The sequence below is a fragment of the Variovorax sp. Varisp41 genome (assembly GCF_047325085.1).
Classification (GTDB): domain Bacteria; phylum Pseudomonadota; class Gammaproteobacteria; order Burkholderiales; family Burkholderiaceae_C; genus Variovorax.
Genome location: NZ_CP168540.1, coordinates 6,454,524 through 6,508,501, shown reverse-complemented (window position 1 = coordinate 6,508,501; position 53,978 = coordinate 6,454,524). Strand labels below are relative to the sequence as shown.

General features: G+C 69.7%; 57 protein-coding genes (2 of these 57 cut by a window edge). 37 read left to right on the top strand and 20 right to left on the bottom strand.

Features of this window, described 5'->3' with window-relative positions:
- From ACEN9J_RS30150 to ACEN9J_RS30140, 3 genes are all read right to left on the bottom strand, one after another.
- Window positions 1-144, bottom strand: partial view of a universal stress protein gene (locus ACEN9J_RS30150; RefSeq protein WP_057597897.1) — the 5' portion only. Its footprint begins 297 nt before the window's first position; the window shows 144 of its 441 coding nt (coding positions 1-144); it begins with the start codon at window positions 142-144; its stop codon lies beyond the left edge, outside the window.
- A 196-nt stretch (window positions 145-340) separates the two neighbouring features.
- Window positions 341-1,084, bottom strand: coding sequence for a 2OG-Fe dioxygenase family protein (locus ACEN9J_RS30145; protein WP_413762834.1), 744 nt, complete (start codon window positions 1,082-1,084; stop codon window positions 341-343).
- The gene (locus ACEN9J_RS30140) at window positions 1,081-1,365 is read right to left on the bottom strand and encodes a DUF427 domain-containing protein (protein ID WP_261217855.1); all 285 of its coding nucleotides are present in this window, start codon (window positions 1,363-1,365) and stop codon (window positions 1,081-1,083) included. The genes ACEN9J_RS30145 and ACEN9J_RS30140 overlap by 4 nt, the downstream gene beginning before the upstream one ends.
- A 742-nt stretch (window positions 1,366-2,107) precedes the next feature.
- Here ACEN9J_RS30140 and ACEN9J_RS30135 point away from each other — a divergent pair.
- A complete protein-coding gene (locus tag ACEN9J_RS30135) occupies window positions 2,108-3,238 on the top strand; it encodes an IS481 family transposase (protein WP_413762117.1) in 1,131 nt (376 codons plus the stop codon).
- Between the two features lie 161 nt (window positions 3,239-3,399).
- On the opposite strand, the gene egtD is transcribed toward ACEN9J_RS30135, so the two are convergent.
- The gene (gene egtD, locus ACEN9J_RS30130) at window positions 3,400-4,296 is read right to left on the bottom strand and encodes an L-histidine N(alpha)-methyltransferase (protein ID WP_413764640.1); all 897 of its coding nucleotides are present in this window, start codon (window positions 4,294-4,296) and stop codon (window positions 3,400-3,402) included.
- Between the two features lie 146 nt (window positions 4,297-4,442).
- Window positions 4,443-5,696 (bottom strand): ergothioneine biosynthesis protein EgtB, encoded by a 1,254-nt coding sequence (gene egtB / locus ACEN9J_RS30125; RefSeq protein ID WP_413762833.1) that lies wholly within the window; start codon window positions 5,694-5,696, stop codon window positions 4,443-4,445.
- 173 nt (window positions 5,697-5,869) lie between these two features.
- On the opposite strand from egtB, the gene ACEN9J_RS30120 reads away from it, so the two are divergent.
- Window positions 5,870-7,216 (top strand): NAD(P)/FAD-dependent oxidoreductase, encoded by a 1,347-nt coding sequence (locus ACEN9J_RS30120; RefSeq protein WP_413762832.1) that lies wholly within the window; start codon window positions 5,870-5,872, stop codon window positions 7,214-7,216.
- A gap of 25 nt (window positions 7,217-7,241) precedes the next feature.
- Window positions 7,242-7,493 (top strand): hypothetical protein, encoded by a 252-nt coding sequence (locus tag ACEN9J_RS30115; protein ID WP_057596493.1) that lies wholly within the window; start codon window positions 7,242-7,244, stop codon window positions 7,491-7,493.
- 30 nt (window positions 7,494-7,523) lie between these two features.
- Here ACEN9J_RS30115 and ACEN9J_RS30110 read toward each other — a convergent pair whose 3' ends face one another.
- From ACEN9J_RS30110 to ACEN9J_RS30100, 3 genes are all read right to left on the bottom strand, one after another.
- The gene (locus tag ACEN9J_RS30110; protein WP_413762831.1) at window positions 7,524-9,446 is read right to left on the bottom strand and encodes a PhoX family protein; all 1,923 of its coding nucleotides are present in this window, start codon (window positions 9,444-9,446) and stop codon (window positions 7,524-7,526) included.
- 98 nt (window positions 9,447-9,544) lie between these two features.
- A complete protein-coding gene (locus tag ACEN9J_RS30105) occupies window positions 9,545-10,072 on the bottom strand; it encodes a thermonuclease family protein (protein WP_261217846.1) in 528 nt (175 codons plus the stop codon).
- Between the two features lie 137 nt (window positions 10,073-10,209).
- Window positions 10,210-11,907, bottom strand: coding sequence for a long-chain fatty acid--CoA ligase (locus ACEN9J_RS30100; RefSeq protein WP_172705684.1), 1,698 nt, complete (start codon window positions 11,905-11,907; stop codon window positions 10,210-10,212).
- Between the two features lie 287 nt (window positions 11,908-12,194).
- Here ACEN9J_RS30100 and ACEN9J_RS30095 point away from each other — a divergent pair, with 287 nt between their 5' ends.
- Together ACEN9J_RS30095 and ACEN9J_RS30090 are read left to right on the top strand one after the other, a co-directional pair.
- A complete protein-coding gene (locus ACEN9J_RS30095; RefSeq protein ID WP_057596490.1) occupies window positions 12,195-12,635 on the top strand; it encodes an OsmC family protein in 441 nt (146 codons plus the stop codon).
- 47 nt (window positions 12,636-12,682) lie between these two features.
- Window positions 12,683-13,648, top strand: coding sequence for a Bug family tripartite tricarboxylate transporter substrate binding protein (locus ACEN9J_RS30090; protein WP_413762830.1), 966 nt, complete (start codon window positions 12,683-12,685; stop codon window positions 13,646-13,648).
- A gap of 15 nt (window positions 13,649-13,663) precedes the next feature.
- Here ACEN9J_RS30090 and ACEN9J_RS30085 read toward each other — a convergent pair whose 3' ends face one another.
- Window positions 13,664-14,368: a Crp/Fnr family transcriptional regulator gene (locus ACEN9J_RS30085; RefSeq protein WP_413762829.1), complete on the bottom strand. Its 705-nt coding sequence runs from the start codon at window positions 14,366-14,368 to the stop codon at window positions 13,664-13,666.
- Window positions 14,369-14,506: 138 nt separating this feature from the next.
- Between ACEN9J_RS30085 and ACEN9J_RS30080 the strand changes: the two genes are divergently transcribed.
- The 8 genes from ACEN9J_RS30080 (at window position 14,507) to ACEN9J_RS30045 (ending at window position 20,652) form a co-directional block, all read left to right on the top strand.
- Window positions 14,507-15,013, top strand: coding sequence for an ester cyclase (locus ACEN9J_RS30080; RefSeq protein ID WP_413762828.1), 507 nt, complete (start codon window positions 14,507-14,509; stop codon window positions 15,011-15,013).
- Between the two features lie 349 nt (window positions 15,014-15,362).
- Entirely contained in the window at window positions 15,363-16,358 is a 996-nt protein-coding gene (locus tag ACEN9J_RS30075; RefSeq protein ID WP_413762827.1) for a hypothetical protein, read from the top strand.
- Window positions 16,359-16,449: 91 nt separating this feature from the next.
- Window positions 16,450-17,226 carry a GntR family transcriptional regulator gene (locus ACEN9J_RS30070; RefSeq protein ID WP_057596485.1) on the top strand — a complete coding sequence of 259 codons (777 nt, stop codon included), beginning with the start codon at window positions 16,450-16,452 and terminating at the stop codon, window positions 17,224-17,226.
- Window positions 17,223-18,023, top strand: a complete 801-nt coding sequence (locus tag ACEN9J_RS30065; protein ID WP_413762826.1) for a transporter substrate-binding domain-containing protein — start codon at window positions 17,223-17,225, stop codon at window positions 18,021-18,023. The genes ACEN9J_RS30070 and ACEN9J_RS30065 overlap by 4 nt, the downstream gene beginning before the upstream one ends.
- 15 nt (window positions 18,024-18,038) lie before the next feature.
- Window positions 18,039-18,701 carry an amino acid ABC transporter permease gene (locus tag ACEN9J_RS30060; protein ID WP_413762825.1) on the top strand — a complete coding sequence of 221 codons (663 nt, stop codon included), beginning with the start codon at window positions 18,039-18,041 and terminating at the stop codon, window positions 18,699-18,701.
- A 7-nt stretch (window positions 18,702-18,708) separates the two neighbouring features.
- Window positions 18,709-19,362, top strand: a complete 654-nt coding sequence (locus tag ACEN9J_RS30055; protein WP_413762824.1) for an amino acid ABC transporter permease — start codon at window positions 18,709-18,711, stop codon at window positions 19,360-19,362.
- Entirely contained in the window at window positions 19,346-20,128 is a 783-nt protein-coding gene (locus ACEN9J_RS30050; protein ID WP_057596481.1) for an amino acid ABC transporter ATP-binding protein, read from the top strand. The genes ACEN9J_RS30055 and ACEN9J_RS30050 overlap by 17 nt, the downstream gene beginning before the upstream one ends.
- A 38-nt stretch (window positions 20,129-20,166) precedes the next feature.
- Complete coding sequence (locus ACEN9J_RS30045; RefSeq protein WP_413762823.1) at window positions 20,167-20,652, top strand: N-acetyltransferase family protein; 486 nt, start codon at window positions 20,167-20,169, stop codon at window positions 20,650-20,652.
- A 3-nt stretch (window positions 20,653-20,655) separates the two neighbouring features.
- Here ACEN9J_RS30045 and ACEN9J_RS30040 read toward each other — a convergent pair whose 3' ends face one another.
- Genes ACEN9J_RS30040 through ACEN9J_RS30030 form a run of 3 tightly spaced genes read right to left on the bottom strand, consistent with a single transcriptional unit; the run spans window position 20,656 to window position 23,636 of the window.
- Complete coding sequence (locus ACEN9J_RS30040) at window positions 20,656-21,879, bottom strand: CaiB/BaiF CoA transferase family protein (protein ID WP_413762822.1); 1,224 nt, start codon at window positions 21,877-21,879, stop codon at window positions 20,656-20,658.
- 14 nt (window positions 21,880-21,893) lie between these two features.
- Window positions 21,894-22,685, bottom strand: a complete 792-nt coding sequence (locus tag ACEN9J_RS30035) for an enoyl-CoA hydratase/isomerase family protein (RefSeq protein WP_413762821.1) — start codon at window positions 22,683-22,685, stop codon at window positions 21,894-21,896.
- Between the two features lie 36 nt (window positions 22,686-22,721).
- Window positions 22,722-23,636, bottom strand: a complete 915-nt coding sequence (locus ACEN9J_RS30030) for a tripartite tricarboxylate transporter substrate-binding protein (protein WP_413762820.1) — start codon at window positions 23,634-23,636, stop codon at window positions 22,722-22,724.
- 128 nt (window positions 23,637-23,764) lie between these two features.
- Here ACEN9J_RS30030 and ACEN9J_RS30025 point away from each other — a divergent pair, with 128 nt between their 5' ends.
- The 12 genes from ACEN9J_RS30025 to ACEN9J_RS29970 all read left to right on the top strand — a co-directional run bounded on the left by ACEN9J_RS30025 (window position 23,765) and on the right by ACEN9J_RS29970 (window position 31,721).
- Window positions 23,765-24,451 carry a GntR family transcriptional regulator gene (locus ACEN9J_RS30025; RefSeq protein WP_413762819.1) on the top strand — a complete coding sequence of 229 codons (687 nt, stop codon included), beginning with the start codon at window positions 23,765-23,767 and terminating at the stop codon, window positions 24,449-24,451.
- Window positions 24,452-24,536: 85 nt separating this feature from the next.
- Window positions 24,537-25,106: a DUF1439 domain-containing protein gene (locus ACEN9J_RS30020; protein WP_413762818.1), complete on the top strand. Its 570-nt coding sequence runs from the start codon at window positions 24,537-24,539 to the stop codon at window positions 25,104-25,106.
- Complete coding sequence (locus ACEN9J_RS30015) at window positions 25,103-26,125, top strand: glycerophosphodiester phosphodiesterase (RefSeq protein WP_413762817.1); 1,023 nt, start codon at window positions 25,103-25,105, stop codon at window positions 26,123-26,125. The genes ACEN9J_RS30020 and ACEN9J_RS30015 overlap by 4 nt, the downstream gene beginning before the upstream one ends.
- Before the next feature lie 26 nt (window positions 26,126-26,151).
- Window positions 26,152-26,403: a hypothetical protein gene (locus tag ACEN9J_RS30010; RefSeq protein WP_371268778.1), complete on the top strand. Its 252-nt coding sequence runs from the start codon at window positions 26,152-26,154 to the stop codon at window positions 26,401-26,403.
- 26 nt (window positions 26,404-26,429) lie between these two features.
- Window positions 26,430-26,849 carry a hypothetical protein gene (locus ACEN9J_RS30005; protein ID WP_413762816.1) on the top strand — a complete coding sequence of 140 codons (420 nt, stop codon included), beginning with the start codon at window positions 26,430-26,432 and terminating at the stop codon, window positions 26,847-26,849.
- 77 nt (window positions 26,850-26,926) lie between these two features.
- A complete protein-coding gene (locus ACEN9J_RS30000) occupies window positions 26,927-28,408 on the top strand; it encodes a TolC family protein (RefSeq protein ID WP_413762815.1) in 1,482 nt (493 codons plus the stop codon).
- Between the two features lies 1 nt (window position 28,409).
- Window positions 28,410-29,795, top strand: coding sequence for a multicopper oxidase family protein (locus ACEN9J_RS29995; protein ID WP_261214485.1), 1,386 nt, complete (start codon window positions 28,410-28,412; stop codon window positions 29,793-29,795).
- Between the two features lie 37 nt (window positions 29,796-29,832).
- Window positions 29,833-30,345, top strand: a complete 513-nt coding sequence (locus ACEN9J_RS29990) for a plastocyanin/azurin family copper-binding protein (protein ID WP_413762814.1) — start codon at window positions 29,833-29,835, stop codon at window positions 30,343-30,345.
- An 18-nt stretch (window positions 30,346-30,363) separates the two neighbouring features.
- Window positions 30,364-30,813: a DUF411 domain-containing protein gene (locus ACEN9J_RS29985; protein WP_057597374.1), complete on the top strand. Its 450-nt coding sequence runs from the start codon at window positions 30,364-30,366 to the stop codon at window positions 30,811-30,813.
- Window positions 30,814-30,848: 35 nt separating this feature from the next.
- The gene (locus tag ACEN9J_RS29980) at window positions 30,849-31,139 is read left to right on the top strand and encodes a copper-binding protein (RefSeq protein WP_057597373.1); all 291 of its coding nucleotides are present in this window, start codon (window positions 30,849-30,851) and stop codon (window positions 31,137-31,139) included.
- Window positions 31,140-31,245: 106 nt separating this feature from the next.
- Window positions 31,246-31,422: an addiction module protein gene (locus ACEN9J_RS29975; RefSeq protein WP_172705553.1), complete on the top strand. Its 177-nt coding sequence runs from the start codon at window positions 31,246-31,248 to the stop codon at window positions 31,420-31,422.
- A 2-nt stretch (window positions 31,423-31,424) separates the two neighbouring features.
- Entirely contained in the window at window positions 31,425-31,721 is a 297-nt protein-coding gene (locus tag ACEN9J_RS29970) for a type II toxin-antitoxin system RelE/ParE family toxin (RefSeq protein ID WP_057597372.1), read from the top strand.
- A 12-nt stretch (window positions 31,722-31,733) separates the two neighbouring features.
- On the opposite strand, the gene ACEN9J_RS29965 is transcribed toward ACEN9J_RS29970, so the two are convergent.
- Window positions 31,734-33,035, bottom strand: a complete 1,302-nt coding sequence (locus ACEN9J_RS29965; RefSeq protein ID WP_413762813.1) for an NAD(P)/FAD-dependent oxidoreductase — start codon at window positions 33,033-33,035, stop codon at window positions 31,734-31,736.
- Window positions 33,036-33,082: 47 nt separating this feature from the next.
- Here ACEN9J_RS29965 and ACEN9J_RS29960 point away from each other — a divergent pair, with 47 nt between their 5' ends.
- From ACEN9J_RS29960 to ACEN9J_RS29940, 5 genes are read left to right on the top strand one after another with little or no spacing between them, the layout of a single operon-like run.
- Entirely contained in the window at window positions 33,083-34,117 is a 1,035-nt protein-coding gene (locus ACEN9J_RS29960) for a P1 family peptidase (RefSeq protein WP_413762812.1), read from the top strand.
- Between the two features lie 18 nt (window positions 34,118-34,135).
- Complete coding sequence (locus ACEN9J_RS29955; RefSeq protein WP_413762811.1) at window positions 34,136-35,650, top strand: TAXI family TRAP transporter solute-binding subunit; 1,515 nt, start codon at window positions 34,136-34,138, stop codon at window positions 35,648-35,650.
- Between the two features lie 49 nt (window positions 35,651-35,699).
- Window positions 35,700-37,448, top strand: a complete 1,749-nt coding sequence (pabB, locus tag ACEN9J_RS29950; protein ID WP_413762810.1) for an aminodeoxychorismate synthase component I — start codon at window positions 35,700-35,702, stop codon at window positions 37,446-37,448.
- Between the two features lie 60 nt (window positions 37,449-37,508).
- Window positions 37,509-38,015: a MerR family transcriptional regulator gene (locus ACEN9J_RS29945; RefSeq protein WP_413762809.1), complete on the top strand. Its 507-nt coding sequence runs from the start codon at window positions 37,509-37,511 to the stop codon at window positions 38,013-38,015.
- Complete coding sequence (locus tag ACEN9J_RS29940) at window positions 37,924-38,385, top strand: carboxymuconolactone decarboxylase family protein (protein ID WP_057597367.1); 462 nt, start codon at window positions 37,924-37,926, stop codon at window positions 38,383-38,385. Before ACEN9J_RS29945 ends, ACEN9J_RS29940 begins: the two co-directional genes overlap by 92 nt.
- A 15-nt stretch (window positions 38,386-38,400) precedes the next feature.
- Here the strand turns inward: ACEN9J_RS29940 and ettA are convergent, their stop codons facing one another.
- Window positions 38,401-40,062, bottom strand: a complete 1,662-nt coding sequence (gene ettA / locus ACEN9J_RS29935; protein ID WP_057597366.1) for an energy-dependent translational throttle protein EttA — start codon at window positions 40,060-40,062, stop codon at window positions 38,401-38,403.
- 354 nt (window positions 40,063-40,416) lie between these two features.
- Between ettA and ACEN9J_RS29930 the strand changes: the two genes are divergently transcribed.
- Together ACEN9J_RS29930 and ACEN9J_RS29925 are read left to right on the top strand one after the other, a co-directional pair.
- Entirely contained in the window at window positions 40,417-42,195 is a 1,779-nt protein-coding gene (locus ACEN9J_RS29930; protein ID WP_057598230.1) for a DEAD/DEAH box helicase, read from the top strand.
- Between the two features lie 89 nt (window positions 42,196-42,284).
- Complete coding sequence (locus ACEN9J_RS29925) at window positions 42,285-43,316, top strand: endonuclease/exonuclease/phosphatase family protein (protein WP_057595634.1); 1,032 nt, start codon at window positions 42,285-42,287, stop codon at window positions 43,314-43,316.
- A 140-nt stretch (window positions 43,317-43,456) separates the two neighbouring features.
- Here ACEN9J_RS29925 and ACEN9J_RS29920 read toward each other — a convergent pair whose 3' ends face one another.
- The 5 genes from ACEN9J_RS29920 to ACEN9J_RS29900 form a co-directional block, all read right to left on the bottom strand.
- Window positions 43,457-44,653, bottom strand: coding sequence for a mandelate racemase/muconate lactonizing enzyme family protein (locus ACEN9J_RS29920; RefSeq protein ID WP_413762808.1), 1,197 nt, complete (start codon window positions 44,651-44,653; stop codon window positions 43,457-43,459).
- 64 nt (window positions 44,654-44,717) lie between these two features.
- Window positions 44,718-45,725, bottom strand: a complete 1,008-nt coding sequence (locus ACEN9J_RS29915) for a TRAP transporter substrate-binding protein (protein WP_261214458.1) — start codon at window positions 45,723-45,725, stop codon at window positions 44,718-44,720.
- A 61-nt stretch (window positions 45,726-45,786) separates the two neighbouring features.
- Complete coding sequence (locus tag ACEN9J_RS29910; RefSeq protein ID WP_413762807.1) at window positions 45,787-47,088, bottom strand: TRAP transporter large permease; 1,302 nt, start codon at window positions 47,086-47,088, stop codon at window positions 45,787-45,789.
- The gene (locus ACEN9J_RS29905) at window positions 47,085-47,645 is read right to left on the bottom strand and encodes a TRAP transporter small permease (protein ID WP_057595631.1); all 561 of its coding nucleotides are present in this window, start codon (window positions 47,643-47,645) and stop codon (window positions 47,085-47,087) included. Before ACEN9J_RS29905 ends, ACEN9J_RS29910 begins: the two co-directional genes overlap by 4 nt.
- A gap of 85 nt (window positions 47,646-47,730) precedes the next feature.
- Window positions 47,731-48,480, bottom strand: coding sequence for a FadR/GntR family transcriptional regulator (locus tag ACEN9J_RS29900; protein ID WP_057595630.1), 750 nt, complete (start codon window positions 48,478-48,480; stop codon window positions 47,731-47,733).
- 171 nt (window positions 48,481-48,651) lie between these two features.
- On the opposite strand from ACEN9J_RS29900, the gene ACEN9J_RS29895 reads away from it, so the two are divergent.
- The 5 genes from ACEN9J_RS29895 to ACEN9J_RS29875 all read left to right on the top strand — a co-directional run bounded on the left by ACEN9J_RS29895 (window position 48,652) and on the right by ACEN9J_RS29875 (window position 53,317).
- Entirely contained in the window at window positions 48,652-50,391 is a 1,740-nt protein-coding gene (locus tag ACEN9J_RS29895) for an IlvD/Edd family dehydratase (protein WP_057595629.1), read from the top strand.
- Window positions 50,392-50,399: 8 nt separating this feature from the next.
- The gene (locus ACEN9J_RS29890) at window positions 50,400-51,311 is read left to right on the top strand and encodes a 2-dehydro-3-deoxygalactonokinase (RefSeq protein ID WP_413762806.1); all 912 of its coding nucleotides are present in this window, start codon (window positions 50,400-50,402) and stop codon (window positions 51,309-51,311) included.
- Window positions 51,308-51,949, top strand: coding sequence for a 2-dehydro-3-deoxy-6-phosphogalactonate aldolase (locus ACEN9J_RS29885; protein ID WP_057595628.1), 642 nt, complete (start codon window positions 51,308-51,310; stop codon window positions 51,947-51,949). The genes ACEN9J_RS29890 and ACEN9J_RS29885 overlap by 4 nt, the downstream gene beginning before the upstream one ends.
- Window positions 51,950-51,983: 34 nt before the next feature.
- Window positions 51,984-52,721, top strand: a complete 738-nt coding sequence (locus tag ACEN9J_RS29880; protein ID WP_261214450.1) for an aldolase — start codon at window positions 51,984-51,986, stop codon at window positions 52,719-52,721.
- A gap of 281 nt (window positions 52,722-53,002) precedes the next feature.
- Complete coding sequence (locus tag ACEN9J_RS29875) at window positions 53,003-53,317, top strand: hypothetical protein (RefSeq protein ID WP_057598231.1); 315 nt, start codon at window positions 53,003-53,005, stop codon at window positions 53,315-53,317.
- A 63-nt stretch (window positions 53,318-53,380) separates the two neighbouring features.
- Here ACEN9J_RS29875 and ACEN9J_RS29870 read toward each other — a convergent pair whose 3' ends face one another.
- Window positions 53,381-53,978, bottom strand: partial view of an SDR family oxidoreductase gene (locus ACEN9J_RS29870; protein ID WP_057595625.1) — the 3' portion only. 110 nt of this gene lie beyond the right edge of the window; 598 of the gene's 708 nt are visible here — the last part of the coding sequence; its start codon lies off the right edge, out of view; the stop codon is at window positions 53,381-53,383.

Here is a 53,978-nt window from a genome sequence, read left to right as displayed (position 1 = left end):
GCCCACGCCGATGAAGGGGTAGTTGTCGATCACGTGGATCAGGGTGATGCGGCTTCCGAAGGCCAGCGCCAATCCGCTGGCCTTGCTGACCGCGAGCATGGAAGTTTCGGAGCCGTCGATGGGGACCAGGATGTGATTGAACATGGCGGACCTCGCTTTCTTCGTTCGCAGGCAGACAGGGTCCAGTCCACGGGCCGTATGAGATGGCCGAAGACCGGGCCCCGAATTTAACCGCAAGGCCGCGACACAACTGTAGGACGCCTCCCAGCCAGGGAAATCGCGGATACCGCGCTCGCGCGGCCCGCGTCCGCAGGCCGCGCGGTGCCTCGCGGCGCGGGTTTCAGTCGCCCTGAAAACCCTGGGCGCGGCAGGTGATCACCAGCGTGTCGCGCCAGCCCGTGCCGTTCTCCTCGAGCGGCTGGATCGGCGTCGATTCGTGGATCACGCGCGCATCGTCGAGCAAGAGCAGCGTCCACGGCTCGGTCATGGTGAAGCGCTCGCCGCGCCGCCCGTTGGCCTCGAACACGCGCGTCTCGCCGCCCTTGATGTCGTGGCGGCCCACCAGCGCCACCGCCACCAGGTCCACGCCGTCGCGGTGCGCGCCCTCGGGCGTGGGCCGGCCGATGCCGCCCGCGGTGTCGATGCGGAACTGGTGCGCTTCCACGTACCAGCGCTGCGCGCCGCGCAGCTGGTTCGCCGCTTCGCCGAGCTTCACGATCAGCCGCTGCCAGGCCGGCTGCGCGATCGTGGCCGCGAGCATCGGCGCGAACCAGCGCTGCATGCCGCCATGCAGCGCGTTGTATTCGACCGGCTGCCAGTGCGCGCGGCGCGGCACCTGCTGCATCGCCTCGCCGTCGACGGTGAAGCATTCGTGGCGCCGCGTGCGGTAGCGGCCACCGTCCTTCAGGTATTCGTCGGGCGGAAGATCGTTCCAGTCGGCATGCAGCGCCTCGAGCTGCGCGACCGGCAGGCCGAGCCAGTCGCCCACGGCCTGGGGACCGAGCACCGCGTAGCCCTGGTCGCGCAGTGCGGCCGGCAGTTCCGCGGGGTGGATGAAGGGTGGATCGAAGGCCGGGGTGGTCACGACGCCGTGACCTTCACGTCTTTCCAGAACGCGACGCGGTCGCGGACCATGTCGGCCTCGGGCTTGGGGTCGGCGTAGTACCAGGCGGCGTCGGTGTTGAGCTCGCCGTTGACCAGCAGCGAGTAGTAGCTCGCGGTGCCCTTCCAGGGACAGGTGGTCTTGTGGTTGCTGAAGGTCACGACGTCGCGGTTGAGCGACGAGATGGGGAAATAGTGGTTGCCCTCGACGAGGACGGTGTCGTCGCTTTCGGCGATGGTGGCGCCGTTCCAGGTGGCTTTCATTTGGGTTTGGGTCTCCGACTGAAGGGATTTGTTTGGCCGGAGGGGTATTGTGACTGTTTGGTTTCTGGTGTTTTGTTGGGGTGGTTTTTGGGTTGCTCTTCTTGCTGAGGCTGTTGGCCGGGTCTCGCCCCGGCGGGCGAGTCACTTTCTCTTGTCTCGCCAAGAGAAAGTAACCAAAGAGAAGGCGACCCCACTGTCTGTGTCCCTCCGCTTCGCTACGGGCAACCTGCGGTGCTCGGGGAAAGCGGGGGTCCGCAGAACTCGCTGCGCTGCGCTCCGCTCAGACAGCTGCGGCCCTTATCCCGCTTTCCCCTGCGCTCCTCGGCACAGCCAGAGGGGATTAGGGTCAACGCGCCATGGCGCGTCCTTGTGTGGTGAGTGCGCATGCATAGGCCTTGGATCTTTCACTGAGGCCGAGCGAAGCAAAGGCCCGAAGGGTCTGCTGGGCCGAGCATCGCGATGGCCCGACCCACCCCCTCTGGCTGCGCCGAGGAGCGCAGCGTTTCGCGGATAAGGGCTCGCAGCTGTCTGAGCAGAACGCAGTGGAGCGAGTTCTGCGAGACCCCGCGAAACGCGAGCACCGCAGGTTGCCCCGCAGCGCAGCGAAGGGGTCGCAGACAGTGGGGTCGCCTTTTCTTTGCCTACTTTCTTTTGGCGAAGTGTATGGACCGGGCACATGGTGGACAGGTGTGCGAGGACATGGTGGACACCATCGGGCGTATCGCCCGATCGGAAGACGACCATGCCCTGGAGCACCCGAGACACCATGAGCCTGAGAGAAGAGTTCGTTGCCCTGGCACGCCAGGAAGGTGCCAATCGGCGTGAGCTGTGCCGGCGCTTCGGCATCAGCCCGCAGACCGGCTACAAATGGCTCGCACGCAGCGCCACGCTGGGTGCCGCCGGCCTGGGCGATGCCAGTCGCCGCCCGCACCACAGCCCCGGCGAGACCTCGCCCGAACTTCAACAATCCATCGTCTCGCTGCGCCAGCAGCACCCTGCCTGGGGCGCACGCAAGCTCGCACGGCGCCTGAGTGACCTCGGACAGGGTTGCCTGGCTCCGAGCACCGTCAACTCCATCCTCAAGCGCCACGGCCTCATCAGCGTCCAGGCCAGCAGTGCGGCCACCGCCTGGCAGCGCTTCGAGCACGAGGCGCCCAACAGCCTCTGGCAGATCGACTTCAAGGGCTACGTGTCCACCGCAGCGGGGCCCTGCCATCCGCTGACGCTGCTGGACGACCACTCTCGCTACAACCTGGCCCTGCGCGCCTGTGCCCGCCAGCAAACGGCCAGCGTGAAGGAGCAGTTGCAGGACGTCTTCTCCCGCTACGGTCTGCCGGTGCGCATCAATGCGGACAACGGCGCACCCTGGGGCAGTCCGCGCGAGCCGGGCCAGCTCAGCGAACTCGCGCTGTGGCTCATCCGCCTGGGCGTGCGGGTGAGCTTCAGCAGCCCCTATCACCCGCAGACCAACGGCAAGGACGAGCGCTTCCATCGCAGCCTGAAGGCGGAGTTGCTGGCCGGGCGCAGCTTCCAGGATCTGGCGCAGGCACAGCAGCAGTTCGATCGCTGGAGGCGTATCTACAACCATGAGCGCCCGCACCAGGCGCTGGGCATGAACACCCCGGCGAGCCGGTATCGCGCCAGCGAGAGGGCCTATCCGAGGACGCTGCCACCGCTCGAGTACGGCCCGAACGACACGGTGGTGAAGGTCGGCTGGCTGGGGGAGGTGCGCTTCAAGAGCAAGCGCTTCAAGGTGTCCGCAGCACTTAAGGACCACGAGATCGCGCTGCGCGCGCAGCCCGGGCGAGAGGGCTGCTACGACGTCTACTTCGTGCACCACAAGCTGCGCGAGATCGACCTGCGCGAGGCCTGAGCCACCATGCAGAATGTGTCCACCATGTCCTCGCACATGTGTCACCCATGTCTCCGGTCCATACAGCGAAGCAAAAGAAAGTAGGTCCGCCGCCGGGCGGAATTCCCGGCTCCTGCCTCAGCAAGAAAACACCTCCCAAAAGAACCCTAGAAAACGATCCCTCAAGCCCCCAACCAATGCACGCTAAACAACCTCTCCGAATCCACCCAAACCGCCCCCGGCCGAAACCCCGCCTTCACAGCCAAGGCACGAAACCCATCCACAGTGAACTTGTGCGAGTACTCCGTATGAATGGTCTCCCCTTCCTCGAACCCAAACGACTCCCCATTCACTGAAACGCTCTGAACCCGCCGACTCACCAGATGCATCTCGATCCGCCGCAGAGGCGCATTGAAGAACGCCGCGTGCGTGAACCCATCGAGATCGAAGTCCGCATCCAGTTCAGCATTGGCCCGCCGCAGCAGATTGAGATTGAACGCAGCAGTCACCCCTTGGGCATCGTTGTAGGCCGCATGCAACCGCGCCGGATCCTTCACCAGATCCACCCCGATCAGCATCCCCCCACCACGCAACATGCGGGCCGCCAGTTGCAAGAAAGCCAGCGCCTCGTCAGGCTCGAAGTTCCCCAACGTAGACCCCGGAAAGAACCCCACCCGCCGCCCCGCCCCGGGCATCGGCGCGGGCAACACCAGCGGCATCGTGTAGTCCGCCGCAATCGGCTGCACGGCCAACTCCGGATAGTCCGCACGCAACCGCGCGGCAGCCCCTTCCAGATACTCGCCCGAGATATCGATAGGCAGATAACGCTTCGGCGACTCGAGCGCATCGAGCAGCAAGCGTATCTTGGTCAACGACCCCGCCCCGAACTCCACGATCTCCGCATTCGGCCCGATCTGCTTCGCGATCTCCCCCGCGCATTCGCCGAGGATGCGCAGCTCGGTGCGCGTCGGGTAGTACTCGGGCAGATCGCAGATCTGATCGAACAGCTGCGAGCCGACGACGTCATAGAAGAATTTCGGCGAGATGCTGCGCGGCGTGCGCGCCAGCCCCGCCTGCATCTCGCGCGCGAACTCGGACAACGGCGCGGACGTGGCGGGCGCCACGACGGCGGGACGCTTCTTCGACGAGAACGGCAGCGAAGAAGAAGGGGAAGAAGCAGAAGCAGTCGAAGCTGCCGCGGGAATGGGAGCGAATGGGCGCATGGTCAGAGATCCTTCGCGAGCCGCAGGCCGGTGAATTGCCAGCGCGCGGCCGGCGGGAAGAAGTTGCGATAGCTGGGGCGCGCATGGCCTTCGGGCGTGGCCACGCTGCCGCCGCGCAGCACGAGCTGGCCCACCATGAACTTGCCGTTGTATTCGGCCGCGACGCCGGGCAGCGGCTTGAAGCCCGGATAGGGGTCGTACGAGGAACGCGTCCATTGCCACACATGGCCGGTCATCTGCGAGATGCCCTCGGCGCCGAACGCAGCCTCCCACTCGAATTCGGTCGGCAAGCGCGCGCCGGCCCACTCGGCATACGCGGCGGCCTCGTAGAAACTCAGTTGCGATACCGGCGCCTCGGGCTCGATCGGCCGCACGCCGTGCAGGCCGAACACATGCCAGCCGCCGGCATTGGCCGACGAGGCGCCCAGGCGCGGATCGTCGGGCGCGAGCCAGTAGGCCGGATGGCACCAGCCCTGCGACTGCACCGCGGCCCAGCCGTCGGACAGCCACAGCTCGGGCCGCCGATAGCCGCCATCGGCGATGAACTGCGCATAGTCGCCGCAGCTCACGAGCCGGTCGGCGATCGCATGCGGCTGCAGCAGCGCGCGATGGCGCGGGGTCTCGTTGTCGAACGAGAAGCCCGCGCCGTCATGGCCGATGTCGACCAGGCCGCCCTCGTGCGGCAGCCAGCGCACGGCGGGCGGCACCGCGGCCAGCCGCAGCGCGGGGCCGCCGGCGGGCTTGTAGGCGGGCAGCAATGGGTTGCACGACAGCGCATGCAGGATGTCGGTGAGCAACAGCTCCTGGTGCTGCTGCTCGTGGTTCAGGCCCAGCGTGACGATGGGCTCGAGCGTGGCCCATGCGGCCCCGGCCTCGTCGCTGTCGAGGAAGGCCAGCACGGCCGCGTCGACATGACGGCGGTAGGCATGCACTTCGTCGAGCGAAGGCCGCGTGAGCAGGCCGCGTTGCGGGCGCGGATGACGCGGGCCCAGGGCCTCGTAGTAGGAATTGAAAAGGTAATGTAAACGCCTGTCGAAGGGCTGGTAGCCGCTGGCATGCGGCTGCAGCAGCACGGTCTCGAAGAACCAGGTGGTGTGCGCGAGATGCCACTTGGTCGGGCTCGCGTCGGGCATCGACTGGATGCACTGGTCTTCGGCGGAAAGCGGTGCGGCAAGCGCGAGGCTGGCGGCGCGCACGGAGCGGAACTGCTCTCGCACGGTGCCGGCTGCCGGCGTGATCGGCCGGGAAAGCGTCATGGGATCTCCAGTCGCGGGTCAACGAAGTTTGTAGCCGATGCTTCCGCCGGCGGCGCGTAGGACAAGGGCCCGCCCCCTGGCGCAGGCTGTCCCTCCTCGCGCCATCCGACGGCGGGTCGGCCACTTTGGCACAAGATGGCTTCGCGTGCAGGGCGCTGCGTATCATCCGTTCGATGCAAACGACCAACTCCCCAGGCCGCCCGCGCGTCGTCATCGTCGGCTGCGGTTTCGGCGGGCTCGAAGCGGCTCGCAAGCTGCAAGGCGCCGATGTCGACGTGACGGTGATCGACCGCACCAACCACCACCTGTTCCAGCCACTGCTCTACCAGGTGGCGACCGCCGGGCTGGCGGCGCCGTCGATCGCGGCGCCGGTGCGCGGGCTGTTCCGCGGCCAGGCCAACATCACCTCCCTGCTCGGCGAGGTCACGGCCATCGATCCGACCGCGCGCACGGTGCGCATGGCCGACGGCAACCCCGTGCCCTACGACCACCTGATCGTCGCGGCCGGTGCCACCCACAGCTATTTCGGGCACGACGAATGGTCGGCCAATGCGCCGGGCCTCAAGACCCTGGCCGATGCCTTCGAGATCCGCCGCCGCGTGCTGCTGTCCTTCGAGACCGCCGAGCTCACGACCGACGAACAGCACCGCCGCGCGCTGCTGACCTTCGTGGTGATCGGCGCCGGGCCCACGGGCGTGGAGATGGCGGGCACGCTGGCCGAGATCGCCAAGCACACGCTGGCGGGCGAGTTCCGCCACATCGATCCGGCGAGCGCGCAGGTGCTGCTGGTGGAAGGCGGGCCGCGCGTGCTGCAGGCGATGCCCGAGGGCCTGAGCCAGAAGGCGCTCGAGCAGCTCGAGAAGCTCGGCGTCGAGGTGCGGCTCAACGCGCGCGTGACCGCGATCGACGAAACCGGCCTCGAGGTGCAGACCGGCGGCGGCGCCGACGGCACGCCCGCGCAGAGCTATCGCATCGACAGCAGTTGCGTGGTGTGGGCCGCGGGCGTGGCGGCCTCGCCGCTGGGTCGCATGCTCGGCGCCGCCACCGGCGTCGAATGCGATCGCGCGGGCCGCATCAAGGTCGAGCCCGACCTGAGCCTCGCGGGCCATCCCGAGATCAGCGTGGTCGGCGACCTCGCGGCCGCGATGAGCCATGCGCCCGGCAAGGCGCCGCGGCCGGTGCCCGGCGTGTCGCCCGGCGCCAAGCAGGCCGGGCGCGCCGCGGCCGCCAACATCCTGCGCCGCATCGCGGGCCAGCCCACGCAGGCCTTCCGCTACCGCGACTACGGCAACCTCGCGACCATCGGCCGCAACTCGGCCGTGGTCGACCTGGGCACGCCCTTCGGCGCGCTGCGCTTCAGCGGCCGCCTCGCGTGGCTGTTCTGGCTGTTCGCGCACGCGTACTTCCTGATCGGCTTTCGCAACCGCATCGTGGTGATGATGGACTGGGCCAGCGCCTACTGGAGCTTCCAGCGCAATGCGCGCGTGGTGGCCGACGTGAACGGCCGCAGCGAATCCTGAGCCGCGCCGCCACCGGAGGTCCCGCATGTCGCTGCTGTCCTGGATCGCGCTGCACGCCCTCATGGCACTGTTCTGGCTCTGGATACTGCGCTGGGGCGGCGCGCACTGGCTCGAGGGCAGCTTCGCCTCCGGCTTCCTCGTGAGCATCTTCGCGCCGCGCTGGAGCGAGGAAGGCCTGCGCATGTTCGCGCTGCTGATGCTGATCGTGTGCGGCATCAGCTTCGTGCTCGGGCTGTTCATGCCCGGGCTGCGCTGCTGGTACGGCGGCGCCTGCTGAGCGCCGCCGTCCGCTCTCGGCTGCGGGCGCTCAGGTCCCGACCACGCCGCCGTCGTTCTTCGTGATCGCCACCGTCGCCGAGCGCGGCCGGCCCGCGCCGTCGGGCCACTTCGACACCGCGAGCGGACGCTCGGGATCGCTGCGCTCGTTGGCCGGCTCGCCCGGATGCTGGATGTTGATGAACAGCGTGCGCAGGTCGGGCGTGGCCGTGAGGCCGGTGATCTCGCAGCCGGCCGGGCCGAGCAGGAAGCGGCGGATCTCGCCCTGGGTCGGATCGCAGGCCAGCATCTGGTTGTTCGGCAGGTTGGCGTACTCGCCCTTGCCGAGCGTGGAGGTCGAGACGTCGGTCTGGATCCACAGCACGCCGCGCGCGTCGACCATCAGGCCGTCGGGGCTGCCGAAGGCGTCGCCCTTGACGTTGCCCTGCGCTTCCCAGCGCGACTGCTTCGGGTCGCCCGCGAGCACCAGGTGGTTCCACGCGAACCTGGTGCCGTCGAGGTCGCCCTGTTCCTTCCAGCGGATGATCTGGCCCATGGTGTTGTTGGAGCGCGGATTGGCCGCGTCCATGAACGGCTGGCCGGCACCGCCGCGGTTGCTGTTGTTGGTCAGCGTGCAGTAGACCTCCTTGGTCAGCGGATCGACGGTGGTCCACTCCGGGCGGTCCATCCTGGTCGCGCCCAGCAGGTCGCTGGCCTGGCGCGACTTGATCAGCACGTCGCCCTGGCTCGCGAAGCCCTTGTCGGCCACGAGTCCGTTCTTGCCCTGCACCAGCGGCAGCCATTCGCCGCTGCCGTCGACGTCGAAGCGCGCCACGTAGAGCGTGCCGTGGTCGAGCAGCTCGCGGTTGGCGGCCGCGCCGCCGGGCTTCACCGCGTCGCGGCTCACGAACTTGTAGATGTACTCGAAGCGCGAGTCCTCGCCCATGTAGATGACGGCGCGGCCGTCGGCGGTCAGCGCGGTGGCCGCGCCCTCGTGCGCGGCGCGGCCCAGCGCGGTGCGCTTGCGCGGCGTGGAAGCCGGGTCCCGCGGATCGATCTCCACCACCCAGCCGTAGCGATTGGGCTCGTTCGGGTTCTTCGCCACGTCGAAGCGCGGCTCGTGCTCGTGCCAGCGGTACTTGGCGCCGTTGCCCTTGCGGATGCCCCAGCGCTTCTGGTGCGCGTCGGGCGACTCGGGACCCTCGAAGTAGTCGGCGAAGTTCTCCTCGCAGGTCAGGTAGGTGCCCCAGTGCGTCTGGCCGTTCGCACAGTTGTTGAAGGTGCCGAGCACCTGCGTGCCGCCGGGGTCGGCCGCCGTGCGCAGCATCGGATGGCCGGCGGCCGGGCCGCTCAGCGTCATCGGCGTGAGCGCGGTCACGCGGCGCGCGAAGCGCGAGGGCAGCAGCTGCGACCACTTCGCGCCGTCGCGCTGCAGCTCGATCACCGACACGCCATGCGCGTTCATCGACTTGCGCACCTTCTCGCGGGTCCAGGTCTTCATGCCGTCGGTGTGCAGCAGGCCGTCGTCGACGTACTCGTGGTTCAGCACCAGCAGGCCGCGGTTCGAGCCCTCGAGCGGGAAGAAGGCCATGCCGTCATGGTGCATGCCGGCCTGCAGCGCCTGGTCGTCGGCCGAGTTGGAGCCGTCGGTCCTGAAGGCGGGCATGCTGCCCGCGACGCCGGTGGGATCGCCCCAGCGGTAGAGCACCTGCGCGCTGTAGCCCTCGGGCACCACCACCTGGTCGACCGCGGCCATCGCGATGCCCTTGAAGCCGATCGCGCGGCCCAGGCCGGCAACCGCGCCACCGCCGCCGGCGGCGGTCGAGGCACAGCCCGCGAGCGGGCCGAACAGCCCCGCCACCGCGGCCGCGAGGCCGCCGCGCACGAGCACGCGGCGCGCCGGATCGGACACCTCGTGGATCGTGGGGTTGGCGCTGGGGTTGGAGTCCTCCATCCGGTCGAAATTCTTGGCCATGTCGTCGTTCTCTGCGCTGCGTGGGTTGCAAGAACCCCGGATGCTCTGCGCGCCGCATGAATCTCGCGTGACATGGGCCGCGCCCGACCCGAAGGCACTCAGAACGACGAGAAGAAGTTGTCGCTCCAATGCGATTCGCGTCGCTGCCGGCGCCATTCCCAGGGCGGCGTGGGCTTGGTGTCGGCCCACAGCCCGGCGCGCTGCGCGCGGGCGCCGTCCTGCAGCCGGAACAGGTCGCCGCCGCGCTTGCTCGCGATGCCGTGGTAGTCGTAGACCCAGGCCCAGCCCTCCGACACCATGCGCCGGCCCGCGTCCTCGCCGTTGCACGACACGTCGGCCACGGTGCGGCCGTAGCGGTCGGTGTCGCGCGCGGTGATCTGCGCCTTCTCCGCATAGCACAGCCGGCTCAGCGCCTGGCGGCTGCGCTGGCCATAGGGCTGCGCCTTCTCGGGCGCGTCGATGGCGGCGATGCGCACCTTGACCTGTTCGTAGGCGCCGCTGCGGCCGCAGCGCGCGGTCAGCGTGTCGCCGTCGCTGACGCCGACGACGAGGCAATTGCGGGAGGAAGCGGCCGAGGCCAGCAGGGGAAAGGCGAGGAGGACGGGAAGGAGTGCGCGCGGGTGCATGAAGAAGGAAGACGGGTCGCAAGCGGCGACGACGCATCGAGGCTAAGGGATTCCCGCGCCGCCCGCGCCCGGTACACAGACTTTTTCCTTCCCGTGCCCGCCCGCCGCCCGCACCGCGGGGCGCGGGCCCCGAAGGCTCAGGCGTTCTCGGCTTCCTGCAACAGGCGCCACATGACCTTGCCGCTGCCGCTCTTGGGCAGTGCGTCGACGAACTGCACCTGGCGCGGGATCTTGTAGACCGCCATGTTCTCGCGGCACCAGTCGATGATCTGCTGCGCGGTCGTGTCCTTGTGGGTGGGTCGCAGCACCACCACGGCCTTGACCGATTCGCCGCGGTAGGCGTCCTTGGTCGAGATCACGCAGGCTTCCTGGATCGCCGGGTGGCGGAACATCAGCAGTTCGACCTCGGCCGGCCAGACCTTGAAGCCGCTGGCGTTGATCATGCGCTTCAAGCGGTCGGTGATGAAGAAGTAGCCCTCCTCGTCCATGCGGCCCATGTCGCCCGAGCGGAAGAAGCGCTTGCCCTCGAACTCGACGAAGGCCGCGGCCGTGGCCTCGGGCCGCTTCCAGTAGCCCTGGAACACCTCGGGGCCGTGGATGATGATCTCGCCCGATTCGCCCGGCGGCAGTTCCTTCAGCGTGTCGGGGTCGACCACGCGCGCGTCGGTGCTCATGAACGGGATGCCCAGGCACTGCTGCTTGGGATGGTCGGCCGGGTTCGAGTGCGAGGGCGCGGCCGTCTCGGTGAGGCCGTAGCCTTCCTGGTACTTGAGGCCGAACTGGTCCTGCAGCCGCTGCGCCACCGCCTGCGGCATGGCCGCGCCGCCGCCGCCGATGTAGCTGAGGCTCGAGAGGTCGTAGCTCGCGAAGTGCGGGCTCGCCATGAGGTCGATCACCATGGTCGGGATGTTGGTCCAGCTCGAGACCTTCCAGCGCGAGATCAGGCGCCCGGCCACGTCGCGGTCCCAGCGCGGCATGATGACCAGCGTGGCGGCCGCGAGGATCGCGGTGTGCATCATGCTGACCACGCCGGTGATGTGGAACATCGGCACCACGGCCAGCACCACCACCTCGGAATGCGCGCAGCCCCACAGCACGCCCGACAGGGCGTTGTGCATCAGGCTCGAATGGTGGTGGATGCAGCCCTTGGGCAGGCCGGTGGTGCCGCTGGTGTAGGGCAGCAGCGCCATGTCGTTGGCGCCCACCACGTGCTCGGGCACCGGGTGGCTGCTCTCGAGCGCCTCGGTCCAGGCCATGACCTCGCCGCCGGCCAGCGCGGGCAGCGGATGGCGGGTGCCGAGCCAGTCGACCCAGGCGGGCGCGGGCGCGTCGTCGCCGGTCACGCCGGGATCGAAGGCGTCGGTGAACTGGGTCACGATCAGCCTCGACAGGCGTTCGCCCTCGGGCAGCGCGTCGCTGGCCTTGGCCAGCTCGGCGGCCAGGTCGCCGGTGGTGATCGCCACCTTGGCATCGGCGTCGGTGATGTAGTGCTTGAGCTCCTCGGCCCGGTTCATCGGGTTGACCGGCACCACCACGGCATTGGCGCGCAGGATCGCGAAATGCGCGATCACCAGCTGCGGGCAGTTCTGCATGTCGAGCAGCACGCGGTCGCCGCGCTTCACGCCCAGCGCGTGCAAGGTGCCGGCCAGGCGCTCGACCTGGCTCGCCAGCTCGCGGTAGCTGGTGACGCGGCCGAAGAACACCAGGGCGTTGTTGTCGGGATAGCGCTCGGCGGCGGTCTTGAGGTTGTGCCAGAGCGATACCGCGGGCACGGTGATCGAATGCGGCAGGCGTTTGGGCCAGAACTTGTGATGCGGGCGTTGTTCCAGGGTCATGGCAGGCGGGCGGAAGGGAATGGGAAATCCGGGGCGGGGCGCGTCCGGCCGGAATGCCGGGCGCGCGGGCCGCACGCCAGCCTAAGCCGAGCGCGACGCCGCTCCCATCGGGGAAGCCCCCGGAGCGTCACCTTGGCGACGCCCTTTTTTCTACGTCGCCCGATCGCGGCCCGTCGAAACGGCCGGGGCGACAGCGCCCGCGACTACAGACGCTGCGCCCGGTTTCGGCGATACCCGGGGCTTCGCATCCCGTTCACCCATCCACCGACCACCGAAGGAGCATCTCCATGGCAGCAGAAAAGCACGCGAGCGTTCACTGGGAAGGCGCCGGCAAGACCGGCAAGGGCCAGGTCAGCACCGAGACCGGCGCGCTCAAGGACTACCCCTATGGCTTCGCCAGCCGATTCGAGGACGACCGGCGCGGCACCAACCCCGAGGAGATCGTCGGTGCCGCGCACGCGGCCTGCTTCACGATGGCCTTCGCTTTCGCGCTCGAGAAGGAAGGCCTGGCCGCCACGAAGATCGACACCCGCGCGGCCGTGCGCCTGGCCAAGGACGGCGAGGGCTTCAAGATCGACCGCATCGCGCTCGAGCTCGACGCCGCCGTGCCCAACCTCGACGAGGCGAAGTTCCAGCAGATCGCGGCAGCCGCCAAGGCCGGCTGCCCGCTGTCGAAGGCGCTCGCGAGCGTGCCCGAGATCACGCTGAAGGCGACGCTGGCCGGCTGAGCGCCTTGCCTATGATCGTCTCCTCACCAAGAACGAGGAGACGGATCATGAACAACACCCTGCGGACCGCGCTCGCGGTCCTGTCGCTGGCCGTGGGCACGGCCGCCACGGCGGCCTTTCCCGACAAGCCGATCAAGGTCGTGATCGGCTTCCCGGCCGGCGGGCCGCTCGACCAGCATGCGCGCCTGCTGACCGACAAGCTGCAGGCGGCGCTGGGCCAGCCGCTGATCGTGGACTACAAGCCCGGCGCGGGCGGCTCGGTGGGCGCCGACGCGGTCGCCAAGAGCCCGGCCGACGGCTACACCCTGATGCTCGCGAACACTGGCGTGGCCGTGATCAATGGCGCGCTCTACAGCAAGCTGCCCTACGACACGCAGCGCGACTTCGTGCCGATCGCGCGCACCGCGATGCAGCCGCTGGCGCTGCTGGTCACGCCCAAGCTGCCGGTGCAGAACCTCAGGCAGTTCATCGACTACGCGAAGGCGCGTCCGGGCCAGGTCAACTACGGCTCGGCCGGCAACGGCGGCATCAGCCACCTGGTGCCCGAGATGTTCAAGACCGCGACCGGCATCTTCATGGTGCACATCCCCTACCGCGGCAGCGCGCCGGCCTTCACCGACCTGATGGGCGGGCAGGTGCAGTTCATGGCCGAATCGATCCCGCAGGCCGCCAACTACCACAAGCAGGGCAAGGTGCGCGCGCTGGCCGTGACCAGCCGCGAGCGCAACCCCGCGCTGCCCGACATCCCGACCGTGGCCGAGTCGGGCGTGAAGGGTTTCGAGGTGGTGGGCTTCTACGGCTTCTTCGCGCCCAAGGACACGCCGAAGGACGTGGTGGCCAAGCTCAGCGAGGCCTTCAAGCAGGTGCTGACCAGCGCCGAGATGCGCGAGCGCATGGTGAGCCAGGGCGCCGACCCGGCCTTCCTGGGCAGCGAGGAGTTCGCGCGTTTCCTGGCGACCGAGACGCCGCGCTGGCGCGAGGCGGTGAAGGCTTCGGGCGCGCGGATGGATTGAGCCGATGCCGGCGGCTCAGGGCGGCGTGGCCGCATGCCGCTCGAGCCGCGCGCGGTCGAGCAGCTCGATGCCGCGGTAGCGCACGCGCAGCGTGCCGTCCTCCTCCCACAGCTTGAGCTGGCGGTTCACGCTCTGGCGCGACACGCCGAGCATGAAGGACAGGTCTTCCTGCGACACGCCCAGCAGCACGGGGCCTTCGCCGGCGCCCTCGCGCGCGTCGAGCGCGAGCAGCCGGTGCGCGAGCCGCACGGGCAGCGGCATCAGGATCACGTCGTCGATCCAGGCCAGCGCCTGGCGCAGCCGCAGGCACACGAGCCGCGTGAAGGCCATGTGGACCTCGGGCTGCGCGGCCACCAGGCGGTGGAAGTCGGCGGCGGCCACCACCGCCATCTCGGTGGGCTCGACCGCGCAGGTGTCGTAGACGCGCTCGCGCCCGACCAGCAGCGAGACCTCGCCGAACCAGTGGCCCGGTTCGAGCATCGCGATCACGGCCTCGCGCCCGCCGGGCGCCACCACGCTCACGCGCAGCGACCCGGCGACCACGCCGAACAGCGCATCGGGCGAGGAGCCCTTGAGGAACAGCGACTCGCCGCGCGCGAGCGTGCGCCGGTGCGCGACCGCCAGCAATTGCTGCTGCACCCCGGCATCGAGGCGCATGTCGCCGTTGTGCACGGGCGAAGGTGGTGCGCCGGGTTCTTCGGTACGCGAGAAGGTCGACATCTGGGGTTTGTACGGAGCGGCGATTGCCAACACCGGACAGTCTTGTTGGAGAGGCCTGCCGATAGTACGCAGCGCCCCCGGGACCGCGCATTCGCGCCAACCCGGGCCACCCACGATCCCTGTCGCATGGAGCCCCCGATGACCACCCTCACCGACCTGCAAGCCCGCCGCGAACGCCTCGTGCTCGACCACTTCGCCGACGAGACGCGGCAGGACTTCGACGCGGTGCTCGGCACCTTTCCCCATCCTCACTACGAGCTGATCCCCAGCGGCGAGGTGCACGACGGCATCGCGGACGTGCGCCAGTACTACATCGACACGCGCCGCGCCTTTCCGGACCAGCGGCACGAGATCATCCAGCTGCGCCATGCCGACGATTCGGTGATCGTGGAGTTCTGGCTGCTGGGTACGCACCGCGGCCCGCTCAAGGGACTGCCGCCGACGGGCAACAGCTTTCGCTGCCGCATGAATGCGTTCTTCATTTTCGAGGGCGATCGGCTGGTGTGCGAACGGGTCTACTTCGACACGCTGACGATGTTGCGTCAACTGCTGGCTGGTGTTCCTGCCGAGATGGTGGGGGCGCTGGTGGGCGGGTTGTTGGGGCAGCCTGCTGCTGCTTCGAAGAGTGAGGTGATGGAAGCCTGAGATACGCCAGGGGCGCGTGCACAGGACTGCGGGTACTTCCCTCCGCGAATGTCCCCGGCCCTTCGGGCTCCTCCTTGATTTCGCTGCGGGAAGCACCCACTGCCCTGTGCACGAGAAGCGCCGCGGTGGTGCGGCCGGTTCGACCAGCGTGTCCAGGCTCACGTCGATGGGGTACTCCCCGCAGCGAAATCAAGGAGGAGGCCGCAGGCCGGGGGACATTCGCGGAGGGGAGTACCCCGTCGGCGTGAGCCCGTCCCCGGCCTCGACAAGCAAGCAAACAAGGGCCAGAAAAACCATGACCGACGAATTCGCCTCGTTGAAACACTTCACAGGCACCCGCGACTCCCCCATGCCCCAAGACCGCCTGCGCGCCATTCGCCACGGCGCCGAGGCATTGCGCGAGCAATTGCTGGACGACCCACCGGTTCACTTCGCCCGCAGCTTCGACCTGCTGCGCATCCCCTACCCCGCATGGTTCGCGTTCACCGGCGTGTATTCGCAGCAATTGCTCAAGCCGCACATGGTCCATCTGCTGGCGCGCATGGCGGTGGTCCAGTACGACGACTTCCAAGGCCGGCTGCGCACGCTGCTGTTCACGCCGGCCGACTTCGAGGCCGGCAACGAGACGCCCTACTTCAAGCGCCTGGCCGAGAAGACCCCGAAGTTCCTGCACAAGGCGATCGCCCCGGTCTACAACACGGTGCCGCAGGCGCTCGCGCGCTGCGGCATATCGCCGGCGCAGGTCGACTACATCACCTACGACCACCTCCACACCCAGGACCTGCGGCGCTGGCTCGGCACCTCGGGCCTGCTGCCGAACGCCAGGCTGCTGGTGCACCGCCAGGAACTCGCGAGCGTGCGGGGCCTGCTGCCAGTGCAGGCCGAGTGGTACTGCCCGCACGGACTCGACGGCATCGCGGCCGAACGCATCGTGCCCTTCGACGGCAGCATCCAGCTCGGCCACGGCCTCGCGCTCGTGCACACGCCGGGCCATACCGAGGGCAACCACTCGCTGGTCTACCGCACCGGCGACGGCCTGCGCGTGAGCAGCGAGAACGGCGTCTCGGCCGACAGCTGGGCGCCGCTCTCCTCGCGGCACGACGGCATCCGCCGCTATGCGAAAGCGACCGGCGCCGAGGTGATCCTCAACGGCAACACGCAGGAAGGCAGCACCGACCAGTACCTGTCGATGGTGCTCGAGAAGACCCTGGCCGGCACCTCGTCGTCACACGGCTTCAGCAACGTCGTGCCCTCGGCCGAATGCTCGCCGCACTGGCTGTTTCCGGGCGCGCCCACCAGCCACCTCTGGGGCGAAACCAGCTTCGGCACCCCGGTGCACGCCTGAGGCACCCGCACCACCGGCGCACGCCGCCGGCCCATTTCGGTGCACACATCTTGCATACCAGTTGGCACGGAAGCTGCTGGTATGCAGGCACATGGCCACCTCCGCATCCGAAATCAGTGCACGCATCGTCGAGGCGGTGATGGCGCAGAAGCTCGCGCCCGGTTCGCGCCTGGGCGAACAGCAGCTCGCAATGCTGTTCGACTGCAGCCGCACCATCGTGCGCGAGGCGCTCACGCGGCTGGCGGCGCGCGGCATCGTCACCGTGAGCGCGCGGCGCGGCTGGTTCGTGATCGAGCCCTCGCAGGACGAGGCGCGCGAGGCCTTCGAGGCGCGGCGCGTGATCGAGCTCGGCCTCATTCGCAGCGCCGGCAGCGCGGGCAAGCTCCAGAAGAGCGCGCTGCGCCAGCTGAAGACGCACCTGCAGCGCGAGAAGGCCGCGCTCAAGGAAAGCGACGTCGGCAATCGCAGCTTCCTGCTCGGCGACTTCCACGTCTGCCTGGCCGAATGCCTGGGCAACACGCTGCTGGCCGACACCCTGCGCGACTACACGGCGCGCACCACCTTGATCGCCATGCTCTACCAGTCCACGCACGACGCGGTGCAGTCCTGCGAGGACCACGTGCAGATCGTCGCGGCGCTCGAGCGCGGCGACCATGCCGCCGCCGAGGCCCTGATGGCCGAGCACATCGGCACGGTGCAGTCGGCCCTGCGCGTGCAGGCGCCCGCCGATCCGCTGGCCCAGCTGCGCGATGCGCTGGCGCCGCTGCAGAACACGGCCACCGCCCCACTTGCCAAGGGCAGCAAACGCGGCAAGCGCGGCGCCACCCCCGATTCCGATTCTTCGACTTACCTAGGAGCCCTGCTATGACCTTCTCTGCTTCCAAACGCCGCGTCGCCCTCGCGCTCGCTTCCGCCGCCCTGCTGGCCTCGGCCGGTGCCGCGCAGGCCCAGAACGCGCTCGACAACGTGCTCAAGGCAAAGACCATCAAGATCGCCGTGCCCACCGACTACCCGCCCTACGGCTCGGTCGACAAGAACATGAAGCCGCAGGGCCTCGACGTGGAGATGGCCGAGCTCATCGCCGCCAAGCTGGGCGTCAAGGTCGAGCTGGTGCCCGTGACCAGCGCCAACCGCATCCCGTACCTGCAGACGAAGAAGGCCGATCTCGTGATCTCCACGCTCGGCAAGAACGCGGAGCGCGAGAAGGTGATCGACTTCTCCTCGGCCTATGCGCCCTTCTTCCAGGCCGTGTACGCCGCCAAGAGCATGAAGCTCGCCAGCTTCGCCGACATGGCCGGCAAGACCGTGGCCGTCACGCGCGGCGCGATGGAGGACCAGGAACTCAACAAGGTGGCCCCGCCGAACGTCGACTACCGCCGCTTCGAGGACAACAACGCGACCATCGCGGCCTTCGTCGCGGGCCAGACCCAGACCCTCGCCACCAGCGCGGCCGTCGCCGGCGACATGCTCGCCAAGAATCCCAAGGTCAGCGCCGAGTTCAAGCTGCTGCTGAAAGACAGCCCCTGCTTCGTCGGCATCGCCAAGGGCGAGACCGCGCTCAAGACCAAGGTCAACGAGATCATCGCGACGGCCAAGAAGGACGGCACGCTCGACGCCCTGTCGAAGAAGTGGCTCGGCAAGGCCGCCGGCGACCTGCCGGTCTGATCGGACGGCGCGGCCATGGGCATCGAATTCGACTTTGGCGCCGTGCTCGCCGAATGGCCGCTGCTGCTGCGCGGCGTCGCGTGGACCATCGGCCTCACGGCCGTGGGCACCGTGCTGGGCATGATGGTCGGCACCTTCTGCGCCTGGGCGCGCGCCGACGGCCCGCGCTGGCTGCGCGCCGTGGTGGGCACCTACGTGGAGCTGATCCGCAACACGCCCTTCATCGTGCAGCTGTTCTTCATCTTCTTCGGCCTGCCGGCCGCGGGCGTCAAGCTCTCTCCCGAAGTCGCCTCGGTGATCGCGATGGTGCTGAACCTCGGCGCCTATTCCACCGAGATCATCCGCGCCGGCATCGAGGCCACGCCCAAGGGCCAGATCGAGGCCGCCGTGAGCCTGGCGCTGAGCCGCTCGCAGGTGTTCGTGCGCGTGGTGCTGCCGCCGGCGCTCAAGAAGGTGTGGCCCGCGATGGTGAGCCAGATCGTCATCGTGATGCTGGGCTCGGCCGTGTGCGGGCAGATCTCGACCGAGGAGCTGAGCTACGCGGCCAACCTGATCCAGAGCCGCAACTTCCGCGCCTTCGAGGCCTTCATCGTCGCCACGCTGATCTACCTCGCGCTCTCGGTGGCGCTGCGGCGGCTGCTCGACTGGGCCGGTCCCCGCTTCTTCTTCGGCCGCTGAAACCGCCATGACAGATTTCTCCCTCTGGGACATCCTGCGCAACCTGCTGCTGGCACTGCGCTGGACCGTCGTGCTCTCGCTCATCGCCTTCGTCGGCGGCGGCATCGTGGGCGCGCTGCTGCTGTTCCTGCGCCTGCGCGGCGGCCGGGCCGTCGGCAAGGCCGTGGGCCTCTACGTGCAGCTGTTCCAGGGCACGCCGCTGCTGATGCAGCTGTTCCTGGCCTACTTCGGCATCGCCCTGTTCGGCATCGACGTGTCGGCATGGACCGCGGCCAGCGTGGCGCTCACGCTCTACACCAGCGCCTTCCTCGCCGAGATCTGGCGCGGCTGCGTGGCCTCGATCCCGAAGGGGCAGTGGGAAGCCTCGGGCAGTCTGGCGCTGAGCTTCGGCGAACAGCTGCGCCACGTGATCCTGCCGCAGGCCGTGAGGATCGCGATCGCGCCCACCGTGGGCTTCCTGGTGCAGGTCATCAAGGGCACGGCGCTGGCGTCGGTCATCGGCTTCGTCGAACTCACCAAGGCCGGCAGCATGATCTCCAACGCCACCTTCCAGCCCTTCGTGGTGTTCAGCTGCGTGGCCCTGCTCTATTTCGTGCTGTGCTTTCCCGTGAGCCTGTACGCCAAGACCCTCGAGAGGAAAACCCATGGCCGCCGTGCTTGAACCGCAACAACAACCCGCCGTCGCGGTGGGCTCGCCGATCGTGCGCATCACCGCGCTGCGCAAGTCCTACGGCAGCAACGAGGTGCTCAAGGGCATCGACCTCGACGTCAAGCGCGGCGAGGTGATCGCCATCATCGGCAAGAGCGGCTCGGGCAAGAGCACGCTGCTGCGCTGCATCAACGGCCTCGAGGTGTTCCAGGAAGGCTCGCTCACCGTCGACGGCAAGCCGCTGCTGCACGAGAGCGCGATGGCGATGCGCGAGCTGCGCCAGCGCGTGGGCATGATCTTCCAGGGCTTCAACCTGTTCCCGCACCTCACGGTCGGCAAGAACGTGATGCTCGCACCCACGCTGGTGAAGAAGCGCGCGTCGCTCGAGGCCGCCTCGCAGGCGCGCAAGCTGCTCACGCGCGTGGGCCTGGCCGAGAAGTTCGACGCCATGCCCGACCAGCTCTCGGGCGGCCAGCAGCAGCGCGTGGCGATCGCGCGCGCGCTGGCCATGGAACCGGGCGTGCTGCTGTGCGATGAGATCACCTCGGCGCTCGACCCCGAGCTGGTGGGCGAGGTGCTGCGCGTGGTGGAGTCGCTGGCCGACGAGGGCATGACCCTGCTGATGGTCACGCACGAGATGAACTTCGCGCGCAAGGTGGCCGACCGCGTGATCTTCATGCACCAGGGCCGCGTGCACGAGATGGGGCCGCCCGCAGAGCTGTTCGCGAATCCACAGACGCCGGAGCTGCGGCAGTTCCTGTCGTCGCTGCATGACTGACCAAGTGTGAGCCGGCGGGCCGCTATGCTCGGCCCCCCATGCAGATCGAACAAGCCCGCCCCGAGGAAGCCCCCACCGTCGTCGCCGTGCTGCACGAGGCCGCGCAGTGGCTGGTCGACGAAGGCCGCACCCTGTGGTCGGGCCCGGAGATCGCGCCCGCGCGCATCGAGCGCGACTGCGCAGCGGGCGGCTACTTCATCGCGCGCATCGATGGCCAGGTGGCCGGCGTGGTCCGGCTCGACCTCGAGGACCCGTACTTCTGGCCCGAGATCGAGGCCGGCAGCTCGCTCTACGTGCACAAGCTCGCGGTGCGCCGCGGTTTCGCGGGGCAAGGCGTGTCGAACGCCTTGCTGGTGTTCGCGCGCGAACGGGCGACGACGCTCGGCAAGCGCCACCTGCGGCTCGACTGCGTGGCCGACCGAGCGCCGCTGCGCGGCCTCTACGAGCGCTTCGGCTTCGCGCTGCACAGCGAGATCCGCAAGGACTTCGGCCTCTTCGCGCGCTACGAATTGCCGCTGGGCTGAGCCTCAGGCCGCGGCGTGCTGCGCGATGACCCGCGCGCGCTGCAGCCGCTCGATCTCCTCCTCGCCGAAATCGAATTCGCGCAGCACCTCGTGGGTCTGCTCGCCCACGCGCGGCGCGGCCGAGCGCGCATGCGGCGACACGCCGTCGAAATGCAGCGGCAGCCCGAGCGAGCGCGTGGTGCCGCCCTCGGCATGGTCGACCTCCACCACCATCGACACCGCGCTCGACTGCGGATGCTCGAGCGCCTGCTTCACGTCGTGCACCGGTCCCACCGGCACGCCGGCGCGGTCGAGGCGCTCGATCCAGTGGTCCGCGCCGTGCGGCGCCAGCGCCTGCGTGATCAGCGCCTCGAGCGCGGCCTGGTGCGCGAGCCGGTCGCGGCCCGTGCGAAAGCGCGGGTCGTCCACCCATTCGGGATGGCCCAGCACCTCGGCGATACGCTGCCAGTTGGCCTGGTTGCCGCCGCCGATCGCGATCGCGCCCTCGGCGCAGCGGAAGGTCTGGTACGGCGCGATCAGCGGATGGGCGGTGCCCATCGGCCGCGCGATCGCGCCGCTCGAGAAGTAGGCCGCGGCGAACCAGTACATCTGCTGCAGCGAGGCCTGCAGCAGCGAGGTCTCGACCTTGCTGCCGATGCCGGTGCGCAGCCGCCGCACATAGGCCGAGAGGCTGCCGAGCGCGGCCAGGATGCCGGCGTTGATGTCGGCGACCGAGTTGCCGGGCTTGGCCTGCTCGCCGCCGAGGCTGCCGGTGACGCTGATCAGGCCCGAGAAGGCTTGCAGCACCAGGTCGAAGCCGCCCTTGTCGCTCAGCGGGCCGTTGGGGCCGTAGCCGCTGATCGAGCAGTAGACGAGGCCGGGGTTCGCGGCGCGCAACTGCTCGTAGCCGAGGCCGAGCGCATCGAGCTTTCCGCGCCGGAAATTCTCGGTGACGATGTCGCAGCGCGCCGCGAGCCGGCGGATCACGTCCTGCCCGGCCGGCTGGCGGATATCGACCGCCACCGAGCGCTTGCCGCGGTTGAGCATCACGAACGATGGCGCGAGCCCCGGGTCGTTGGGCCGTGCATAGCCGCGCGCATCGTCGCCGGCCGGAAACTTCTCGATCTTGATGACCTCGGCGCCCATGTCGGCCAGCATCAGGCCGCAGATCGGGCCGGCCATGATCTGCGACAGCTCGAGCACGCGCACGCCGGCCAGCGGCAGCGCGGCGGGGTCCGGTGGCGGCATTCCGTGCGCCACGCTCAATGGCCCTCGAAGCGCGGCGCGCGGTTCTCGGCGAAGGCCGCCAGGGCCTCGTGCAGGTCGCGCGTGCGCAGGCTGGCGACATGCGCCTGCTGCGCGGTGGCCTCGTCGTACTGGTGGCGCGCGGTCTCGTTGAGCGTGCGCTTCATCGTGACCAGCGGGATCGGCGCCACCGCGAGCAGCTCGTCGAGCCAGGTGCGCAGCTCGGCATCGAGCGCCTCGGGCGCGACCAGCGCATCGAGGTAGCCCACGCGCAGCATCTCCTCGGCCTGGATCGCGCGGGAGGTCAGGAACAGCTTCTTGGCCGCGCCGAGCCCCAGCCGCGAGACCCAGCGGCGGATGCCGTGGCCGTAGTAGTGCAGGCCGAGGCGCGAGGCCGGCATGAACATGCGCATGCCCTGCACGCCGAGACGGAAGTCGCAGGCCAGCGCGAGGTCGGTGGCGCCGCCGTAGACCGGCCCGTGCAGCCGCGCGATGGTGACCGCGCGCGCGTTCTCGATCTCGTCGGCGAACTGCTCGAACAGGTTCTCGCCGGTGGCCGCGGCCTTGCCCAGGCGCGAGAGGTCGAAGCCCGAGCTGAAGCTCTTGCCCGTGCTCGCGAACACGATCACGCGCACCGCCGGATCGGCGTCGAGCTGGCGCAGGTAGCCGCGCAGCACCGGCAGGTCGTCGGGCTCGATGCGGTTGTGGCTGCCGGGCCGGCGCAGCGTGATGGTGGCGACGGCGCCGACGATCGCAAGCAGCGGCGGCGCGGCGGTGTCGGGCACGGTGTCCTGGAGGGTCGTGGTCATGGAGGAAGGTCCTTTGGCAATAAAAAAGGGTGCTGTTCAGTCGAAGTGGAGTTGCTGCTCGCGGATCACCTGGCCCCACTTGCGGAAGTCGGTCGCGACCAGCTCGGCGGCCACCTCGGGCGGGCCGGCCTCGATGTCGCTGCCCGTGGCCAGCAGGCGCTCGCGCACCGCGGGCGTCTGCAGGGCGGCGTTGAGCGCCGCATTGAGCCGTCGCACGACGGGCGCCGGCAGGCCCTTGGGCGCGGCGAGCACGAACCAGCCCTGCGCGTCGTAGCCGGGCAGGCCCTGCGCGGCCACGGTCTTCACGCCCGGCAGCGCCGGCACCTCGCGCGCCGAGGTCACGGCGATGGCGCGTGCCCGGCCGCCCTGCACCACCGGCACGGCGGGCGCGATGGTGGCGAACGAGACCGCGACCGCGCCGCCCATCAGGTCGTTCATGGCCGGCGCCGCGCCCTTGTAGGGCACGTGCATCAGGTCGCTGCGGCTCGCGGCCTTGAGCAGCTCGCCCGCCAGGTGGTGGATGGTGCCGTTGCCCGAGCTGGAATAGGCCAGCTGCCCCGGCTGCGCGCGCGCCAGCGCCAGCAGTTCGGGCAGGGTGCGCGCGGGCACCGAGGGATTCACCAGCACCGCCAGCGGCGACTTCGAGACCACGCCCAGGTAGCTGAAGTCGCTGCGCGGGTCGTAGGGCACCTTGCGCGCGTTCGGGATGATGGTCAGTGGCGCGCCGTCGATCAGGCCCAGGGTGTAGCCGTCGGGCGCGGCGGTCTTGACGGCCTCGGCGCCGATCGCGCCGCCGGCGCCGGGCCGGTAGTCCACCACCACCGGCTGGCCCAGCGCCTTCTCCATCACCGGCGCGAGGTCGCGCGCCACCGCGTCGGCCGCGCCGCCGGGCGTGTAGCCGAGCACCAGCCGCAGCGGGCGGGTCGGCGACCAGCTTTCCTGCGCATGCAAAAATCCGGGCGCACCCAGCAGAAATGCAGAACCAGCCGCCACGACCTTCCAAAGCAGTCTTGAAAACACCACGCGTCTCCGTTTAAATATTTATAAACGAGTTCAGTATATTTTCAGATCACATCCGTATGCAACCCGGTAGAAGCCCCGTTGCCAGCCCGACGCTGGCCGAATCGATCCGCCTGTCGATCATCGAAAGCCTGGCCAGCGGCCTGCTGCAGCCCGGCCAGCCCATCGACGAGCGCGGACTCAGCGAGCGTTTCGAGGTCTCGCGCACCCCGATCCGCGAAGCCATCCTCCAGCTCGCGGCCCAGGGTTTCGTGGTGATGGAACCGCGCAGCGGCGCCTCGGTGCCGCGGCTGTCGATCCAGCTGCTGCGCGAGCTGCTGGAACTGCTCGGCGAGCTCGAGGGCGCGGCCGCCAAGTTCGCCGCCAAGCGCATGCGCCCGGCCGAGAAGAAGGCGCTGGAGGAGGCGCTGACCGCCTGCGCCGAGGCCTCGGCGCGCGACGACGCGCTGGCCTACCGCGATGCCAACGACCATTTCCACGACCTGATCTACGCGGCCTGCCGCAACGAGACGCTGGTCGACCAGATCCGCGCGCTGCGCACCCGCTGCGCCGCCTACACCGCCAACCGCTTCGATTCGCCGGGCCGCATGCAGCGTTCGGCGCGCGAGCACGCGGCCATCGCCGAGGCGCTGCTGCGCAGCGATCCGGCCGAGGCGCAGGCGGCGATGCTGGTCCACATCTCGATCGGCGGCAGCGACTTCGCGGAGTTCGTGAGCGGCTTGCCGCAGAACCTGTTGCATGCCTGAGGCGGCCGGTCACGTCCTGCAACCAATCGGGCGCGAACTCGCGCGCCTGTGGCAAGCTCCCACCGCCATGCAAAGCCGCCGCTCCATGCCCCTTTCCCCTACCCGCCGCCGTGCGCTGGGCGTCCTGCTCGGCGCCGCCGCGCTCCAGGCGCCGTTCGCCGCCTTCGCGGGCTTCAACTTCTTCACCAGCGAATACACCGCCAGCCGCGACGAGCTGCAGGCGCAGATCGCGCGCCGCTTCCCGGTGGCCGAGCGCTATGCCGAGCTGTTCACGGTCGGGCTGCGCGATCCGCAGCTGGGCCTGGACGCGGCCACCAACCGCGCCGCGATCACTGCCACGCTGACCATCGCGAGCCCGCTGCTCGGTGGCGCGCCGGTGCAGGGCACGGTGGCGGTCAGCAGCGCGCTCAGGTACGACGCCGCCACGCGCGCGCTGCGGCTCGACCAGCCCAAGGCCGAGCGCATCGAGCTGCAGGGCCTGGGCGGGCGCGATGGCGAGCGGCTGCAGCGCGTGGGCGCGCTGGTGGCGCAGGAACTGCTGCAGGGCCAGCCGCTGCGCACCTTCAAGCCCGAGGAACTCACCGTCGGGCGCAAGACCTACGAGATCGGCGACATCACGGTGCTCGCCGACGGCATCAAGGTACAACTCAAATGACACATCGCAGACGCACGCTCCTGCTCGCCCTGGGCGCCACGGCCGCGCTCGCCGCGGGCTGCGCCGGCTTCACGCCCACGCCGCGCACGCGCTTCGACCTCGAGGCCCACCGCGGCGGCCGCGGCCTCGCGCCCGAGAACACGCTGGCGGCCTTCTCCAACGCCATCGACCTCGGCGTGACCACGCTCGAGCTCGACATCGGTCTGAGCGCCGACGGCGTGGTGGTGGTGTCGCACGACACGGCCCTCAACCCCGACCACACGCGCGACGCCGCCGGCCAGTGGCTCGCACCCGCCAACGGCCGCAGCGGGCCCACGATCCGCTCGCTCACGCTGGCGCAGCTGCAAAGCTACGACGTGGGCCGGCTCAATCCCTCGAGCAGCTACGGCCGCCAGTTCGCGCTGCAGCTGCCGCGCGACGGCGAACGCATCCCGACGCTCGAGGCGGTGTTCGACCTGGTGCGCGCGCGCGGCCCGGCCGCGGCCACCGTGCGCTTCAACATCGAGACCAAGATCGATCCGACAAAACCCGACGAGACCGCCGCGCCCGAGCCCATGGTGCGCGCGCTGCTCGCGGTCATCGACAAGGCGCAAATGGCCGATCGCGTGACCGTGCAGAGCTTCGACTGGCGCACGCTGGCGCTGGTGGGCCAGCTGGCGCCCACGATGTCGCGCGCCTACCTGAGCACGCCGCGCACGCTGAAGGACAAGCGCTGGACCGCCGGGCTCGATGCCGCGAGCTTCGGCTCCACGCCGCGGCTCGTGAAGGCCGCGGCCGGCACCAGTGGCGGTCCGCTCGTCTGGTCGCCGGCCTTCGCCGACCTCGACGCGGCGCAGGTGAAGGAGGCACAGGGCCTCGGCATGAAGGTGCTGCCCTGGACCGTGAACCAGCGCGCCGACATGATCCGGCTGATGGACCTGGGCGTGGACGGCATCATCACCGACTACCCCGACGTGCTGCGCGACCTGGTACGCGAACGCGGGCTGCCGCTGCCGCCCTCGGGAAGGAGTGCCTCGTGAGCGCCGCGCTGCAACAGCTCGACACCATCGCCGGGCACATCGACGCGCTGCGCCGCCAGGGCGGCGGCCCCGCCGGCCTGCTGTCGGACCAGGCACGCGGCAGCGCCGCGCTGCTGGCCGCCCTGCCGCCGCGCTACGGCGAGGTGCTGCTGAACCTGCTCGACCGGCTCGAATCGAGCGCGCTGTTCAGTGAGGAAAGCTGCTCGTTCAGCCAGAAAGATTTGCTCGACAACCTGTCGCTGTGGGTGGACAAGGCCCGCGCGCAGCTCGGCGGCTGAGGCACGCGGTTTATCATCGGCCCTCCATGCGCACCCTGTTCCTCGCCCTCATGATCGCCCTGCTGCCGGTTCGCGGCTGGCTCGGCGACGCGATGGCGATCGAGATGGTGCGGCATTCGATGCCCGCGGCCGAGGCCGTCGCCGGCGCGGCACAGGCGGCCACCGAGGCGCACTGCCACGAGGCAGGCGACATGGCCATGAGCGCCATGGACGGCGCATCGCGCGAAGACCACGCGATGGCCGATGGCCATGGTGACGACGGCGACCACGCCAGCCACCAGGGGTGTGGCACCTGCACCGCCTGCCAGGTCTGCCACTCGGTGGCACTCGGCGGCACCGAACTCTCGGGCATCGCGCACGATGCCCCCCAGGCCGCCCCCGCGGCCCCGGCGGCTCGCTTCGCGAGCACCGAGCCCTTCCTGGGCCTGAAGCCGCCCATTTCCTGATCTCCCTGCCCGTAGTCCGTCCGCGGTGAGCCCTTGCCGGCTCGCGGCGTCGATCGTATTGCTCATGGAGATCGAGCGTGAACCCCATCGTTCGCCGGCACCTGGCCGGCCCCTTTCCCTTTCGCTGTCGAACAGCTGACGCGCTGCCCCGGCGCGCCCTCGCATTCGCCAGTGCCCTGTTTCTGGCCGGCTGCGCCAGCCTCTCGCCCGACGGCGGCACGGCCGACGTGCAGGCCCTGCTCGCGGGCAATCCCCTGATGGCGGGCCAGCCGGCCCAGCGCATGCCCGACGAGGCTTCGCGCAAAAGCGTCGATGCGCTGCTCGCCAGGCCGCTCGACGCCGAGGCCGCCGTGCGCATCGCGCTGGTCAACGGCCCGCGCGTGCAGGACGCCTTCGCCACCCTGCAACTGAGCGACGCCGACCGCGTGCAGGCCGCGAGCCTGCCGAACCCGGTGCTCTCGTTCAGCCGGCTGGCGCAGGGTCGCGAGCGCGAATTCGAGCGCATGCTGAGCTTCAACGTGATCGGCCTGGTCACGCTGCCATGGCAGGCGCGCTGGGCCGGCCAGCGCCACGAGGCCGCCAAGCTGCAGGCCGCGCAGAGCGTGCTGCTGCTGGCCGCCGACACGCGCCGCGCCTGGGTGCGCGCGGTGGCGGCGCAGCAGAGCGTGGCCTACCTGCGCGATGCCAGGGAGGCGGCCGAGGCCGGCGCCGAGCTCGCGCACCGCATGGCCCAGGTCGGCAACTGGAGCGCGCTGCAACGCACGCGCGAACAGCTGCTGCTGGCCGATGCCGCGGCGCAGCTCGCGCGCGCCGAGCAGGCCGCCGTGGCCTCGCGCGAGCAGCTCACGCGGCTGCTGGGCCTGGCGGGCGAACGCACCGCCTACACCCTGCCCGACCGCCTGCCGCCGCTGCCCCAGGCCGCGCCCGAGCTCGGCGACGTGCAGGCGCGCGCGCTGCGCGACCGGCTCGACGTGCGCTCGGCGCAGGCGCAGAACACGGCCGTGGCCGGCTCGCTCGGCCTCACGCACGCCACCAGCGTGATCAACGCGATGGAGCTGGGCGTGGTGCGCAACACCACCTTCGACAACGACGCCGACCGCACGCAGAAAACCAAGCGAGGCTTCGAGATCGACCTGCCCATTCCGATCTTCGACTGGGGCCAGTCGCGCAACGGCCGTGCCGAGGCGCAGTACCTGCAGTCGGCCGCCCGCGTGCGCGACGTGGGGGTGCTCGCCGCGAGCGAGGCGCGCGAGGCGTGGCAGGGCTGGAACACCGCCTACGGCATCGCCCGCCGTTACCGCGACGAGGTACTGCCGCTGCGCAAGAAGGTCAACGAAGAGATGGTCCTTCGCTACAACGGCATGCTCGCCAGCGTCTGGGAACTGCTCGGCGAAACCCGCGCCAGCATGCTCGCGGTGAACGCGGGCATCGAGGCGCAGCGCGATTTCTGGCTGGCGGACACCGATCTGCAGCTGGTGCTCACGGGCAGCTCGCCCGGCGGCATGACGGCGCTGCAGACCGCGGCCGCCACGGACGCCCCCGCGGCGGGAGGCCACTGAAATGAACCGTCGAAACTTCTTCGCTGGCGCGGCAACCGCCGTCGCCGCCACCACCGTCAGCCGCGTGTCGATGGCCGCGCTGCCCGAACCCGTCTCGCAGGGCTCCACCGCCACCGCGCCGCCGCTGGTGCCACCGAACGGCCGGCCCTACAACCCCGTCGTCACGCTCAACGGCTGGACCCTGCCCTGGCGCATGAACGCCGGCGTCAAGGAATTCCACCTCGTCGCCGAGCCCGTGGTGCGCGAGATGGCACCGGGCTTCAAGGTCAACATGTGGGGCTACAACGGCCAGTCGCCCGGCCCGACCATCGAGGTGGTGGAAGGCGACAGGGTCCGCATCTTCGTGACCAACCGGCTGCCCGAGCACACCACGGTGCACTGGCACGGCCAGCGCCTGCCCAACGGCATGGACGGCGTGGGCGGCATCACGCAGCCGCACATTCCGCCAGGCAAGACCTTCGTCTACGAGTTCACGGCGCGCCGGCCCGGCACCTTCATGTACCACCCGCATGCCGACGAGATGGTGCAGATGGCCATGGGGATGATGGGTTTCTGGGTCACGCACCCGAAGGCCGATCACCCGCTGATCGAGAAGGTCGATCGCGACTTCTGCTTCCTGCTCGGCAGCTTCGACGTGGAGCCCGGCAGCGCCACGCCCAAGGTCAACACCATGACCGACTTCAACATCTGGAGCTTCAACAGCCGCGTGTTCCCGGCCATCGACACGCTCAACGTGCGCCGCGGAGATCGCGTGCGCATCCGCGCGGGCAACCTCACGATGACCAACCACCCGATCCACATCCACGGCCACGAGTTCGAGGTGACCGGCACCGACGGCGGGCCCGTGCCGCGCACCGCGCGCTGGCCCGAGGTGTCGGTCGACGTGGCGGTGGGCCAGATGCGGCAGATGGAGTTCATCGCCGACGAGGAAGGCGACTGGGCGCTGCACTGCCACAAGGCGCACCACACCATGGGGCCGATGGGCCACGAGGTGCCGACCATGATCGGCGTGGACCACAAGGGCGTGGCCGAGAAGATCAGGAAGCTGGTGCCCGACTACATGGTGATGGGCGACAAGGGCATGGCCGACATGGGCGAGATGGAGATGCCCATTCCCGACAACACGGTGCCGATGATGACCGGCACCGGCCCCTTCGGTTCGGCCGAGATGGGCGGCATGTTCACGCTGCTCAAGGTGCGCCGTGATCAGAAGCCCGGCGACTACCGCGACCCGGGCTGGTTCAAGCATCCGCCGGGCACGGTCGCGCGCGAAGTGCCCGACGCCAACGTGCCGCCGGCCCCGCGCGCGAAGGCACCGGCGCCATCGGCCGCCGAGCCCGATGCCAGCGTGCGCAAGCCCTCGGGCCATGGCGCGCACCAGCACTGAATCCGCTCATCCTCTTTCATTTTTTGGAGTTCCATCCATGAACAAGACACTCGCACTGGTTGCCGCCGGCCTCGCGCTCGCGGCCTTCGCCACCACCGCGCCGGCGCACGAGAACCACGTCGCCAAGCCCAAGGGCGCGGCCGAACTCGCGCCCGAGCAGAAGCCCTGGGGCATCGTCGGCAAGCCCGGCGCCGTGAAGCGCACCATCGACATCGCGATGGCCGACGACATGACGTTCACGCCCTCGGTGATCGAGGTGCGCGAAGGCGACACGCTGCGCCTGCGCCTGAAGAACAAAGGCAAGGATCTGCACGAGCTCGTGCTCGGCACCACGGCCGAAATCGAGGCCCACGCGGCCATGATGAAGAAATTCCCCGGCATGGAGCACGACGAGCCCTGGATGGCGCACGTGCTGCCGGGCCGGACCGGCGAGCTGGTCTGGACCTTCAACCGCGCCGGCGACTTCGACTTCGCCTGCCTGGTGAAGGACCACTACGAACTCGGCATGGCCGGCCGCGTGCGCGTGCTGCCCGCCGCCGGCAAATCCTGACAACCCAAAGGAGCTCCCATGCAAAGAAGACGACTGATGCTGGCCCTGGCGTCCACCGCCGCCCTGCCGTTCGCGGCGCGCGCCGCGGCGCCGATGGTCGAGATCTGGAAGGACCCGAACTGCGGCTGCTGCCAGGACTGGGTCAAGCACCTCAACAGGAACGGCTTCGCCACGCGCGTGCACGACGAAGGCAACGCGGCCGCGCGCAAGCGCCTGGGCCTGCCCGAGAAGCTGGGCTCGTGCCACACGGGCCAGGTCGGCGGCTACGCCATCGAGGGCCATGTGCCCGCGCGCGAGATCCAGCGCCTGCTCAAGGAGAAGCCCAGGGCCGTGGGCCTCGCCGTGCCCGGCATGCCGGTCGGCTCGCCGGGCATGGACGGTCCGGCCTATGGCGACCAGCGCGATCCCTACGACGTGCTGCTGGTGCTGGCCGATGGCGGCACGCGCGTGTTCCAGAGCTATCGATGAATCCTCCGATCCCCTTGCAAGAAAGACCGACCGCCATGAAGAAGCTGTTCACCGCCCTGTGCGCCACCCTGTTCGCCGCTGTTGCCTTCGCGCAGGCGGCCCTGCCGCCCGTCGAGGGCGAGGTCCGCAAGATCGACACCGAGGCGAACAAGATCACCTTGCGCCACGGCGACATCCCCAACCTCGAGATGACCGGCATGACCATGGTCTTCCGCGTGAAGGACCCGGCGCTGCTCACGCAGGTGAAGCCCGGCGACAAGGTGCGGTTCACGGCCGACAAGGTCGATGGGGCGCTCACGGTGTTGTCGATCGCACCTGCGAACTGAGGGCCTTCGGGCTTCGGGCACGCCTGCCTAAAATGATGCTTTGATCCACTTTCGGGAGATCGAATTGGGAAGCTCCGATCTGCAGCAGGCTCTTTCTTCGCTGAGCATGGCGGAACGCATCGAGCTGGCCGAAGAACTGTGGGACAGCGTGGCGCGCGATGCCGAATCGCAAAGGCTGAGCGCGCGCGAACAGGAAGAGGTCGCACGCCGCCGCGCGGAACATCGCGCCGACCCGCAGGCGGTCGTGCCCTGGGACCAGGTCAAGGCATCGCTGAAGCTCTGACCTTGCTGGACATCGTTTTTCGGGAAAGCGCCCTGCGTCAGTTGCAGGACGCGCAGGGCTGGTACGAAATGCAGCGCGCCGGTCTGGGCGCGGAGTTCGCGCGCAGCGTCGAGGCCGTGGTGCACCGGATCGCGCGACAGCCCGAAGGCGCGCCGCTGGTCTGGGAAGACGTTCGCCGGGCCCACCTGCGGCGCTTCCCCTATTCCGTCTTTTATCTCGTCGAGTTCGATCGTGTGGTCGTGCTGAGCTGCATGCATCAGCGCCGCGACCCCACGGGCTGGCCCTCTTCGTCCGACTGACGGCGAACCGCGCTACGCCCCGAAGCGCCTCGGATCGAACGCCGCCAGCGCGATCTCCGGCGCCAGCCCCGCCATCGCCTGCGCCGCCAGCCGCCCGGTGCGCGCCGAGCCGCACAGCCCCACGTGCCCATGGCCGAAGGCCAGCACCACGTCGGCGCTGCCGGCGGCGGGGCCGATGCAGGGCAGGCCGTCGGGCAGGCTCGGGCGATGGCCGAGCCAGCGCTGCACCTCGGCCCCTTCGGGCGGCGCGTCGGCGAGCGCGGGAAACATCGAGCGCAGGTGCGCGTGCAGGATCTCGGCGCGGCGCCAGTCGGGCGCGGCCTCGAGCCCCGCGATCTCGACCTGGCCAGCGGCGCGCAGGCCGCCGTTCATCCAGTGCGCGATGAGCTTGCCGTCGGCCACCATCACCGGCGTGCGCGGGCCCACCGCGGCCTTCGGCAGCACGACGTGGTAGCCGCGCTCCGATTCCAGCGGCACCGGCGAGCCGGCCGCGGCGGCCAGGGCGCCCGAGCGCGCGCCGGCGCAGACCGCGGCGGTGTCGCAGGCGATCTCGCCGGCTTCTGTGCGCACGGCGCGCAGTCGCCCGCCCTCGATGCGGAAACCGGTGGCGCGTGCCGCCACGCGTTCGGCGCCGAGCGCACGCGCATGCGCGGCCAGCGCCGCCACGTAGGCGCCCGGGTCGCGGCAGTGGCCGGCCTCGCCGACGTGGATGCCCAGCGTGTAGCGCGCATCGAGGTCGGGCTCCTGCCTTCGCAGCTCGTCGGTGCCCCATTCGCTCCATTGCACGCCGGTGCGCGCACGCACGCGCCAGGCCAGCGCATCGCCCTCGAACTCGGCGCGCGAGCGGTAGGCATGCAGCAGGCCGCGCTGCTCGATCAGTTGCGACACGCCGGCCTCGGCCGCCAGCCGCGCATGCAGCGCGGGCGCGTCGACCAGCAAGGTGCGCAGCGCGTCGGCGATGCGCTGCACGCGCGCCTCGGTGGCGCCCGAGGCCAGGTAGCGCAGCAGCCAGGGCAGCGCGCGCGGCAGGTAGGGCCAGCGCACCGCCAGCGGGCCGAGCGGATCGGCCAGCCAGCCCGGCACCTTGCGCCAGGCACCGGGCAGCGCGGGCGGCACCACCGAATGCGAGGAGAGCCAGCCCGCGTTGCCGTAGCTGGTGGCCTGCGGCGCGCCGGGCTCGCCCGGCTCGACCACGGTGACGCGCAGGCCCGCGCGCAAGGCCTCGATGGCGGTGGCGCTGCCGACCGCGCCCGCGCCGATCACCACCGCATGGCGCCGCGCGCCGGACTGGAAACCACTTCTTTCAACTGTCATGGCGCCCATCGTAGGGGCCGCGCGGCATGGTTCCATAATCGGCCGCCATGTCAGCCACGCCTTCCCACGCTTCCCCCTCCTCTTCCGACGGTGCCATCACCGACGTCGCCGGCATCGAGGTCGGCCACTTCTCCGACACCCGCCGGCCCACCGGCTGCACCGTGATCATCGCGCGCGAAGGCGCGGTGGCCGGCGTCGACGTGCGCGGCGCCGCGCCCGGCCCCCGCGAGACCGACCTGCTCGCGCCCGGCAACCTGGTGCAGCAGGTGCACGCCGTGATGCTCGCGGGCGGCAGCGCCTGGGGCCTGGCCGCGGCCGAGGGCGCGATGCGCTGGCTCGAGGAGCGCGGCGTGGGCATGGACGTGCGCTTCGGCACCCTGCCGATCGTGCCCGCCGCGGTGCTGTTCGACCTGCCGATGGGCGATGCCCGCATCCGGCCCGATGCCGCGGCCGGCTATGCCGCCTGCGAGGCCGCGGGCCGCGACGCGCCGGCCGAGGGCAACGTGGGCGCCGGCACCGGCGCGCTGGTGGGCAAGCTGTTCGGCGTGCAGCGCGCCATGAAGGGCGGCATCGGCACCGCCTCGGTCACGGTCGGCGGCGTCACGGTCGGCGCGCTGATCGCGGTCAATTCGCTCGGCGACGTGATCGATCCCGACACCGCGCTGCCCGTGGCCGGCGCGCGCACCGAGGACGGCCGCGCGCTGCTCGACACGCGCCGCGCCCTGCTGCGCGGCGACCTGCCCAAGCCGCTGCTGGCCGGCACCAACACCACCATCGGCGTGATCGCCACCGACGCGGTGCTGACCAAGGTGCAGGCCAACCGGCTCGCGACCGTGGCGCACGACGGCCTGGCGCGCGCCATCAACCCCGTGCACACCATGAGCGACGGCGACACCCTGTTCGCGCTCGCCACCGGCCGCGTGCCGTTGGCGGCCGACGGCCCGGGCATGACGGTGCTCAGCACCATGGCGGCCGAGGTCGCAGCGCGCGCCACCCTGCGCGCGGTGCTGGCGGCGCGCTCGGTGACGGTCGGCGAGCTGCACATCCCCTCGGCCGCCGAGCTCGGCACCGCGCCGCGCTGACCCCACGAGCGAGACACCATGGCCTTCCCGAGAACCCTCAAGCTGATCCTGCTGTCGATCCGCGACCTGGTCGCCTCCGCCGGCCCGATCCTGTTCCTCGTGATCGGCCTGTTGATCGCCGCCTACTGGTGGCTGCAGCCGCAGCCGCCCAAGCAGGTCACGCTGGCCACCGGCCCCACGGGCAGTGCCTACGCGCAGTTCGGCAAGCGCTACGCCGAGGCGCTGAAGACGAGCGGCATCGAGGTCGTGCTCAAGCCGACCTCGGGCTCGTCGGAGAACCTCGAGCTGCTGCGCAAGGGCGAGGCCGACGTGGGCTTCGTGCGTGGCGGCAGCGCCGACCCGGTGGCCGACGACGAAGCCGGGCTCAGTTCGCTCGGCAGCCTGTTCTTCGAGCCGGTCTGGCTGTTCTATCGGCCCGACGCGATCACGCGCGCGCCCGACAGCGTGATCGCGCAGCAGGCGGCGGAGGCCGAGAAGGCGAAGAAGGCGGCCCAGGCCGCCGCCAAGGGCCGCCACGGCGCCGCACGCAAGAAGGCCGCGGCACCGCAACCCGTCGTGCCCCCCGCCCCGATCCCGCTGACCTCGCTGACCCAGTTGCGCGGCCTGCGCGTCAACGTCGACATGCCCGGCAGCGGCCTGCCCGAACTCATGGGCCGGCTGCTCGAGGCCAACCGGCTCGCGCCCGATGCGCTGCTGCTGTCGAACCTCGAGCAGTCCGCTGCCGCCAAGGCGCTGCAGGCCGGGCTGCTCGATGCGATCGTGCTGTCGTCGGCACCGCAGTCGCCGCAGGTGCAGCGGCTGCTGCGCGCGAACGACATCCGGCTCATGGACTTCGTGCAGGCCGATGCGTACACGCGGCGCTTCCCCTTCCTCTCGGCCGTGACCCTGCCGCGCGGCGTGGTCGACCTGTCGAAGGACCTGCCGGCCGGCGACGTGTCGCTGCTCGCGGCCACCACTTCGCTGCTGTCGCGCGAGGACACCCATCCCGCGCTGCGCCAGCTGTTCGCGCAGGCCGCGCAGCACCTGCACGGCGGCGCTGGCTGGTTCAACCGGCCGCGCGACTTCCCGAACACCCGCACCAGCGAACTGCCGGTGAGCCCCGAGGGCGACCGCGCCATCAACGGCACGCCGCCGTTCTGGCAGCGCTACCTGCCGTTCTGGGCCAGCAACCTGATCGAGCGCATGTGGCTGGTGCTCGGCGGCCTGCTGGTGCTGATGCTGCCGCTGAGCCGCGTGGTGCCGCCGCTCTACCAGTTCCGCGTGCGCCGCCGCGTGTTCCGCTGGTATGCGCGGCTGCGCGACATCGAGGGCAAGGTCGACGGCCAGCGCGGCGATCCGGCCGAGCTCACGAAGGAGCTCGACGAGCTCGACCGCGTGGTGAACCGCGTGGCGGTGCCGCTGTCGTACGCCGACGAGCTCTATGCGCTGCGCAACAACATCTATGCGGTGCGCAAGCGGGCGCTGGCGCGCGGCGCCGGTGCGCCGGCCGGCCCCGAGATGCCACCGCCGCCTTCGCCTTCCGCACCGCGCTGACCGGCAAACGGCGCCAGCGGGCGCCGTTGCCTTTGCCCCAAGACCCACCGTGCCCACCCTGATCGACTTCGCCGACCCGCGCACCGATGGCGCGCAACGGCTGCGCCTGGCTTTCGGCGCCCCTTCCCGCACGCTCGTGGCGCGCAGCCCGGCCGAGGTGCGGTCCGTGCTCGCGCAGGCCGAGGCGCTGGCGCGCGCGGGCCACTGGTGCGTGGGCTACTTGCGCTACGAGGCGGCCGCGGCCTTCGATGCCGCGTTCGAGACGCATGCGGGCGATGGCGGGCCACTGGCCTGGTTCGGCGTGCACGACCTGGCCCTGCCCTGGCCCGAGAAGGCCCCGCCCGCCAGCCCGCCGATCGCCTGGCGCGACAGCCTCTCGCGCGCCGAGTTCGACCGGCAGATGCAGGCCATCCACGCGGCGATCGCCGCCGGCGGCCTCTACCAGATCAACCACACGGCGCCGCTGCTCGGCGAATACGCCGGCGACCCGCTGGCCCTGTTCGCCGCGCTGCGCCGCAACCAGCCCGCGGGCTACGCGGCCTTCATCGACAGCGGCGACGAGCAGGTGCTGTCGCTGTCGCCCGAGCTGTTCTTCGACTGGCAGGGCGAGCGCATCCTCGCGCGCCCGATGAAGGGCACCGCGCCGCGCGGCGCCACGCCGGCCGAGGACGAGGCCCAGGCGCAGCGGCTGCGCAGCGTGCCGAAGGAACGGGCCGAGAACGTGATGATCGTGGACCTGCTGCGCAACGACCTGTCGCGCATCGCGCAACCGTTCTCGGTGCGCGTGCCGCGGCTGTTCCACACCGAGGCGCTGCCCACCGTGTGGCAGATGACCTCGGACGTGGAAGCCACGGTGCGCCCCGGCACCTCGCTGGTCGACGTGTTCGACGCGCTGTTCCCCTGCGGCTCGGTCACGGGCGCGCCCAAGGTGGCGGCGATGCGGCTGATCCGCGCGCTCGAGCAGGCGCCGCGCGGCGTGTACTGCGGCGCGGTCGGCGTGCTGCGGCCGGGCGGGCATGCGACCTTCAACGTGCCGATCCGCACCGTGACCCTGCGCGGCGGCCAGGCGCGCTGCGGCATCGGCAGCGGCATCACGGCCGATGCCACGGCCGACGCCGAATGGGCCGAGTGGGGCCACAAGCGGGCCTTCCTGGGCGCGGCCGCGGTCGCCGAGGCACCCGGCTTCGAACTGCTCGAAACGCTGGCGCTGGTCGACGGCACGCTGCGCGACGCGCCGCTGCACGTCGAACGCATGGCCGGCGCGGCCGCGCACTTCGGCTTCGCCTGGGATGCCGCACGCGTCGAGGCAGCGCTGCAATCGCTGCGCGACGCACATGCCGAAGGCACCTGGCGCGTGCGCCTGCTGCTCGATGCGCGGGGCCAGCCACGCGCCGAAGCGCATGAAATGGGCGCTGCGCCCCACCGCGTGAAGCTGCAGCTGGCCGACCGCCCCTTCGACGAGGCGCACGGCGAGTTCACGCGCTTCAAGACCACGCGCCGCGCGCACTACGAGGCCTTCGCGCCGATCCTGCCCGAGGCCTTCGACACGCTGCTGTGGAACCCCGAGGGCGAGCTCACCGAATGCACGCGCGGCAACATCGCGCTGCGCCTGGACGACGGCCTCTGGGTCACGCCGCCGCTGCGCTGCGGCCTGCTGCCCGGCATCGGGCGCGCGCGGCGGCTGGCCGAGGGTTCGCTGGTCGAGGCGACGGTGCGGCGCGACCAGCTCTCGCGCGTGACCGCGCTGGCCTTCGTCAACAGCCTGCGCGGCTGGATCGAGGCCGAACTCCTGCCCTGAACGGATTTCTTCCAGATACCGCTTGACTTAGAGCGCGCTCCAACTTTGAGAATTCTCCCCATGGAAAGCAACCTGAGCATCGCGGAAGTGGCACGGCGCACCGGCCTCACGGCCCACACGCTGCGCTACTACGAACGCATCGGCCTGATCGCCGCCGTGTCGCGCGCACCGGGCGGCCAGCGCCGCTATGCCGCCGCCGACATGGAATGGCTTGCTTTCCTGTTGCGCCTGCGCGAGACCGGCATGCCCATCCAGGGCATGCAGGCCTTCGCCGGGCTTCGCAGTCAGGGGGACGCGAGCATCGGCGAACGCCGCGCGATGCTCGAATCGCATCTCGCCGAGGTTCGCTCGAAGGTGGAGGCGCTGCAGCAATCGATGCAGGCGCTGGCGCACAAGATCGAGCACTACCGCGGGATCGAGGCCCGGCGTCCCTCTTCATCGGGCAAGGCCCCGGCTTCAACGAAGAGGAAGAAACATGCAGCACCCCATCCATCCGACGACGACCAGCCAGCCGACCGGCGAGCGCTACGCGCGCGGTCTCGCGAAACTGCAGCAGATCGACGGTGAGGGCGGCATCAAGGTCGTCGAAGGCCTGGCCGACATCGCACCCGACTTCGCGCGCCTGCTGATCGAGTTCCCGTTCGGCGACGTCTATTCGCGCCCCGGCCTGGACCTGCGCTCGCGCGAGATCGCGGTGGTGGCCGCGCTCACCGCCATGGGCAATGCCGCGCCGCAGCTCAAGGTGCACATCCAGGGCGCGCTCAACGTCGGCGTGACGCGCGAGGAAGTGATCGAGGTGATCATGCAGATGGCGGTCTACGCGGGCTTTCCGGCCGCGCTCAACGGCCTGGGCGCCGCCCGCGAGGTGTTCGCGGCCGACGATGAAAAAAGCGCGCGGCCCCTTGCGGAACCGCGCGCCCTGGTCGAGCCGGCCTGAGGGCCGGCGCGGGCCTTACTTGAGGGCCTTGAAGCGCACGCGCTTGGGCTTGGCGCCTTCCTCGCCCAGGCGCTTCTTCTTGTCGGCTTCGTACTCCTGGTAGTTGCCGTCGAAGAACACCCATTGCGAATCGCCTTCGGCGGCCAGGATGTGGGTGGCGATGCGGTCGAGGAACCAGCGGTCATGGCTGATCACCAGCACGGTGCCCGCGTACTCGAGCAGCGCATCCTCGAGCGCGCGCAGCGTTTCCACGTCCAGGTCGTTCGAGGGTTCGTCCAGCAGCAGCACGTTGCCGCCCTGGATCAGCGTCTTGGCCAGGTGCAGCCGGCCGCGTTCGCCGCCCGACAGGTTGCCGACCTTCTTCTGCTGGTCCTGGCCGTTGAAGTTGAAACGGCCCGCGTAGGCGCGGCTGGCCATCTGGAACTTGCCGACGTTGATGATGTCCAGGCCGTTCGAGATGTCTTCCCACACGGTCTTGTCGTTGGCCAGCGCGTCGCGCGACTGGTCGACGAAGGCCATCTTCACGGTCTGGCCGATCACGACCTCGCCGCTGTCGGGCTGTTCCTTGCCGGCGATCAGCTTGAACAGCGTGGACTTGCCGGCGCCGTTCGGGCCGATGATGCCGACGATGGCACCCGCGGGAATGTTGAAGTTCAGCTTGTCGATCAGCAGGCGGTCGCCGAAGCTCTTGCTCACGTCCTTGAACTCGATCACCTGGCTGCCCAGGCGCTCGGCGACGGGAATGAAGATCTCCTGCGTTTCGTTGCGCTTCTGGTATTCGACGTCGCTCAGCTCCTCGAAGCGGGCCAGGCGCGACTTGCTCTTGGCCTGGCGTGCCTTCGGGTTCTGGCGCGACCATTCCAGTTCCTTCTTCAGGGCCTTGGCGTGGGCTTCCTCGCTCTTCTGCTCCTGCGCCAGGCGCTCGCCCTTCTGCTCGAGCCAGGTGCTGTAGTTACCCTTCCACGGGATGCCGCGGCCGCGGTCCAGTTCGAGGATCCACTCGGCGGCGTTGTCGAGGAAGTAGCGGTCGTGGGTGATGGCCACCACGGTGCCCGTGAAGCGCTGCAGGAACACCTCGAGCCATTCCACCGATTCGGCGTCCAGGTGGTTGGTGGGTTCGTCGAGCAGCAGCATGTCGGGCTTGGACAGGAGCAGCTTGCACAGCGCCACGCGGCGCTTCTCGCCGCCCGACAGCAGGCCGATCTTGGCGTCCCAGGCCGGCAGGCGCAGCGCGTCGGCCGCGATCTCGATCTGGTGCTCGGAATCGGTGCCCGCGGCGGCGATCACCGCCTCAAGCTCGCCCTGCTCGGCCGCCAGCGCGTCGAAATCGGCGCCTTCCTCGGCATAGGCGGCATAGATCTCCTCGAGGCGCGCCTTGGCGGCGTTGACCTCGCCCATGGCCTCCTCGACGGCCTGGCGCACGGTGTGCTCGGGATCGAGCTTGGGCTCCTGCTCGAGGTAGCCGATCGACAGGCCGGGCATGGGCATCGCCTCGCCCTCGATCTCCTTGTCGACGCCGGCCATGATCTTGAGCAGCGAGGACTTGCCCGAGCCGTTCAGGCCGAGCACGCCGATCTTGGCGCCGGGAAAGAAGGACAACGAGATGTCTTTCAAGATCTGCCGCTTGGGCGGCACGGTCTTGGAGACTCTGTTCATGGTGTAGACGTACTGGGCCATCTTCTGTGTTGGACTGCTGATTGCTGAGGTGGCGAAAGCCGGAACAAGCCGAAATCCCCTGGGAGGAGCCCCTGGCGGAACCCCGGGGGAAGGCGGCAGGACCGGCGCGCGGAATCGCGGAAACGGAGCGCGAAAAGCAGTGATTATCGACTCATGCGACAATCGCCACCGTGCCGGGTCCAGTTGCCCGCACACCGGCTCTCTGCCGGGGACGAAGAAAACCCTTCCGCAAGTCGGTTTTTCGGGCTCCCACTCCTGACCTTCATCAGCCTTGACTGGCTCGCGTCACAAGAACGAAAGACGCCGAGCGGGCCGATGTCACCGCGCCGTGTATGGCGCTTGTTGTTTCACACAATGACTTTTGATGAACTGAAGTTGGCTCCGGCCATCTTGAAGGCCGTGCACGAGCAGGGCTACGAGACCCCCACCCCGATCCAGGCCCAGGCCATTCCGGCCGTCCTCGAGGGCCACGACCTCCTCGGCGGCGCCCAGACCGGCACCGGCAAGACCGCCGCCTTCACCCTGCCGATGCTGCACAAGCTCACCATGAGCCGCAGCGCCACCAACAAGTTCGGCGGCATCGGCATCCGCGCCCTGGTGCTCACCCCGACCCGCGAACTCGCGGCCCAGGTCGAGGAATCGGTGCGCGACTACGGCAAGTACCTGCAGCTCGGCTCGACCGTGATCTTCGGCGGCGTGGGCATGAACCCGCAGATCGACCGCCTCAAGCGCGGCGTCGACATCCTCGTGGCCACCCCCGGCCGCCTGCTCGACCTGCAGCAGCAGGGCATGCTCGACCTGTCGACCGTGCAGATCCTGGTGCTCGACGAAGCCGACCGCATGCTCGACATGGGCTTCATCCACGACGTGAAGAAGGTGCTGGCGCTGCTGCCGGCCCAGAAGCAGAGCCTGCTGTTCTCGGCCACCTTCAGCGACGAGATCCGCGAACTGGCCAACGGCCTGCTGCGCAACCCGCAGAGCATCCAGGTCACGCCGCGCAACACCACGGTGCAGCGCATCACCCAGGTGATCCACCCCGTGGGCCGCGGCAAGAAGAAGGCGCTGCTCGCGCACATCATCAACGAGCACCAGTGGAGCCAGGTGCTGGTGTTCACCCGCACCAAGTTCGGCGCCAACAGCGTGGCCGAATTCCTCACCAAGAACGGCATCGAGGCGATGGCGCTGCACGGCAACAAGAGCCAGAGCGCGCGCACCCAGGCGCTGGCCGGCTTCAAGAGCGGCGACATCCGCGCCCTGGTGGCCACCGACATCGCGGCTCGCGGCATCGACATCGACGAGCTGCCGCACGTCGTGAACTACGAGATCCCGAACGTCAGCGAAGACTACGTGCACCGCATCGGCCGCACCGGCCGCGCGGGTTCGAGCGGCGAGGCCGTGAGCTTCGTCTGCCTCGACGAGGAAGGCTTCATGCAGGAGATCGAGCGCTTCACCAAGCAGACGATCCCCGTGCAGGTCATCGAGGGCTTCGGTCCCGAGGAAGGCGAGCGCGCCGAGCCCATCGCCATGGGCCGCCAGACCATCTGGGGCGGCGCCGGCCGTCCGCCGAGCCGCGAAGTCATGCAGGCGGCAGCCAAGGCGGCGCGCAGCGAGATGATGCAGCGCATCCGCGACAACAAGGCCGGCCAGGGCGGCGGTGGTGGCAATGGCCAGCGCCGCGCCGGTGGCGGCGGCCAGGGCCAGGGCCAGGGCCGTGCTGCCAACGGCGGCGGCCAGCAGGGCCCGCGCGGCCAGGGCCAGGGTCCGGGCAACCGCGCGCCGCAAGGCCGCGCCCCGCAGGCCCAGCCGCGTCCGCATCACCATGCGGCGCATGCGCAGAACCACCAGCCGCACGACGAGCGCCAGCCGCGCCATCACGGCAACAGCCACAGCCCGACCCAGGCCAACCAGGTCGCGCACCTGCGCGCCGAGGCGATCGCCGGCGCGGCCGGCCAGCCCGATCCGTTGCGCACCAGCGTCGACCACATGGGCGGCGGCCGCGGACGCGGTGGCCGCTCGGGTGGCGGTGGCTACGGCGGCGGCAACCGTTCGGGCGGCGGTGGCCGTTCGGGCGGCGGCGGCTACGGCGGCGGTGGCCGCTCGGGCGGCGGCGGTGGCCGTTCGTTCGGCCGCTGAGGCACGACGCACGCGGAACAGAGGGCGCTTCGGCGCCCTTTTTCATGACCGTTCGGGGGCCGAAACACCTTCCGGACACAATCGTTGTCATGCAGCCCATCCCGCCGAACTTCGCCACCCTCTTCGTGGCCACCTGCAACCTGCTCAATCTCGCGAACCCGCACCGCGTGTACTACGAGAACCAGGACGCCTACAACGAGCGCGAGTACGAGCGCAAGATCGACTGGCTCGGCGAGCGCTTCCATGCACTCAATGCCGACGTGCTCGCGGTGCAGGAGGTCTGGGACGAGGCGGCGCTGAAGGCCGCCATCCACCGCAGCGGCCTGCGCTACGACTTCGTGGCCGTGCCCGGCGCCGAGAACACGCCCGCGCAACCCGACCAGCCGCCGCGCCCCGGCGCGCAGGGCACGCCGCGCGTGGGCATCGCCACCCGGCTCAAGGTCGACCGCATCCAGTCCTTCGTCGACTTCCCGCCGGGCTTCGGCGTCGAGGTGCCGGGCCTCGGGCCGCACACCCGCTTCGAGCGTCCGCCGCTGCTGGCCACGCTGCGCATGAAGCATGGCCAGCCGGTGCACGTGCTGACGGTGCACCTGAAGTCGAAGCGGCCCAAGTTCCTGCAGGATGCGCAGGGCAACCACCTCGAGGACCGCGACGACCGCAAGGTGGGCGCGATGGCCTCGCTGCGCTCGCTGCTGATGCGCGGCGCCGAGGCCGCGGCCCTGCGCTGCATCGTGATCGACCTGCTGCAGGGCAGCAACGAGCCGCTGGTGGTGATGGGCGACTTCAACGACAACCCGCACAGCGTGACCACCCAGCTCGTGGCGGCCACCTCCGAGGTAGCCTACGACAAGGCCGCGCGCGACGTGGCGCTGTTCAATGCCTACGAGATGCAGGGCGAGGCGGCGCTCAAGAAGGACGTGGCCTATTCGCACGTGCACCAGGGCTACCCGGAGGTGCTCGACCAGATCCTGGTGAGCGAGGAGTTCATCGCCGGCAGCCGCCACAGCCTGGGCGACGTGCGGCGCGTGGACTACTTCAACGACCACCTGCACGAAGGACGCGACCGCTCGCGCTCGGACCACGGCTTCGTGCGGGCGCTGCTGCGGTTGCGGACGGACTAATACGGGATCGGGGTCCGGACGCAGAGGACGCGAAGGTTTCGCGAAGAACGCGAAAGAACAGCCAAAGAATTTTTGATTTTCTTTTTTGCGTCTTTCGCGAAACCTTCGCGTCCTCTGCGTCCGGCTGTCCGCTCCCGCTTTCAGACCTTCGAAATCCGCACCATCGCATCGGCGCGCTCGTGCAGGTCGGGCAGCAGCTCGAGCCCCAGCCCCGGCTTGTCGTTGAGGCTGATCATGCCGTTCTCGACCTTCGGCAGCTCGGTCACCAGGCCCTGGTACCAGCCCGTGAAGAAGGCGCGCACGCTCTCCTGGACCAGCGCGTTGGGCGCATGCAGGCTCAGGTGGGTCGACGCGGCCCACACCACCGGGCCGGTGCAGTCGTGCGGCGCCACCGGCAGCTGCCAGGCATCGGCCATGGCCGCGATCTTGCGCGCCTCGGTGAGGCCGCCGCACCAGCTCAGGTCGAGCATCGCGACGCCGGCCACGCCGGTCTGCAGGTAGTCCTTGAAGCCCCACCTGTAGCTCAGCGTCTCGCTGGCGCAGACCAGCGCCTTGCAGTCGACGGCGTACTGCTTCAACAGGTCGAGGCTGTCCATGCGGATCGCATCCTCGTGCCAGAAGGTGTCGAACTCCTGCAGCGCGCGCGCGATCTTCTGCGCCATCGGCAGCCGCCAGAGGCTGTGGAACTCGACCATGATGTCCATGCGCTTGCCGACCGCGCCGCGGATCTTGCGGAAGGGCTCGAGCGCCGCGTCGAGGTCGGCGTTGCTGATGTACTGGCCGTGGCTGCGCTCGGCCGCCGGATCGAAGGGCCAGATCTTCATCGCCGTGATGCCCTCCGACAGCAGCGACTCGGCCAGCTCGTCGGCATGGTGCAGGAAGCCCTGCAGGTCTTCATAGGGCCCGGCCGCGTTGCCGATGCCCCAGTTGGAACTGGTCTGGTTGGCGGCGCTGCGGATGTACTGGTAGCCCGCGCAGGTGTTGTAGATGCGGATCGCGTCGCGGCTCTTGCCGCCGAGCGCGGTGTGCACCGGCATGTTCGCGGCCTTGCCGAACAGGTCCCACAGCGCGATGTCCACGGCCGAGTTGCCACGCGTCTCCACGCCCGACCCGCGCCAGCCCAGGTAGCCCGTGAGGTCGCGGTTGCGCGCCTCGATCGCCAGCGGGTCGGTGCCCAGCAGCTTGTGGGCGCCCCACTCGTGCAGGTAGGCCTCGACCGCCTCGGCGCCCATGAAGGTCTCGCCGAGGCCGACCAGGCCTTCGTCGGTGTGCAGGCGCACCCAGAGGATGTTGGGGAATTCGCCGAGGCGGATGGTTTCGAGCTGGGTGATCTTCATGGCGGTCCGGGATGCGGTGACTGGATGGCGGCGCGCTCTCGAGCGCCGCCGGCCGGCGGAAGGCTCAGCCCCCGCGCGCCTTCTTCAGCGCGTCCATCACCACGTTGACGGCCTCGGGGCCGATCGCCGGCACGTTCTTGTCGTACACCGGCTTCACCTTGTCGAGCATGCGCTTCTGCTCGGCCGGCGAGACCTCGTTGACCGTCATCGTCTTCTTGAGGCTCGCGAGCGACTTCTCGTTGAGCGCGCGGTTGGCGGCGCGCTCCACCTTCTGGCCCTCGATCGCGGCCTCGCGCAGCACCGCCTGCTCCTCGGGCTTGAGCTGGTCCCAGAGCTTCTTGCTGTAGAGCACCAGGAACGGCGTGTAGGCATGGCGCGTCACGCTCAGGTACTTCTGCACCTCGCTGAACTTCGAGGTCTCGATGGTCACGAAGGGGTTCTCCTGGCCGTCGATGGTGCGCGTCTCGAGCGCGGTGAAGATCTCGCCGAAGGCCATCGGCACGGCGTTGGTGCCCAGCGTCTTGAACGAGTCGAGGAAGATGTTGTTCTGCATCACGCGCACCTTGATGCCCTCGAGGTCCTCGACCTTGGCCACCGGCCGCTTGCTGTTGGTGAGGTTGCGAAAGCCGTTCTCCCAGTACGCCAGGTTCACCAGCCCCGCGGCCTCGAGCTTCTTGTTGAAGTACTCGCCGGCCGGGCCGTCGAGCACCGCGTCGGCTTCCTTCTCGTTGTTGAACAGGAACGGCAGGTCGAACACGCCGAGTTCCTTCACGATGCCCACCAGCGGCGAGGACGAGGTGCACACCATCTCCTGCGTGCCCGCGCGCAGCGCCTGCGTGGCCGGAAGGTCGCCGCCGGCCGCGCCGCCCCAGAAGGCGACGATCTTCATCTTGCCGCCGGTCTTGGCGGCCAGCACCTCCTGCATCTTCTTCACGCCCAGGCCCACCGGGTGGTCCTCGTTCACGCCGTTGGTGAACTTGATGGTGCGTTCGGCGAACTGGGCGAAGGCCGGGGCCGCCGCCATCAGGGCCACGGCGGTCGCCGCCGCCACGAGGGTTCTGCGCTGGATCATGGTCTGTGTCTCCTACTTCTTGGGTGATGAACGAACGGACGGGAAACTCTGCAAGACGCCCTCAGCGCGCCAGCCACCACGACAGCGGCACGGTGACGATCTGCGGGAAGAACACCATCGCGAACAGCACGATGAGCTGCGCGATCAGGAAGGGCATCACGCCCTTGAAGGCATCGTCCATGGTGATGCGCGCCACGCCGCACACCACGTTGAGCACGGTGCCCACGGGCGGCGTGATCAGGCCGATGGCGTTGTTGATGATGAACAGCACGCCGAAGTACACCGGATCGATGCCGGCCTTGAGCACCACCGGCATCAGCACCGGCGTGAGGATCAGCACGGTGGGCGTGAAGTCGAGCGCGGTGCCCACGATCACGATGAGCACCATGATCACCAGCATCAGCAGCGTCTTGTTGCCCATGAAGGGCTCGAGCATCTTCGTGACCTCGCCCGGGATGTCGGCCACGGTGATGAGCCAGGCGCTGACCATGGCCGCGGCCACCAGGAACATCACGACCGCGGTGGTCTTGCCGGCCGCCAGCGTGAGGCGGTAGAGCATCGAGGGCTTGAGCTCGCGGTAGACGAACATGCCGACCACGAACGAGTACACCGCCGCCACCACGGCCGCCTCGGTCGGCGTGAAGATGCCGAACTTCATGCCGCCGATGATCACCACCGGCAGCGCGAGCGCGAGGCTGCCCCGGGCGGTGATCACGAGCCGCTCGCCGAAGGGCACGCGCGGCGCGGCCTGCACCTTGTCGCGACGCGCCACGATCCACCAGGCGATGCCGATCGCCACGCCCATCAGGATGCCCGGCACGATGCCCGCGAGGAACAGCTTGGTGATCGAGACGTTGCCCGCCACGCCGAAGACGATGAAGCCGATCGAGGGCGGGATCACCGGCGCGATGATGCCGCCCGCGGCGATCAGGCCGGCCGAGCGGTTGGTGTCGTAGCCCGCGCGGTTCATCATCGGGATCAGCAGCGCCGCGAGCGCCGCCGTGTCGGCCACGGCCGAGCCCGAGATCGAGGCCATGATGATCGCGGCCACCACCGCTACGTAGCCCAGGCCGCCGCGGAAATGGCCGACCCAGGCCATCGCCATGTCGACGATGCGCCGGCTCAGTCCGCCCGCCGTCATGAACTCGCCGGCCAGCAGGAAGAAGGGCACGGCGAGCAGCGGGAAGTTGTCGGCGCCGTCGACGAAGCGCTGCGCGATGATCTGGCTGTCGAAGGCCGGCAGGCCGCCGGTGTAGGCCAGCCAGCCCATGAGCGAGACGCCGCACACCAGCAGCGCATAGGCGATCGGCATGCCGATCGCCATGGCGGCGAGCAGCGAGACCGTGAAGATCGTGACCGTCATCGCGCGCCTCCGGCGGTGCCCGAAGCCGGGGTGGCCGCGGGCTCGTGCGCCACGTCCTCCGACTCCATCACCTGCACCAGTTCCTCGTCGGAGACGCGGCCGGTGGCCAGGCGCCACAGCTTGTGGAGGTTGATCACGCCCATCACCACCGACACCACGTAGCCGATGCCGTAGACCCAGATCATCGAGATGCCCACCACCGGCGAGACGTTGGTGCGCTGCAGCTCGTGCATCTCGAAGGTGCCCATGAAGAACAGCACGTTGCAGAACAGCATGAGCAGCTGGTTGAGCACGAAGCACAGCTTCTTGCCGAGCCGCGGCAGGTGGCGGATCAGCGTGTCGACGCCCAGGTGCGCGCCATCGCGCATCGCGACCATGGCGCCGATGTAGGTGAGCCAGATGAAGCAGTAGCGCGACATTTCCTCGGACACCGTGATGCCCGAGTTGAAGCCGTAGCGCAGCACCACGTTGCCGAACACCATGACGACCATCGCCACCATGCAGGCGACCACGAGGAATTCCAGCACCCGGAAGAATCCGTCGATCAATCTCTTCATTGCTCCTGTCTCCTTTTGTTCTGCGGTGTTGTTGTTCGTCTCTTCGTCCGACCCGCTCTTCATGGCGCCCCCGGGGCGCCGCCCGCTAGAGCGGCACGGCCTTGAGCCGCGTCGCCGGCCGGCTGATGCGCGGCAGCCTGCGGCGCGAGGCGAGCACCATCTCGATGTCGTCGCGCGCGCCGTCGATCAGCACCAGCACCGCGCGCTCGGCGCCCGCCGGGTTGCGCGCGATCACGGCGTCGAGCACCGCGCGGTGCAAAGGCAACGAACTCGCGGGACCGTTCTTGCGTGTGGTCGAGATCTCGAAGCTGGTGCGCAGCAGCGCGCCGAGCGCGCGACTCATCTGCACCAGCATGCGGTTGTGGCTGGAGCGGATCAGCCCCTGGTGGAAGCGCAGGTCGGGCGTGATGTAGTCGCCGCCGAACTCGATGGCCTGCTTCATGCCGGCGTAGGCCTCTTCCATGTCGGCGATGTCCTCGGGCGTGGCGCGCGAGGCGGCCAGCGCCACCGCGGCCGGCTCGACCACGCGGCGCAGGTCCTGCAGGTCGCGCAGGAACTCGACCGACAGGCCGGCCTGCGTCTGCCACACGATGACATCGGCATCGAACCAGTTCCACTGGTCGGGCGGCTGCACGCGCGTGCCGACCTTGGGGCCGGTGGTGACCAGGCCCTTGGCGATCAGCGACTTGATGGATTCGCGCACCACGGTGCGGCTCACGCCGAGCTCCTCGCAGAGGATCGGCTCGGGCGGGATCGCGGCGCCGGGCGCGTAGCGCCCCGCGACGATGTCGCTGCCGATCCGGTCGACCGTGTTGCCGTGGACGTTCTTGATCATGCGAAGCCGTTGGTTGTGCGACGCGGCCAAGGCCGCCCGGCGCGCCCCGCTCGCTCGGAAACCCTGAGCGCCCCGCCAGGACAGCGCGCTTATCATATGATGATTGAAAATGCGGCTCGGCAGGACAAACCCTGACCCCGCGGCGCCTTCCCGCAACCGGAGACACCCTCGATGAGCACCCCTCCCAAGAAGAAGAATCCCGAAGAGCTGCGCAGCCAGCAGTGGTTCGGACGACACGACCGCGACGGCTTCATCTACCGAAGCTGGATGAAGGGCAAGGGCGTGCCGCACGACCAGTTCGACGGCCGCCCGGTCATCGGCATCTGCAACACCTTCAGCGAACTCACGCCCTGCAACTCGCACTTCCGCACGCTCGCGGAGCAGGTGAAGATCGGCGTCTACGAAGCGGGCGGCTTCCCGCTCGAGTTCCCCGTGATGTCGCTCGGCGAGACCCTGCTGCGCCCCACCGCCATGCTCTATCGCAACCTCGCGAGCATGGACGTGGAGGAAAGCATCCGCGGCAATCCGCTCGACGGCGTGGTGCTGCTCATGGGCTGCGACAAGACCACGCCCGCGCTGATGATGGGCGCGGCCAGCGTCGACCTGCCGACCATCGGCGTGTCGGGCGGCCCGATGCTCTCGGGCAAGTGGCGCGGCCAGGAGCTGGGCTCGGGCACCGGCGTGTGGCAGATGAGCGAGCAGGTGCGCGCCGGCACACTCAAGCTGCAGGACTTCTTCGAGGCCGAGAGCTGCATGCACCGCAGCCACGGCCACTGCATGACGATGGGCACCGCGAGCACCATGGCCAGCATGGTCGAGTCGCTGGGCATCGGCCTGCCGGGCAACGCGGCCTTCCCGGCCGTCGACGGCCGCCGCAACGTGCTCGCGCGCGAGGCGGGCCGGCGCATCGTCGGCATGGTCCACGAGGACCTGAACATGTCGAAGATCCTGACGCGCCAGGCGATCGAGAACGCCATCAAGGTCAACGCGGCGATCGGCGGCTCGACCAACTTCGTGATCCACCTGCTGGCGATCGCCGGGCGCATCGGCGTCGAGCTCACGCTCGACGACTTCGACCGGCTGGCCTCCGAGCTGCCCTGCATCCTGAACCTGCAGCCCTCGGGCCAGTTCCTGATGGAGGACTTCTGCTATGCCGGCGGCCTGCCGGTGGTGATCAAGGAGATCGCCGATCACCTGCACAAGGACATCCTCACCGTCACCGGACGCAGCGTGTGGGAGAACGTGAAGGACGCCGAGAACTACAACCCGCAGGTGATCCGCACCCAGGCCGAGCCCTTCAAGGACAAGGCCGGCATCTGCGTGCTGCGCGGCAACCTCGCGCCCAACGGCGCGATCATCAAGCCCAGCGCGGCCACGCCCGAGCTGCTGGTGCACAAGGGCCGCGCGGTGGTGTTCGAGAGCGCCGACGACCTGCACCGCCGCATCGACGACGAGAGCCTCGACATCGACGAGCACTGCGTGATGGTGCTCAAGAACTGCGGCCCCAAGGGCTACCCCGGCATGGCCGAGGCCGGCAACATGCCGCTGCCGCCCAAGGTGCTGCGCAAGGGCATCACCGACATGGTCCGCATCAGCGACGCGCGCATGAGCGGCACCGCCTACGGCACCGTGGTGCTGCACACCGCGCCCGAGGCTGCGGCCGGCGGTCCGCTGGCGCTGGTGCAGGACGGCGACATCGTCGAGCTCGACGTGCCGAACCGCAAGCTGCACCTGCACGTGAGCGACGAGGAACTGGCGCGCCGGCGCGCCGCCTGGGTCGCGCCGAAGGCACCGCTCGACTCCGGCTACTGGAAGCTCTACGTCGACACCGTGCTGCAGGCCGACGAAGGCGCCGACCTCTCGTTCCTGCGCGGCCGCCGCGGTGCCTTCGTGCCGCGCGACAACCACTGATGGCGGCGATGACGGGTTCGCTGGTCGCGGTCGACTGGGGCACGAGCTCGCTGCGCGGCGCGCTGATCGCGGCCGACGGCACGGTGCGCGAGGAGCGCAGCGACACGCGCGGCATCCTCGCGGTGCCGGCGGGCGGCTTCCCCGCTGTGTTCGAGGCGCTGTTCGGCGACTGGATGCGCGAGAGCGGCGCGCGCTGCCTGATCTCGGGCATGGCCGGCAGCAAGCAGGGCTGGGTCGAGGCACCCTACTGCGCCTGCCCCGCGGGCCGCGTCGAGGTCGGCCGCAGCATCATCGCCATCGATGCCATTCCCGGCCAGCGCATCGCGATGGTGCCGGGCCTCCACGACGAGCACGACGGCGTGCCCGACGTGATGCGCGGCGAGGAGGTGCAGATCTTCGGCGCGCTGTCGCTGCTGGGCCGCGACGAGGGCCTGTTCGTGCTGCCGGGCACGCACAACAAGTGGGCCACGGTGAAGAAGGGCCGCGTGACCGGCTTTCGCACCTTCATGACCGGCGAGTTCTATGCGCTGCTGAGCCAGCACTCGATCCTCGCGCGCACGCTCGACGCGTCGGCGCCGCTCGACGAGGCCGCCTTCGTCGAGGGCGTGACCCGCGCCGACAACGGCCAGGGCCTGCTGCACAACGCCTTCGGCGCGCGCACGCTGGCGCTGTTCGAGCGCATGCCGCGCGCCGAGCTCGCGAGCTATCTCTCGGGCCTGCTGATCGGCGAGGAGCTTCGCACCCAGTCGCTGCAGGCCGCGGGCGAGGTGGTGCTGATCGGTTCGCCCGCCCTCACCCAGCGCTATGCGCTCGCGCTGCGTACCAGCGGCACGGCCACGCGCTCGCTGGGCGCCGAAGCCACCTGGGCCGGGCTGCATGCGCTGTCCGGCTTCCTCGATTCCTCCGCTACCCCATCATGACCACGCCCTTCGACAAATTCGACGCCGCCCTGCGCACGCTGCCGCTGGTGGCCATCCTGCGCGGGCTCGAGCCGCATGAAGCCGATGCCGTCGGCGACGCCATCGTCGAGCCGGGCTTCCAGCTGCTCGAGGTGCCGCTCAATTCGCCACGGCCGCTCGACAGCATCGCGCGGCTGCGCGCGCGCTTTCCGCAGGCATTGGTCGGTGCCGGCACGGTGCTCGATGCGCAACAGGTGCGCGAGGTGCAGGCGGCCGGCGGCGAGCTGATCGTGTCGCCGAACTTCGATGCCGCGGTGGTGCGCGAGGCCGCCCGCCTGGGCCTGGTGTGCCTGCCCGGCGTGATGACGCCGACCGAGGCCTTCGGCGCGCTCGCCGCGGGCGCCACCGGGCTCAAGCTGTTCCCGGCCGAGCTGGCCTCGCCCGCGGTGGTGAAGGCGCTGCTGGCCGTGCTGCCGCGCGGCACGCCGCTGATGCCGGTGGGCGGCATCACGCCCTCGAACATGACCGAGTGGCGCGAGGCCGGTGCCTCAGGCTTCGGTATCGGCTCGGCGCTGTTCAAGCCCGGCAAGAGCGCGCAGGCCGTGCGCGACGATGCGCAGCGTTTCGTCGCTGCCTGCACGGGCACGACACGCGCCTGATTCGATTCCCCCCACAGAACACCAGAGGATCACGATGTCCGCCCAAGCCGACTACGCCAGCCCCGAAGTGCGCCAACTGCGCGAAGACCTCGCGCTCGCGCTGCGCGCCGCCGCCCACCACGGGCTGTCGGAAGGCGTGTGCAACCACTTCAGCGTGATGCTGCCGGGCCGGCAGGACCGCTACCTGATCAACCCGCGCGGCCTGCACTGGAGCGAGATCGGCGCCGACGACATCGTGCTGATCGACGTGCGCGGCGAGGTGCTCGCGGGGCGCCACCGCGTGGAGCCCACCGCCCTGTTCATCCACGGCGCGGTGCACCGCATCGCGGGCCATGCGGTGGTGCTGCACTGCCACATGCCCTATGCGACCGCGCTCACCATCACGGTCGACCGCGCGCTCGATCCGACCGCGAGCCAGAACGCGATGCGCTACATCGACCGCATCGCCGTCGACCGCGAGTACAACGGCCTGGCGCTCGACGACGCCGAGGGCGAGCGCATCGCGCGCGCGATGGCCGGCAAGGACGTGGCCTTCCTCGCGAACCACGGCGTGATCGTGGCGGGCGCGACCATCGCCCATGCCTACGACGACCTCTACTACCTCGAGCGCGCCTGCCTGCACCAGGTGATCGCGCAGTCGACCGGCCGCCCGCTGGCACCCGTGAACCGCGAACTGGCCGCGCGCGTGGCGGCGCAGATCCAGGGCGAGCGCGAGCAGTCCGACCTGTTCTTCGAGGCGCTGCGGCGCATGCTGCCCGCGCCGCGCGGCTGAGCCTCTTCGCGCCCGCGTTCCTGTCGCCGTGCGGCGACAGCGGTGGCCTCTTTGTGTCGAGGCGTTTCCCGTGCTTTCAATTGCCTTGCGGCGATGCCCGCGGCGCGTTACGTCTTGCGCTGGACGCGGCATTCGCACGGGCAGAATGCGCCCGGTCGCCGTGAGCGAAGTCCTACGCCCCGGCGTTACAGCGCTTCATCGGATTTCGCCCGCGCCTTACAAAGCGTTGACACGAACGCGGGAGGATGACACCCATCAACAACCACTCCTTTGGAGTCGCCATGAAAAAGCTCACCTACGCATTCGGCGCCGCGGCCCTTCTCTCGCTGGCGGCGATCAGCGCTCCGGCGCAGGCCCAGAGCGGTCCCTTCATCCAGGCCCAGGTCTACGTGACGCCGGCACCGCCGCATCGCCACTACGACCGCCGCTACTACGCTCCCCCGCCGCCGCCCCACTACCACCCGGGCTACCACCGTGGCGACCGCTACTACCGCCATGACCGCTACGACGGCCGCCGCTACGGGCGCCGCGACAACGATGGCGATGGCGTGCCGAACCGCTACGACCGCCGTCCCAACAATCCGTACCGCTACTGACGCGGTCGTTCCCAGAAACGAAGAAGCCGGGCCTCGCGCCCGGCTTTTTCATGACCGCCGCGTTCAGGCCGCGGGCACCTGCGCGTAGGGCGGCGTGTCGCTGGCGAAGCCCTGCTTGAGCCCGCGCGAGATCGCGTCGGCCAGCACCTCGGGCAGGCCCTGCTCCACGCCCTCGTAGGCCAGCCGCGCCACCTCGTCGGGCGAAGTCTTCGGGGCATCGACGTGCGCGGCCATGTCGGTGTCCATGTAGCCGACGTGCACGCTGACCACCTGTGTGCCCTGGCCCGCGAGCTCGTTGCGCAGGCCGTTGCTCAGCGACCAGGCCGCCGACTTGGTGGTGCTGTAGGTCGCCACGCTCGGGAAGGTGGTCCAGGCCAGCGCCGACAGCACGTTGACGATGGCGCCGCCGCCGTTGGCCGCCAGCACCGGCGCGAAGGCGCGCGCGAGCGCCCAGGGGCCGAAGAAGTTGGTTTCGAGCTCGGCGCGCGCGGCCGCCACCGAGTCGGGACCGAGCAGGTTCGAGCCGCGCGAGATGCCCGCGTTGTTGACCAGCACCGAGACGTCGCCGCACGCGAGTACCGCGGCCTCGATCTGCGCCGGCTGGGTCACGTCGAGCGGCACCGGCACCACGCCCGGCAAGGTGATGGTCCTGGGGTCGCGC

Coding starts and splice junctions, on each gene's coding strand:
- ACEN9J_RS30025 (WP_413762819.1), top strand. CDS start 23,765: ATGCAACCCGGTAGAAGCCCCGTTGCCAGCCCGACGCTGGCCGAATCG.
- ACEN9J_RS30105 (WP_261217846.1), bottom strand. CDS start 10,072: ATGCACCCGCGCGCACTCCTTCCCGTCCTCCTCGCCTTTCCCCTGCTG.
- ACEN9J_RS30050 (WP_057596481.1), top strand. CDS start 19,346: ATGGCCGCCGTGCTTGAACCGCAACAACAACCCGCCGTCGCGGTGGGC.
- ACEN9J_RS29965 (WP_413762813.1), bottom strand. CDS start 33,035: ATGACAGTTGAAAGAAGTGGTTTCCAGTCCGGCGCGCGGCGCCATGCG.
- ACEN9J_RS30005 (WP_413762816.1), top strand. CDS start 26,430: ATGCGCACCCTGTTCCTCGCCCTCATGATCGCCCTGCTGCCGGTTCGC.
- ACEN9J_RS30075 (WP_413762827.1), top strand. CDS start 15,363: ATGCCCCAAGACCGCCTGCGCGCCATTCGCCACGGCGCCGAGGCATTG.
- ACEN9J_RS29885 (WP_057595628.1), top strand. CDS start 51,308: ATGACCACGCCCTTCGACAAATTCGACGCCGCCCTGCGCACGCTGCCG.
- ACEN9J_RS30085 (WP_413762829.1), bottom strand. CDS start 14,368: ATGTCGACCTTCTCGCGTACCGAAGAACCCGGCGCACCACCTTCGCCC.
- ACEN9J_RS29930 (WP_057598230.1), top strand. CDS start 40,417: ATGACTTTTGATGAACTGAAGTTGGCTCCGGCCATCTTGAAGGCCGTG.
- ACEN9J_RS29895 (WP_057595629.1), top strand. CDS start 48,652: ATGAGCACCCCTCCCAAGAAGAAGAATCCCGAAGAGCTGCGCAGCCAG.
- ACEN9J_RS29890 (WP_413762806.1), top strand. CDS start 50,400: ATGACGGGTTCGCTGGTCGCGGTCGACTGGGGCACGAGCTCGCTGCGC.
- ACEN9J_RS30055 (WP_413762824.1), top strand. CDS start 18,709: ATGACAGATTTCTCCCTCTGGGACATCCTGCGCAACCTGCTGCTGGCA.
- ACEN9J_RS29880 (WP_261214450.1), top strand. CDS start 51,984: ATGTCCGCCCAAGCCGACTACGCCAGCCCCGAAGTGCGCCAACTGCGC.
- ACEN9J_RS29980 (WP_057597373.1), top strand. CDS start 30,849: ATGAAGAAGCTGTTCACCGCCCTGTGCGCCACCCTGTTCGCCGCTGTT.
- ACEN9J_RS30095 (WP_057596490.1), top strand. CDS start 12,195: ATGGCAGCAGAAAAGCACGCGAGCGTTCACTGGGAAGGCGCCGGCAAG.
- ACEN9J_RS30065 (WP_413762826.1), top strand. CDS start 17,223: ATGACCTTCTCTGCTTCCAAACGCCGCGTCGCCCTCGCGCTCGCTTCC.
- ACEN9J_RS30100 (WP_172705684.1), bottom strand. CDS start 11,907: ATGACCCTGGAACAACGCCCGCATCACAAGTTCTGGCCCAAACGCCTG.
- ACEN9J_RS29940 (WP_057597367.1), top strand. CDS start 37,924: ATGCAGCACCCCATCCATCCGACGACGACCAGCCAGCCGACCGGCGAG.
- ACEN9J_RS29955 (WP_413762811.1), top strand. CDS start 34,136: ATGGCCTTCCCGAGAACCCTCAAGCTGATCCTGCTGTCGATCCGCGAC.
- ACEN9J_RS29945 (WP_413762809.1), top strand. CDS start 37,509: ATGGAAAGCAACCTGAGCATCGCGGAAGTGGCACGGCGCACCGGCCTC.
- ACEN9J_RS29960 (WP_413762812.1), top strand. CDS start 33,083: ATGTCAGCCACGCCTTCCCACGCTTCCCCCTCCTCTTCCGACGGTGCC.
- egtB (WP_413762833.1), bottom strand. CDS start 5,696: ATGACGCTTTCCCGGCCGATCACGCCGGCAGCCGGCACCGTGCGAGAG.
- ACEN9J_RS30070 (WP_057596485.1), top strand. CDS start 16,450: ATGGCCACCTCCGCATCCGAAATCAGTGCACGCATCGTCGAGGCGGTG.
- ACEN9J_RS30060 (WP_413762825.1), top strand. CDS start 18,039: ATGGGCATCGAATTCGACTTTGGCGCCGTGCTCGCCGAATGGCCGCTG.
- ettA (WP_057597366.1), bottom strand. CDS start 40,062: ATGGCCCAGTACGTCTACACCATGAACAGAGTCTCCAAGACCGTGCCG.
- ACEN9J_RS30090 (WP_413762830.1), top strand. CDS start 12,683: ATGAACAACACCCTGCGGACCGCGCTCGCGGTCCTGTCGCTGGCCGTG.
- ACEN9J_RS29875 (WP_057598231.1), top strand. CDS start 53,003: ATGAAAAAGCTCACCTACGCATTCGGCGCCGCGGCCCTTCTCTCGCTG.
- ACEN9J_RS30020 (WP_413762818.1), top strand. CDS start 24,537: ATGCCCCTTTCCCCTACCCGCCGCCGTGCGCTGGGCGTCCTGCTCGGC.
- ACEN9J_RS29910 (WP_413762807.1), bottom strand. CDS start 47,088: ATGACGGTCACGATCTTCACGGTCTCGCTGCTCGCCGCCATGGCGATC.
- ACEN9J_RS29905 (WP_057595631.1), bottom strand. CDS start 47,645: ATGAAGAGATTGATCGACGGATTCTTCCGGGTGCTGGAATTCCTCGTG.
- ACEN9J_RS29900 (WP_057595630.1), bottom strand. CDS start 48,480: ATGATCAAGAACGTCCACGGCAACACGGTCGACCGGATCGGCAGCGAC.
- ACEN9J_RS29985 (WP_057597374.1), top strand. CDS start 30,364: ATGCAAAGAAGACGACTGATGCTGGCCCTGGCGTCCACCGCCGCCCTG.
- ACEN9J_RS30110 (WP_413762831.1), bottom strand. CDS start 9,446: ATGGCCAAGAATTTCGACCGGATGGAGGACTCCAACCCCAGCGCCAAC.
- ACEN9J_RS30140 (WP_261217855.1), bottom strand. CDS start 1,365: ATGAAAGCCACCTGGAACGGCGCCACCATCGCCGAAAGCGACGACACC.
- ACEN9J_RS30015 (WP_413762817.1), top strand. CDS start 25,103: ATGACACATCGCAGACGCACGCTCCTGCTCGCCCTGGGCGCCACGGCC.
- ACEN9J_RS29925 (WP_057595634.1), top strand. CDS start 42,285: ATGCAGCCCATCCCGCCGAACTTCGCCACCCTCTTCGTGGCCACCTGC.
- ACEN9J_RS30115 (WP_057596493.1), top strand. CDS start 7,242: ATGTCGCTGCTGTCCTGGATCGCGCTGCACGCCCTCATGGCACTGTTC.
- ACEN9J_RS29995 (WP_261214485.1), top strand. CDS start 28,410: ATGAACCGTCGAAACTTCTTCGCTGGCGCGGCAACCGCCGTCGCCGCC.
- ACEN9J_RS30045 (WP_413762823.1), top strand. CDS start 20,167: ATGCAGATCGAACAAGCCCGCCCCGAGGAAGCCCCCACCGTCGTCGCC.
- ACEN9J_RS30120 (WP_413762832.1), top strand. CDS start 5,870: ATGCAAACGACCAACTCCCCAGGCCGCCCGCGCGTCGTCATCGTCGGC.
- egtD (WP_413764640.1), bottom strand. CDS start 4,296: ATGCAGGCGGGGCTGGCGCGCACGCCGCGCAGCATCTCGCCGAAATTC.
- ACEN9J_RS30035 (WP_413762821.1), bottom strand. CDS start 22,685: ATGACCACGACCCTCCAGGACACCGTGCCCGACACCGCCGCGCCGCCG.
- ACEN9J_RS29975 (WP_172705553.1), top strand. CDS start 31,246: ATGGCGGAACGCATCGAGCTGGCCGAAGAACTGTGGGACAGCGTGGCG.
- ACEN9J_RS30040 (WP_413762822.1), bottom strand. CDS start 21,879: ATGCCGCCACCGGACCCCGCCGCGCTGCCGCTGGCCGGCGTGCGCGTG.
- ACEN9J_RS30135 (WP_413762117.1), top strand. CDS start 2,108: ATGCCCTGGAGCACCCGAGACACCATGAGCCTGAGAGAAGAGTTCGTT.
- ACEN9J_RS29920 (WP_413762808.1), bottom strand. CDS start 44,653: ATGAAGATCACCCAGCTCGAAACCATCCGCCTCGGCGAATTCCCCAAC.
- ACEN9J_RS30080 (WP_413762828.1), top strand. CDS start 14,507: ATGACCACCCTCACCGACCTGCAAGCCCGCCGCGAACGCCTCGTGCTC.
- ACEN9J_RS29915 (WP_261214458.1), bottom strand. CDS start 45,725: ATGATCCAGCGCAGAACCCTCGTGGCGGCGGCGACCGCCGTGGCCCTG.
- ACEN9J_RS29990 (WP_413762814.1), top strand. CDS start 29,833: ATGAACAAGACACTCGCACTGGTTGCCGCCGGCCTCGCGCTCGCGGCC.